Annotated in this window: 40 protein-coding genes and 2 pseudogenes; 17 read left to right on the top strand and 25 right to left on the bottom strand. The window is 74.3% G+C overall.

All coding sequences use genetic code 11. The annotated features are described in order from the left end of the window. Together ACSNOD_RS05320 and ACSNOD_RS05315 are read right to left on the bottom strand one after the other, a co-directional pair. Positions 1 to 1099 (bottom strand): serine hydrolase domain-containing protein (locus ACSNOD_RS05320; protein ID WP_436765557.1); only part of this gene is annotated, 1099 nt, incomplete at its 3' end. Positions 1100 to 1258: 159 nt separating this feature from the next. Continuing rightward, entirely contained in the window at positions 1259 to 1906 is a 648-nt protein-coding gene (locus tag ACSNOD_RS05315) for a TetR/AcrR family transcriptional regulator (RefSeq protein ID WP_436765556.1), read from the bottom strand. A 116-nt stretch (positions 1907 to 2022) separates the two neighbouring features. Between ACSNOD_RS05315 and ACSNOD_RS05310 the strand changes: the two genes are divergently transcribed. The 4 genes from ACSNOD_RS05310 (at position 2023) to ACSNOD_RS05295 (ending at position 4418) form a co-directional block, all read left to right on the top strand. Then, positions 2023 to 2244: a hypothetical protein gene (locus ACSNOD_RS05310; protein ID WP_436765555.1), complete on the top strand. Its 222-nt coding sequence runs from the start codon at positions 2023 to 2025 to the stop codon at positions 2242 to 2244. Between the two features lie 3 nt (positions 2245 to 2247). Continuing rightward, positions 2248 to 2388: a hypothetical protein gene (locus tag ACSNOD_RS05305; RefSeq protein ID WP_436765554.1), complete on the top strand. Its 141-nt coding sequence runs from the start codon at positions 2248 to 2250 to the stop codon at positions 2386 to 2388. A gap of 92 nt (positions 2389 to 2480) precedes the next feature. Further along, complete coding sequence (locus ACSNOD_RS05300; protein ID WP_436765553.1) at positions 2481 to 3113, top strand: AAA family ATPase; 633 nt, start codon at positions 2481 to 2483, stop codon at positions 3111 to 3113. A 108-nt stretch (positions 3114 to 3221) separates the two neighbouring features. Continuing rightward, positions 3222 to 4418, top strand: a complete 1197-nt coding sequence (locus ACSNOD_RS05295; RefSeq protein WP_436765552.1) for a hypothetical protein — start codon at positions 3222 to 3224, stop codon at positions 4416 to 4418. Between the two features lie 71 nt (positions 4419 to 4489). On the opposite strand, the gene ACSNOD_RS05290 is transcribed toward ACSNOD_RS05295, so the two are convergent. Beyond that, a complete protein-coding gene (locus ACSNOD_RS05290) occupies positions 4490 to 5302 on the bottom strand; it encodes a glycine betaine ABC transporter substrate-binding protein (RefSeq protein ID WP_436765551.1) in 813 nt (270 codons plus the stop codon). A 163-nt stretch (positions 5303 to 5465) separates the two neighbouring features. Between ACSNOD_RS05290 and ACSNOD_RS05285 the strand changes: the two genes are divergently transcribed. Continuing rightward, complete coding sequence (locus ACSNOD_RS05285; protein WP_436765550.1) at positions 5466 to 5825, top strand: winged helix-turn-helix transcriptional regulator; 360 nt, start codon at positions 5466 to 5468, stop codon at positions 5823 to 5825. Here ACSNOD_RS05285 and ACSNOD_RS05280 read toward each other — a convergent pair. Beyond that, positions 5798 to 6697: a cytochrome c oxidase assembly protein gene (locus ACSNOD_RS05280; RefSeq protein ID WP_436765549.1), complete on the bottom strand. Its 900-nt coding sequence runs from the start codon at positions 6695 to 6697 to the stop codon at positions 5798 to 5800. The two genes, ACSNOD_RS05285 and ACSNOD_RS05280, sit on opposite strands and share 28 nt — an antisense overlap. Continuing rightward, positions 6694 to 7185 carry a DUF2243 domain-containing protein gene (locus ACSNOD_RS05275; protein WP_436765548.1) on the bottom strand — a complete coding sequence of 164 codons (492 nt, stop codon included), beginning with the start codon at positions 7183 to 7185 and terminating at the stop codon, positions 6694 to 6696. The genes ACSNOD_RS05280 and ACSNOD_RS05275 overlap by 4 nt, the downstream gene beginning before the upstream one ends. 284 nt (positions 7186 to 7469) lie before the next feature. On the opposite strand from ACSNOD_RS05275, the gene ACSNOD_RS05270 reads away from it, so the two are divergent. Beyond that, complete coding sequence (locus ACSNOD_RS05270; RefSeq protein WP_436765547.1) at positions 7470 to 7661, top strand: hypothetical protein; 192 nt, start codon at positions 7470 to 7472, stop codon at positions 7659 to 7661. A gap of 159 nt (positions 7662 to 7820) precedes the next feature. On the opposite strand, the pseudogene ACSNOD_RS05265 reads toward ACSNOD_RS05270, so the two are convergent. After that, positions 7821 to 8186 (bottom strand): annotated as a pseudogene (locus tag ACSNOD_RS05265) (response regulator transcription factor); the annotation flags it as partial. After that, positions 8185 to 8779: pseudogene (locus ACSNOD_RS05260) on the bottom strand (sensor histidine kinase); the annotation flags it as partial. The pseudogenes ACSNOD_RS05265 and ACSNOD_RS05260, both read right to left, overlap by 2 nt. Positions 8780 to 9063: 284 nt before the next feature. Here ACSNOD_RS05260 and ACSNOD_RS05255 point away from each other — a divergent pair. Beyond that, positions 9064 to 10770, top strand: coding sequence for an amidohydrolase (locus ACSNOD_RS05255; RefSeq protein WP_436765546.1), 1707 nt, complete (start codon positions 9064 to 9066; stop codon positions 10768 to 10770). Positions 10771 to 10835: 65 nt separating this feature from the next. Continuing rightward, the gene (locus ACSNOD_RS05250; protein ID WP_436765545.1) at positions 10836 to 11843 is read left to right on the top strand and encodes a LuxR C-terminal-related transcriptional regulator; all 1008 of its coding nucleotides are present in this window, start codon (positions 10836 to 10838) and stop codon (positions 11841 to 11843) included. Between the two features lie 105 nt (positions 11844 to 11948). Here the strand turns inward: ACSNOD_RS05250 and ACSNOD_RS05245 are convergent, their stop codons facing one another. The 8 genes from ACSNOD_RS05245 to ACSNOD_RS05210 all read right to left on the bottom strand — a co-directional run bounded on the left by ACSNOD_RS05245 (position 11949) and on the right by ACSNOD_RS05210 (position 20112). Then, positions 11949 to 13790: an IclR family transcriptional regulator domain-containing protein gene (locus ACSNOD_RS05245; protein ID WP_436765544.1), complete on the bottom strand. Its 1842-nt coding sequence runs from the start codon at positions 13788 to 13790 to the stop codon at positions 11949 to 11951. Beyond that, positions 13783 to 14397, bottom strand: coding sequence for an RNA polymerase sigma factor (locus ACSNOD_RS05240; protein ID WP_436765543.1), 615 nt, complete (start codon positions 14395 to 14397; stop codon positions 13783 to 13785). The genes ACSNOD_RS05245 and ACSNOD_RS05240 overlap by 8 nt, the downstream gene beginning before the upstream one ends. After that, positions 14391 to 14666, bottom strand: coding sequence for a hypothetical protein (locus ACSNOD_RS05235; protein WP_436765542.1), 276 nt, complete (start codon positions 14664 to 14666; stop codon positions 14391 to 14393). The genes ACSNOD_RS05240 and ACSNOD_RS05235 overlap by 7 nt, the downstream gene beginning before the upstream one ends. A gap of 234 nt (positions 14667 to 14900) precedes the next feature. Next, positions 14901 to 16784: a M48 family metalloprotease gene (locus tag ACSNOD_RS05230; protein ID WP_436765541.1), complete on the bottom strand. Its 1884-nt coding sequence runs from the start codon at positions 16782 to 16784 to the stop codon at positions 14901 to 14903. A gap of 96 nt (positions 16785 to 16880) precedes the next feature. Further along, positions 16881 to 17378 carry a hypothetical protein gene (locus tag ACSNOD_RS05225; protein ID WP_436765540.1) on the bottom strand — a complete coding sequence of 166 codons (498 nt, stop codon included), beginning with the start codon at positions 17376 to 17378 and terminating at the stop codon, positions 16881 to 16883. Between the two features lie 31 nt (positions 17379 to 17409). Next, a complete protein-coding gene (locus ACSNOD_RS05220) occupies positions 17410 to 18063 on the bottom strand; it encodes an adenosylcobinamide amidohydrolase (protein ID WP_436765558.1) in 654 nt (217 codons plus the stop codon). 290 nt (positions 18064 to 18353) lie between these two features. Further along, positions 18354 to 19415 (bottom strand): saccharopine dehydrogenase NADP-binding domain-containing protein, encoded by a 1062-nt coding sequence (locus ACSNOD_RS05215; RefSeq protein ID WP_436765539.1) that lies wholly within the window; start codon positions 19413 to 19415, stop codon positions 18354 to 18356. A gap of 115 nt (positions 19416 to 19530) precedes the next feature. Further along, positions 19531 to 20112, bottom strand: a complete 582-nt coding sequence (locus tag ACSNOD_RS05210) for an N-acetyltransferase family protein (RefSeq protein WP_436765538.1) — start codon at positions 20110 to 20112, stop codon at positions 19531 to 19533. A gap of 242 nt (positions 20113 to 20354) precedes the next feature. Between ACSNOD_RS05210 and ACSNOD_RS05205 the strand changes: the two genes are divergently transcribed. From ACSNOD_RS05205 to ACSNOD_RS05175, 7 genes are all read left to right on the top strand, one after another. Next, on the top strand, positions 20355 to 21551 hold the full coding sequence (locus tag ACSNOD_RS05205) for a sensor histidine kinase (protein ID WP_436765537.1): 1197 nt from the start codon (positions 20355 to 20357) through the stop codon (positions 21549 to 21551). A gap of 437 nt (positions 21552 to 21988) precedes the next feature. Then, positions 21989 to 23167: an MFS transporter gene (locus ACSNOD_RS05200; protein WP_436765536.1), complete on the top strand. Its 1179-nt coding sequence runs from the start codon at positions 21989 to 21991 to the stop codon at positions 23165 to 23167. Between the two features lie 181 nt (positions 23168 to 23348). Further along, entirely contained in the window at positions 23349 to 23846 is a 498-nt protein-coding gene (locus tag ACSNOD_RS05195) for a universal stress protein (protein ID WP_436765535.1), read from the top strand. Then, the gene (locus ACSNOD_RS05190) at positions 23839 to 24465 is read left to right on the top strand and encodes a histidine phosphatase family protein (RefSeq protein ID WP_436765534.1); all 627 of its coding nucleotides are present in this window, start codon (positions 23839 to 23841) and stop codon (positions 24463 to 24465) included. Before ACSNOD_RS05195 ends, ACSNOD_RS05190 begins: the two co-directional genes overlap by 8 nt. 246 nt (positions 24466 to 24711) lie before the next feature. Next, on the top strand, positions 24712 to 25233 hold the full coding sequence (locus tag ACSNOD_RS05185; RefSeq protein ID WP_436765533.1) for a nitroreductase family protein: 522 nt from the start codon (positions 24712 to 24714) through the stop codon (positions 25231 to 25233). Next, a complete protein-coding gene (locus ACSNOD_RS05180; RefSeq protein ID WP_436765532.1) occupies positions 25190 to 25510 on the top strand; it encodes a DUF6092 family protein in 321 nt (106 codons plus the stop codon). Before ACSNOD_RS05185 ends, ACSNOD_RS05180 begins: the two co-directional genes overlap by 44 nt. Positions 25511 to 25556: 46 nt before the next feature. After that, a complete protein-coding gene (locus ACSNOD_RS05175; protein ID WP_436765531.1) occupies positions 25557 to 26327 on the top strand; it encodes a tRNA-dependent cyclodipeptide synthase in 771 nt (256 codons plus the stop codon). 182 nt (positions 26328 to 26509) lie between these two features. Here the strand turns inward: ACSNOD_RS05175 and ACSNOD_RS05170 are convergent, their stop codons facing one another. The 6 genes from ACSNOD_RS05170 to ACSNOD_RS05145 all read right to left on the bottom strand — a co-directional run bounded on the left by ACSNOD_RS05170 (position 26510) and on the right by ACSNOD_RS05145 (position 34253). Then, positions 26510 to 26839, bottom strand: coding sequence for a putative quinol monooxygenase (locus ACSNOD_RS05170; RefSeq protein ID WP_436765530.1), 330 nt, complete (start codon positions 26837 to 26839; stop codon positions 26510 to 26512). A 191-nt stretch (positions 26840 to 27030) separates the two neighbouring features. Next, complete coding sequence (locus ACSNOD_RS05165; RefSeq protein WP_436765529.1) at positions 27031 to 28401, bottom strand: FAD-dependent oxidoreductase; 1371 nt, start codon at positions 28399 to 28401, stop codon at positions 27031 to 27033. A gap of 21 nt (positions 28402 to 28422) precedes the next feature. Further along, positions 28423 to 30483, bottom strand: a complete 2061-nt coding sequence (locus ACSNOD_RS05160; protein WP_436765528.1) for a prenyltransferase/squalene oxidase repeat-containing protein — start codon at positions 30481 to 30483, stop codon at positions 28423 to 28425. A gap of 46 nt (positions 30484 to 30529) precedes the next feature. Beyond that, positions 30530 to 31729, bottom strand: coding sequence for a Rieske 2Fe-2S domain-containing protein (locus tag ACSNOD_RS05155; protein WP_436765527.1), 1200 nt, complete (start codon positions 31727 to 31729; stop codon positions 30530 to 30532). Continuing rightward, on the bottom strand, positions 31726 to 33192 hold the full coding sequence (locus tag ACSNOD_RS05150) for a cytochrome P450 (RefSeq protein ID WP_436765526.1): 1467 nt from the start codon (positions 33190 to 33192) through the stop codon (positions 31726 to 31728). Before ACSNOD_RS05150 ends, ACSNOD_RS05155 begins: the two co-directional genes overlap by 4 nt. Continuing rightward, positions 33189 to 34253, bottom strand: a complete 1065-nt coding sequence (locus tag ACSNOD_RS05145; protein ID WP_436765525.1) for an NAD-dependent epimerase/dehydratase family protein — start codon at positions 34251 to 34253, stop codon at positions 33189 to 33191. The genes ACSNOD_RS05150 and ACSNOD_RS05145 overlap by 4 nt, the downstream gene beginning before the upstream one ends. 204 nt (positions 34254 to 34457) lie before the next feature. Between ACSNOD_RS05145 and ACSNOD_RS05140 the strand changes: the two genes are divergently transcribed. Continuing rightward, entirely contained in the window at positions 34458 to 35789 is a 1332-nt protein-coding gene (locus ACSNOD_RS05140; RefSeq protein WP_436765524.1) for an FAD-dependent oxidoreductase, read from the top strand. Here the strand turns inward: ACSNOD_RS05140 and ACSNOD_RS05135 are convergent. From ACSNOD_RS05135 to ACSNOD_RS05120, 4 genes are all read right to left on the bottom strand, one after another. Next, positions 35686 to 36288 (bottom strand): hypothetical protein, encoded by a 603-nt coding sequence (locus ACSNOD_RS05135; RefSeq protein WP_436765523.1) that lies wholly within the window; start codon positions 36286 to 36288, stop codon positions 35686 to 35688. The genes ACSNOD_RS05140 and ACSNOD_RS05135 overlap by 104 nt on opposite strands. Positions 36289 to 36324: 36 nt before the next feature. Beyond that, on the bottom strand, positions 36325 to 37443 hold the full coding sequence (locus ACSNOD_RS05130; protein ID WP_436765522.1) for a DUF1295 domain-containing protein: 1119 nt from the start codon (positions 37441 to 37443) through the stop codon (positions 36325 to 36327). A 5-nt stretch (positions 37444 to 37448) separates the two neighbouring features. Beyond that, on the bottom strand, positions 37449 to 38324 hold the full coding sequence (locus tag ACSNOD_RS05125) for an SAM-dependent methyltransferase (RefSeq protein WP_436765521.1): 876 nt from the start codon (positions 38322 to 38324) through the stop codon (positions 37449 to 37451). A gap of 250 nt (positions 38325 to 38574) precedes the next feature. Then, positions 38575 to 39141 (bottom strand): YcxB family protein, encoded by a 567-nt coding sequence (locus ACSNOD_RS05120; protein ID WP_436765520.1) that lies wholly within the window; start codon positions 39139 to 39141, stop codon positions 38575 to 38577. Positions 39142 to 39370: 229 nt separating this feature from the next. Between ACSNOD_RS05120 and ACSNOD_RS05115 the strand changes: the two genes are divergently transcribed. Then, positions 39371 to 40306: an SDR family oxidoreductase gene (locus ACSNOD_RS05115; protein ID WP_436765519.1), complete on the top strand. Its 936-nt coding sequence runs from the start codon at positions 39371 to 39373 to the stop codon at positions 40304 to 40306. The last annotated feature ends 122 nt before the right edge of the window (positions 40307 to 40428 follow it).

The following is a 40428-nucleotide window of genomic DNA, read 5'->3' as shown; positions in this document are numbered from 1 at the left end:
GTTCGCCGTCGCGGGTGGCGGCCGTCCGGGTCACGGAGCCGGTGATCTCGCCGCTGTGGCCCCAGACCGTGACGCCGCATGCCGTGAGTGTCTGCGACCTGACCCCCAGGCCGTACGACCCGCCGCCCTTCAGCGCGCGGGTGGTGAACATGTCCTTCTGCTGCGCGGGAGGCAGCAGTTCACCGCGCAGCAGGGCGCGGAAGAAGACGTTCAGATCGCGGGTGGTCGAGATGATCTCACCGGACGCCCCGGAGACGGACGGGTTGAGAGAGGTGACGTCATGGGCCGGGGCCGCGGGGTCCTTCACATACAGCGTGGAGTAGTGCCGCCCGTGCGGGCCGGGTATCGACGACGACGTGCCGGGGACCGTGGTCCCGCGCAGGCCGAGCGGCTCGATGACGCGCCGCTTCACCTCGGAGGCGTACGTGTTGCCCGTGGCCTTTTCGATGACCATGCCGGCCAGGATGCCGGCCAGGATGTAGTTGGTGTTGGAGTAGTGCCAGTCCTCGCCGGGGGCGAAGCGCGGCGGGTGGGCGAGGCCGATCCGCACCAGTTCCTCCGGCGTGGCCCCGTCGTACCGGTGGGCGAGAAACGCCTCGCCGGTGTACTTGGCGAGGAACCGCTCGTCGTCGAGGTAGTCGTACAGCCCGCTGGTGTGCTGGAGCAACTGGCGCAGCGTGATGCGGCGCCCGTCGTTGTCGTTGCCGCGCACCAGGCCGGGCAGCCATCTGTCCACCGTGTCGTCGATCGACAGGCGGTACCGGGGCTCGGCGGCGAGCTGCAGCAGAACGGTGGCGGTGAAGGGCTTGGTGAGGCTGCCCGTCCGGAACCGGTCCTGCGGCAGGCGCGGACGGCCGGTCCGCAGATCCGCCACGCCGGAAGCGCCTCGCCAGACCTCGCCCCCGCGGTCGACCCGGGCCAGGACGCCGGGCGTCCCCGCGCGGGTGATCGCGTCGAGGGCGTTCTGCGTCGCGGGGTGGTGGGAGGCGCCCCGCGGTGCGGCGGAGGCGGAGGCGGGGGCGGCCGCGGTGACGGCGGCCGCGGTCGCGGCCGTCAGCGCCAGGGCGACCAGTGTGCGGGGTAAGGCGTAGCGGGCCATACGGGGTTCTCCGTCCCTCGCTGGATCAGTATCCGGAAGGACTCATGACCCCGCTGTCGGGTTGATCGCCGACTGCCCGCTGCCGCCCCGGCCGTCCACGCCGAGACCGGCCGGCCATGCGCCGGTCCCGAAACGCCCGAGACCGGCCAGGCCCCGAGGTCAGCGAGGGGCGAGGCCGAGGACGCCTGCGGCGGCGCCGGCCACGAGGGTCTCGTCGTGGGGGGCCTGGCCGGCGAGGGCGATCGACGTGCCCTCGATCGCGCCGACGAAGGCGAGGGCCACGGCGTGGGCCGGGGGGCCGTCGGGGATCGAACCGGTCCCGCGCCCCGCCTCGATGAGGCCGGCGCAGAGCTCGGTCAGTTCCCGGTAGGCGTTCTCCACTTCGCGGCCTACGGGGTGGTCCTGCCCGGAGAACTCCAGGCGCAGCGCGGTGGCGATCCGCGCGATGTCGCGACGGCAGAACACGGCGTGGCCGCGGGCCAGGGTGAGCAGGGCCGCGAGCGGGTCCGACTCCTGCTCGACGAGCCGGCCCACCTCCTCGTCCCAGGTCTCCATGACCCACTGGCTCACGGCCAGGGTCAGATCCTGCTTGTCCTTGAACTGGTGGTAGAGCGCGCCCCGCGTGTACCCGGCGTCCCGGGCGACCTGTTCGAGCACGAGGTTGCCGTAGCCGTAGCGGGACAGCCCGCGGGCGGCCGACTCGATGAGGGCGGCACGCGTACGGGCCCTGCGATCGGCCTGCGTGGCACGGCGAGGGCCCGGCGCGCCCGGTCCATCCGATCGACCACTACCACTACCTACATGCATGCACGTATGTTACTCGACGCGGGCGCGGGGCCGGCTTGGCCGCCCTCGGGATGGCGGGTGGCCGCGCCCGGGCGAGCGGCGGCCGCGCCCGGGGCGGCCGGTACTGTCAACCGGCTATGGTGAAAAACGATCAACGTGAACCTGGTGCGCTGGCCTCGACGAACCGGGCCATCACCGGCTGTGGCTGCTCCTTCGCCGCCCTGTGCGCCCTGCCTTTCCTCTGGGGCCTCCTCTGCGTGTTCCTGCCCGAGGGCGTGTTCTGGGTTCCCTTCCGGCTGGCGGCCGTGGTGTGGAACGGCCGGGACGGCGCCGGAGGCATCAGTGGACTGTGGGGGTAGCTCGTGAAGACCTGCTGTGGAGTGCTCGCCGCCATGGTCGCCGTATGGGTGCTGCTCGGACTGTTCGTGTCCGACGGCTTCTTCTACGCCCCGCTCGTGGCCCTCGCGCTGGTACGGGTGCTCATCGACGGCAAGCACGGCTAGCGCGTGTCCCGGTGGCCACGGTCCCGCCGTCCGCGGCCGTGGAGCTCGCGGCATCCGGGAACGTCGTCCCCGCTGTCCCCTAGGGTCGGGGCATGCTCCTATGGATCAACGGCCCCTTCGGTGGCGGCAAGACGCAGAGCGCGTACGAGCTCCGGCGGCGGCTCCCGGGCAGCGTGGTGTGCGACCCCGAGCACGTGGGTTTCGGGCTGCACCGGATGACCCCTCCCGCGCTCCGCGGGGACTTCCAGGACCTGTCCGCCTGGCGGCAGGGCGTGTTCGAGGTGCTCGACTTCACCCTCACCCGGCACCGGGGAACGGTGATCGCACCGATGACGCTCGTCGAGCCGGCCTACTTCCGGGAGATCGTCGGCCGGCTGCGGGAACGCGGCCATGACGTCCGGCACTTCGCCCTGCTGGCCGAGCGCGAGACCGTGCTGCGACGGTTGCGCGAGCGCGGCCTCGGGCACGCCGCGCGATTCCTCACCGGCAAGGACGCCGGCCTGCGGCGGGAGAGCTTCGCCGTCGCGAAGCTCGACCTCTGCCTGGAACGCCTGCGCGGGGACGAGTTCGCCGAGCACGTGTGGACCGACCGGCTGACCGTCCCCCAAGTCGCTGACCGCATCGCCGCGTCCGCCGGGCTGACCCCGCTGCCCAACACCGATGGCCCCCTGCGCGGAGGACTGCGCCGAACCTGGACAGGGGTCAAGCACATCCGGATCTTCTGAGACGAGAGCCCGCCCCGCGGGGACGGCCCGTGACGAGCGGGCGGTAGAAGCCCGTCAAAAGTCGTAGGACGCCCTGCCCACGAGCCCGGCGACGGCTACGGTGCTCAGGTGGCGATCACAGAGGAGGACACGGCACCCGGCACCGCGCTGCTGATCGCGGCCGCGCCGATCGGCAAGGGGCGGCTCATCGACGCGACGAGCGCCCTGTCCCCGCTCGCGGCGGTTCCGCCCAGCGTTCTCACCGGCACCGCCGCGGCGACCGTCATCGAACTCGCCGACCCGCTCGACCCGCAGACCGTCCTCACCCGCGTCCGCGCCGCGGCCGCCGCGCGCGGCCCCCTCTCCCTCTACCTCGCCGGGCAGCTCCACCTCGACACCAAACAGCGCCTGGTCCACCTCGCGCTGGCCCGCTCCACCCCGGCCACCCTGCGCTACACCGCCCTGCCCTGGCACTGGCTGGCCGGCGAGCTCGCGCCGCGCCGCCCCGGCACGACCACCGTCGTCGCCGACCTGGTCGCCGATCCGTCCGCCTGGACGCGGGTCCGCGCCGACGGGCTCGTGCTCGGCCACGGGGTTCGCCTGTACGGCCGTGTCGCCCCGCCGCCGCCCCGCCGCGGGATCGCGGAACCGGCCTACCTCAAGGCCATGGCCGCCGCCTGGCGCAGGGGCGTCAACCCGCCGCTCGCCCAACTCCACGAACAGGCCGCCGCCCGGGCCGGCACCGAGGACGCGCTGATCCTCACCGCCGACGCGCCGCCGTCGACGCCGCCCCGCCCGGGCGACGCGTGGGCCCCGGCCCGTCCGGCGGCCGATGCCGAACCGGACCCGCTTCCCGCGATCCTCGCCGCCGCCCACGCCGGCCGGCACGGCGAGGCCGCCTCGCTCGCGGCCCTGGGCGAAGGCCGGACCCTGCGCACCCACGGCGCGGGCTCCGCACAGGCCCTGCACTGGCTGGAGGTACGGGCCGACCTCGCCCGCCTCGCCGGCGACCCGGCGCGCAGCTGCCACCTGTGGATGGCGGCCGCCGACGCCCGCCTCGCCCGGCAGCAGCCACCGGACGACCCCGCCGTGGTGGGCGCCGTGGACCGCGCCCACCACCAGTGGCAGCAACTGCGGGACCCGCGACAGGCCCGAGAGCTCGGGCCCCCGCTGGTCGCGCTGCGCCGCCGCGTCCCCGGCCGGCGCCCCGGGGCGGTCGAAGCCGTCCAGCGCCGCCTGGAACTGCTGCACACCATGCCCTCGGCACCCTCGGCACCCTCGGCACCCTTGGAGCCCTTGGCAGGGGCGCGTCACGCGGCATCCTGACGCCGGGAGCCGCCACCAAGAGGCCCGCCACCATGTGGCCCTCGCCGTGGAGCCGGTCACCCCGGAGCCGATCACCCCGGAGCGTCCAGGCGTTCGACGCCCTCGTTGCCGAGCCACAGCGTCGTCAGGCGGGCCAGGGCCTGAGGGTGGATTCGGGGCAGGGCGTCGAGCCGTACGACCGGGCAGGCGGCGTCGACGGTGCCCAGCAGGCCCATGGGCTCGTCCAGTGGCCGCAGGCCATGGCGCAGATTGAGGTACTGGGGGCGCCACAGGGGGATGACGAACCACTCGCGCGCGGCGATGCCTCGTTCGACCCGTTCGACGAATCCGGCCTCGGTGCCGGGGACGAACCGGTAGCCGTGCCGGTCCAGCCCGTAGGCACCGACCATCCGCGCGGAAAAGCGGCTGATGCCGGCGCCGGGGTTGATGCCGTCGATGACGCGGGTGAAGCGGGCGGCGACCTCCGGGCGCGCCAGGTCGGCCACCTCGCGGACGGCGTCGGCCGGTACGTACGGCGGCACCGCCCACAGGCAGTAGGGGTCGTAGAGGGGTGGCAGCACGCGTACCCGCTCGCGGTACGGGGCGAGGTAGGCGCCGTGGCTGGAGGGCAGCCACGCCGAGACGAGGATGTCGACCTCGCCGGCCGCCTGGAGGGCGAACAGCCGTTCGTGCGGCGCCTCGACGCCGGTGACCGTGTGCCCGTGGGCCTCCAGGATCTGGCGGACCACCGCGGCGGTCGCGCGGTGGAAGGACAGGGCGATGCTGCCCACCGTCAGGTGGCCGGTGGGTGATGGGCCGGTCGGTGATGGGTCGGTCGGTAAGGCGCCGGTCGGTGAGGGGCCGGCCGTCGGCTGCTCGCCGGTGTTCCTGGCTGGAGTGTTCATCTGACGTCCTGTCATGGTTTCCCGATGGAACGGAAGCGCCGCGACGGTACCCAGCACGGACTAGTTACCCACAAGGCCCACTAGTATCCAAAAGGAAGCAGGAAGCGAGGGGAGCGCGGGAGGGCGCCCCGGCCACGACGGAGACGAGGGAGGACGGCGCACGGTGAGGAACTGCGCAACGGGCCGGCACGATCACCACGACGTCTACGCGGCCCAGTGTCCCTGCCGCGATGTGCTCGACCTGCTGGCCAACAAGTGGTCCGCGCTGGCGATCGGCGCGCTGGAGGACGGCCCGCGACGCTTCGGGGCCCTCCGCAACCGACTGGAGGGCGTCAGCCCCAAGGTGCTGACGGCCACTCTGCGCCGCCTGGAGGCCATGGGGTTCGTCACCCGTACGATCCACCCCGCCGTGCCCCTGCACGTCGAGTACGAGCTGACGGCTCTGGGGCACAGCGTCGCCGAACCGCTCGCCGGGCTGCGCACCTGGGTCGAGCGTCACCTCGACGAGATCACGGCCCCCTGACGCGGCCGCGCGCGGTGGGCGCGGCCGGTGGCGGCGTACCACTGGGCGGCCAGCGCGACGGCGAGGGCGACGTCGACCAGATCGCCGCCGTAGTACATCAGCCGCGCCCCGGTGCGCAGATCCGGCGGAGCGAAGGCGGTGCCGGGTGGCGGGGCGACGTACAGGCTCTTGGCGAGGACGGCGTGGGCGGCGCCGGCGGCCAGCAGGGTCAGGCCGCGCACGGCCGGGCTCCAGCGGCGGCGTACGGGGTCGAGCTGGCAGACCGCGAAGGCGAACAGCAGCCCGGCGGCCGGTACATGCACATGCACCAGGGCGTGCAGCAGGGGCCGGTGCCCGGTGGCCGCGAACAGTTCGGTGCGGTACAGCACCCACAGGCCGCCGATGTCCAGCAGCGCCGCCAGGGGAGGGAACACCAGCCACCGGGCGGGCCGCCCGTGCGCCACGGCGAGCAGCCCGCGTCGTACCCGGCCGGGCGGCAGAACGCGCAGCGCGAGGGTGAGGGGGCGGGCGAGGACGAGCAGCAGGGGGGCCGCCATGCCGACGATCAGGTGCTGGGCCATGTGCGCGGTGAACGGCCCGCCCAGCGGTGTGCCGCCGCCCGGCATGCCGCCGCTCGGCAGTGCGCCTCCCGACAGCCCGACGCCTCCTGACAGCCCGGCGCCTCCCGACGCCCAGGCGAGCGCGGCGCCGCCGACGGCGAAGGACACGTCCCGCGACCGGGGCCAGGCGTCCCCGCGCCGCCGCAGGCTGGCGGCGGCCAGCAGATACGCGGCGGCCGCGAGCAGCGCGGCAGCGGCGACGACCGGCCCGACCAGCCCCGCGACGCCGACGCCCGCGCCGGCCGGGCCGGGGTGGAGATGGGCCGGTGTCACGACGGCGGGCCCGTGCGGGTGGGGCGGGCGGCGCGCGCGGCGAGGGCGGCGCGGGCGGCCAGCGCGGCACCGACGAGCAGCAGCGCCAGCCCGCCCAGGTTCCATGCCCAGTCGTAGGGGGTGACGTCCACGCCGTAGCGGATCTGGTGCAGCCGCAGCAGCTTGTGGTCCACGATGCCGTCGAAGAGCTGAAAGGCGCCCAGGCCGAGGAAGAACCCGGCCCGGGCGTGGGCGGCGGCCAGGGCGCGGCGGCGGCGCAGGTCGGCGAGGAGGAAGAACCCGGCGACCAGGCCCAGCAGCTCGGCGGTGTGCAGCAGGCCGTCGGAGAGCAGGCCCACGCCGGTGGTGGAGCGGTCGTAGAAGTGGTGCCAGCCCAGGATCTGGTGGAAGACGATTTCGTCGACGGCGGCCATGACGGCCGCGCCGATCAGGGCGCCCACCGCCAGGGACCGCCGGGGCCGGCCGGGACTTCCCTGCCTTCCCGGCATTCCCTGCCTTCCCGGCCCGGGCCCGGGGTGCTGCTCAGGCTGCTCAGGCCGCTCGCCGGGAGCGTGGTCGGGGGACGACTGGCTCATGAGGAGTGTTCCGCCTTCCTGAGAGGGAGCCGGGGGGCGCCGGGGGCCGGCGGCACCGTCGCGGGTCACGCCTGACGGCCGGGCCGCCCGGTGTGGGTGATGGCGCGTGGTGACGTCCGGGGCCTCGTGTGTGTTTGGTGCGGATGGTTGCGGTTACCCGCTTCATCGACAAGCACCGGGCGGAAGGAGCAGAGCCGATGTCGAACCCGCAACAGCCCGAGCTGCGGCGCAGCGACAAGGGAGCGAGCACCCCGCAGGACAGCCAGGCCCGCAAGGCGGCGGAGCCCACGAAGGGCCACGGTCGCGCGCACGGCACGGATCGCGGGGACAAGGGCGGGGGCCGCGGCGGCGGCACGCCTCCCGAGCAGCAGCCCGACCACCCGGCCTGAGCGGGCCGCGCGGCACGGAGCGGCCGTGCCCGCCGCGGGAGGCGCGCGGCGGGCACGGCTTCCGTATGCGCGCCGGCCCCCGCTGATGGGTGAGGCCGGTTCGCCGACGGGCGGGGTCAGGCCCGCCGATACCCGAGGCCGGTTCCCCGACGGGCGAGCTCAGGCCCGCAGGTACGCGAGAACGGCCAGCACCCGGCGGTGCGTCTCGTGCGCCGGAGGCAGGTCCAGCTTGGTGAGGATGCCGCTGATGTGCTTGCCGACCGCGGCCTCGGACACCACCAGCTCCCGTGCGATCGCGCCGTTGGACCTGCCCTCGGCGATCAGCGCCAGCACCTCGCTCTCGCGCGGGGTGAGCCGCTTCAGCGGATCGCGGCGCCGGCGCAGCAACTGGCGCACCACCTCGGGGTCGACCACCGTCCCGCCCTCCGCGACCTCCCGCAGGGCGTCGACGAACTCCTCGACCTGCCCGACGCGGTCCTTCAGCAGATAGCCGACCCCCGAGCCGTCACCGGAGTCGGGGAGCTCGTACACCCAGGATCAGCCGCCCGTCGGAGTGACCGCCGGTCACCCGGGCGCGGGGCGGCCCCGCTGTGCTCGGCGACGGCGCCGAGCGCCTCGCAGACGACGAAGTACGCCGCCGACTCCACCGACGGGGGAAGGCAGACCGGCAGTTCGAGTTCGATGTCCACGGGCACCGTCGAACGGTCCCCGGCGTCGGCGACCGCGGCCTCGAGCCCGTAGTCGGCCAGGACCTGCGGATGGATGCCGTGGATGAGCTCGCGCAGCTCCGCGAGCGCCCTGCCCGCCTCCTCGTGGGCCCTCGCGAGCTGGTCGGCGAGCGGGCCCGGCGGCGCGTCCAGCCGGGCCAGGCCGAGCGTCATGGTCAGCGCCACCAGCTGCTGTTGGGCGCCGTCGTGCAGATCGCGCTCGATGCGGCGCCGCTCCGCCTCGAAGGCGTCCACCAACCGGGCGCGGGAGCGGGCGAGTTCGACGACCTCGGCGTCCAGCTCGCCCTCGCGGGAGGCGATCAGCAGACGGGTCAGCCCGGCCCGGGCGCCCGCCGCGACACCGAGCGCGTAGGCGCCGAGGAGCACGAGCGGCAGGCCCAGCACGGCCACGGCTAATGGGAGCCGAGGCGCGCTGCCGGCCGCGGCCCTTATCGGTCGAACAACCGATCCCCCGGCCGCCCGCCGGCCCATAGGCTCCTCTCGCGCGGCCGGCCGGCGACCCCCACTCCGGCACGTACGGCCCCCCACCGCGCCCCCGCCCCCGTACCCCCGTGGGCGGCGTGGCCGGACGCCGCCGCGCCGGCCGTACGGAGCGGTCGCAACCGCTCGTACGGCCAGCGCGGCGCCGCGTCCGCGTCCGCGCCCGACAGCTCCATCGAGAGAAGGACACCCCCTTGCCTCCCACCCCCGCGGACCTCGTCCTCGTCAACGGCACGGTCCTGACCGTCGACTCCCGCTTCACCGTCGCCTCCGCGCTGGCGGTCACCGACGGCCTGGTGAGCGCGGTCGGGGACCGGGACGAGGTCATGGCGCACGCCGGGCCCGCGACCCGGGTCGTTGATCTGAAGGGCGGGACCCTCCTGCCCGGCATCAACGACGCGCACCTGCACGGCTGCGCCTTCGGCATGACGAAGCCCCCGCTCTCCCTCGACGTCGCCCACCCCGCCGTGACGTCGATCGCCGACGTGGCCGAGGCCGTGCGGAAGGCCGCCGAGGAGACGCCGGCGGGGGAGTGGATCACCGGGCACGGGTGGGACCCCGCATACCTCGACGAGTGCGCCGCCGACCCCTCCCGGCTGCCCACCCGACACGACCTCGACCCGGTCAGCCCGGACCACCCCGTCCTGCTCTACTCCAACTCCGGCCACGCCACCTGGGTGAACTCCGCCGCCCTCGCCCGGGCCGGGGTGGACCGGAACACCCCCGTCCCGCCCGGGGCGGTCATCGTCACCGACCCGGCGGGGGAGCCCACCGGCCTGCTCCAGGAGGGCGCCCAGGACCTCGTCCACCGCGCCTTGCCCGCCCTCTCCCCGGACGTGCGCGCCGACGCCATCAGGACCACCCTGCGCGCCCTGGCCCGCCTCGGCATCACCAGCTACACCGAGCCGGGCCTGGGCCCCGGCGGTGACGCGCTGATGCGCGGCGCGCTCGCCCACAGCACGCTCGACGTCTACCGGCGCCTGCTGGCCGACGGCGAACTGACCGCGCGCGTCAGCGTGCTGCTCCTGCCCACCGGCATGACCAGCACCGCCGAGGACTTCGTGCGGGCCCTGGCCGGCCTGGACGAGCCCCCGTCCGCCGACCCGCGCCGCCTCAACATCGTCGGGGTCAAGCTGTTCGCCGACGGCGTCCCGGTCAACAAGACGTCCTGGATGCACGAGCCGTACGTCGGCGGCGGCTGCGGCTCCCTGTGCGTCGGCGGGGACACCGACGAGGAACGCGCCGCCCAGATCGCGGAGATGATCCGCTGCACGCACGCCGCCGGATACCAGGCCGGGGTCCACGTCACCGGCGACCGTGCCATCGACACGGTCGTCGACGCCTTCGCCGCCGCGGCCGTCGCGCACCCCCGGCCCGACGCCCGGCACTATGTCATCCACGGCGACTTCCTCACCGCCCGCAGCATGCGCAAGCTCGCCCGGCACGGGTTCGGCGTCAACATGAACCCCACCATCAAGTGGACCGTCGCCGACATCGAGGAGGAGTTCGTCGGCCCGGAGCGGGCGGCGTACGAGTGGCCCTACCGGGACGCGATCGACGCCGGCGTGACCGTCACCAGCGGCTCCGACGCGCCCGTCACGCTCCCCGACTGGCGGCAGGGCGTCTCCACGATGGTGCTCCGCGAGTCCAAGGCCAGCGGCCGCGTCAGCGGCCCCGACCAGCGCATCCGGCTCGCCGAGGCGATCCGCACCTACACGGCCGACGCGGCCTGGCAGGACTTCGCCGAGGACTGGAAGGGCACGCTGGAGGTGGGCAAGGTCGCCGACCTGTGCGTGGTCGCGGGCGACCTGCTGACCGCCGACCCGCACGACATCCCGGGCCTGCCCGTCGTGTTCACCGCCGTCGGCGGCGACGTCGTGCACGACGAGCTCACCGCTTGAGCACGCCGGACTCACCGTTCCACCACCCGTTTGACCACCAGCGGCCCGATGATCATCCTGAACGGATGTCAGTGAAGCAGAGCACGACGTCGGACGTGCTGAGCGCCGCCCTGTACGTGCGGGAGACCGCGCGCCGCGCCGCCCGCGGGGCGGCCGGCGCGGACACCGTCCTCACGGCGCTGTCCGCGGTGATCGACCACGACCACGCGTCGCTGTCCCGCTGGGACCCGCTGCGCCGCCGCCACCTCACGCTGGCCGGCACCTACCCGGCCGGCGTCACCCGGTACATCGAGAACCGCCTGCACGACGACCCCGGCTTCTCGCTCATCCGGCACGCGGCGGACACCACGCGCTGGTGGCGCGACGTGCCGGGCCCGGTGCGGCGGACCTCCAGGGGGTTCCACGAGGTCCTCCAGCCCCTGGGCGTCGAGGACGGCGTGGCCCAGTGCCTGTTCGCCGCGGACGGCAGATACGTGGGCATCCTCAACGTCAGCACCACCCGCGCCCCGTGCGACCGGCCGGCCGTACGGGCCGTGATGACCCTGCTCGGCGAGTGCCTCGCGGCCGTCGCCGACCCGCTGCTCGGGCCCCGCTCCTCCGGCGGCCCGAGCGGCCCCGGCGACGCCGTGAGCGGCTCCTGCACCGTGTTCGTGCCGGACGGCGGGAGCGCCGCCCCGGTCGTGGTGAGCGGCGAGCCCCTGCCCGGACTCACCGAGCCCGGCTCCCCGCTGGCGGCCATCCTGCGGCGGGCGGTGGCCCGGCGCGAGGCACCCGCCACGGTGCTGGTGCCGTACCGCCGGTGGACCCTCGAACTGCGCCTGACCCGCCAGGACGCCGGTACGGTCGTGGTGTGCCGCACCGTCGCCCGCCCCTCGGCGCTCTCCCCGCGCGAGCTGGAGGTCCTGGCGGAACTCACCCAGGGCCGGACCAACCGGGAGATCGCCGAGCGCCTCTTCCTCAGCCCGCGCACGGTCGCGACCCACATCGAGCACATCCTCGCCAAGCTCGACGTCCCCAACCGCGCGGCCGCGGCCGGCCGCGCCGTCGCCTGGGGCCTCGAACCGGCGTCCTGACGCGGCGCTCGGCCGGGCCGGGGCCCCGCCCGTGACGGGTGCCCGTCCTGAGATGGGTGCCCGCCCGGAGATGGGTGCCCGTCCCGTGAGGGGTGCCCGCCGTCGCTAGACGCACTCCGCCAGTGGGCGCATCGGCACCCAGGTGCCGTCTATGGCGACGGGCACGGCACCTCCCGCCGGCGACGCGCGCTCGCCGTCCGGGGCCTCGCTCGCCTCCTCCGTGGCGCCCCCGCCCGGGCCGGTCTCCTCCGGCGCCCGGTCGGCCGCCGTGGTGGGCTGCGGCTCCGGACCGGCGGCGGCCGGCGGCGCGGCCACGGGCGCGGAGGCGGAGAGCAGAACGCTGCTGGGGGGCACGACGGCGATGTCCGACTGCGCGGTGGTGGTCCTTTCGATCGGCGGATCTCCCGCGAGCAGCAGGGAGAGCAGAACGGCGGTCGACCGGCCGGTCAGGGTGTGCACGGCTTCTCGCAGGCGGTGTTGCTGGGCGACGGGCAGCGAGAGGGCCAGGCACTCCGCCTGGCCGCCGAGCCGCAGCGGAATGGCCACACACACCTCGTTGATCGAGTACTCGCGGAGGTCGAACTGCGGCGCGTGCGGGCCGCGACCGTCGATGTCGCGGAACAGGGCCCGGTAGTCGGTGATGGTGCGGGAGGTGAAACGGGCGATGCGATGGCGGGAGAGGTGGTCCATGCGCTCGGAGAAGGAGAGCTGGGCGAGCAGGCTCTTGCCCACGGCGGTGGCGTGCGCGGACGCCTTGAAATCCACCCACTCGTAGACGCGGGGCGCCTCCGGGCCGTCGGCGAACCGTGAGATGGCCACCTCGCCGTCGGTGTAGCTGCTCACGTACACCGCCGCCCGTACGGCGTCCCGCAGCGCCGCCAGGGTCTGCTGCATCGCGTGCTCGGCCTGCCCGCCCTCGCGCCGGGACAGCGCCAGGAGCGTGGGGCCGGGGATGTAGCCGCCATCGGCCAGGTACTCGGCCAGATCGTGCCGGCACAGCCAGTGCAGCAACTGCTCCAGCACCTGCTTCGGCAGGCTGGTCGACTTCGCCAGCTCCGCCGGGCTCAGCGCCACCGTCGAGCCGTGGAGCACGTGCAGGATGCGCAGCGCCCGCTCCACCGCCCGCCACTGCCCCGGCGCGGGGCTGCGCCCGGGGAGTTGGCGCGAGGCCACGGTCAGCCGCGGTGGGCGGAGCGGGCCCGGCGACCACAGCGCGCTGCGGCCGGGGAGGTCCGCGCCCGGCGCGTCGCCACCGTGATCGGCGGTGAGCGGCGCGCCCTCCGGGGTGGGGTGCGCCGACGGGTCGTCCGGGGCGGGGAGCTCGTCCGGGCAGGCCGGGGGCCCGGCGGAGGGCGTCGGCACGGGGGAGTCGGTCACGTTGCTCGCGACGCCGCTCGGCGCTCCGGTCAGACAGGCGCGGAGCTCTTCGACGAACTCGGGGTCCTGGGCTTCCCGGGGTTCCTGGGCTTCCTGGCCCCGCCGGTCCTCCCGCACCCGCCGGTCCTCCCTGGCCTCCCGAACCTCCCTGAGGTCCCGGACGAGGGCCTGGGCGTCGCCGTGCCCGAGTTCCGCCGCCTCGGCGACGAGGAGCGCGACCGCCTGCCGTTCCTCGGCCCCGCACTGCCGGTGCACCACGACGGCCAGCCGGAAGACCGCGCCCGGGTGCTCCTGGGCCGCCGCCTCGCCCAGCCACGCGGCGGCCGCTCTCAGCTCTCCGCGCCGCAACGCCTTCGACCCGAGGCGGTAGCAGGAGTTGGCGTGGGAGCGGGCCTCCTTGCACCCCGCCGTCGCGTCACCGTCCGGCAGCGGCGCCCCCCAGTCGCCCTCCGGCCGGTCCCAGAAGTCCGGCCGCCCCTCCAAGAGGGCGAGCAAGGCGGTGAGCCCGGCTGGGACCGCCGGCCCCGGGCGCGCGCCGCGGTCACCGTCGTACCTGCTCACATCACTCACCAGAGTCCTCTTCCCCGCGCCGCTGTTCTTGTTGCTGTCCTCGGCGGATGCGCCCCTCGAGCCTGCGCCGCAGCTCCTCGATCGCCCGCTTGCGCTGGACCCGTACCTGCCCCAGGGGTATCCGGAGCTCGGCCGCGATCTCCTCGTCGCTGAAACCGCGGCTCTGCAGCTCCACCACATCCCGGCGCTGGGTGGCGTTCATCGCGCTGATCGCGGGGAGGACGACGTCCTGGAGCTCCCAGGGGCGCTCGTCGGCCGGACCGCTCCGCTGGACCAGCCGGTCCAGGTCGTCGTCCGCCACGGCGAGCAGCCGGTTCCGGCGAAAGCCGTCCACCGCCAGGTTCTCCGCCGTCACCAGCAGATAGCCCATCAGATCGCGGTCCGGACCGATGCCCGTGTCCAGGCACTTCCTCGCCGCCTTGAGGAACGCCTCCTGAGCGACGTCCTCACGCTGCGCGAGCGGCATGCCGGGGAACTTCCGCCCCAGGAAGCGGGCCGCCTGTTCCATGTAGTCGGGATAGACGGCCAGGAGGCGTTGCCCCACGTCACCCTCCAGGCGCAGCAGCGCGTCGCCGGAGACCTCACCGGAGACCTCGTCGGCTACCACAGACCAGGCTCCTCGCGGCGCTCCACCGCCGTACGGACCGTCACGGCCGTCCACACGGTCAGCACACCGCCGTCGGCCGACTCGTGCCGGAGGACCTGGCGAACGTGGGTGTACGACCCGGAGGACGGGGAGGCGGCGGGCGACGCCTGTCCACGGCGGGCCGGGCGTCCGGACGGCCCCACGGCCCAGGATCGGTACCACACGGCACCCAGCGCGTGCACCGCGCTCACCACGACCGGGACGAGTCCGGCCCATTCCCAGGACGACATGCAAGAGGCTCCGCATCTTCCGTAGGTGGCGACGCGATGCGCGCCGTCACCTCGTTACGCAGCGAAGGCCCCGGAAATTAACAGCCGACCGGCAGAGCACCAATGTGACCGATGGACGCACAAAGACTGATCACAATATTGTCGACTCGGATCGAACGGGCCCTCGGCGGCGACTCGTTGTCAGCGGGTCCTCGTCCTGTTCCTCGTCCTCGTTCTCGCCTCGTCAATGAGTTCTCACCGAGCCCTCGGCAGGGCGTCCGCCATCAGCGTCGACCGCATCCGGAACGTGGCATGGGCCATGCGCGCCGTGGCGTACTGGATCTCCACGGGGAGCGGCGGCGCCTCGGGGCCGGCGTTGGAACGGGTGCCGGGGCCGCGTCCGGGACGCGCGCCGCACAGCGTGTCGCCCGCCTTCTCCACGGCCTTCAGCAGGTCCTCCCACAGGCTCCGCCCGTGCGACTCGGGATGGGCGGGCAGGGACCGGGCCCCGCCCAGGGCCCGCCGGACCTCCGCGCAGTGCTCGGACCGGGCCCGCCACGCGGCGGTGCCGGGGGCCGCGGCCGCGAACGCGGACACCTCGGCGTCCAGGGCCCGGCCGATCCGGTCGCTCGCCCTTCGTCCGCCGTCCTCGAACCACCGGTCGACGGCCGCGCGGTCGGCCTCGTTCCAGCGCGGCAGGGGCGCCGGGCGGTACGCGGGCGGCAGGGCGTCGACCGTGCCGAAGGGAGCGGCCCGCGGCGGGCCGTCCCGGTTCAGCACACCCAGGGGGTCGAGACCGAACAGCGCCCCGACGACGCCCGCGACCAGAAGGGCGCCCCACCGGCGGCGGGCCCGCCGCCGGGCGTGTTCCGGCGCGTCGTCGCGCACTGTCGCGGGCGGTGCCACCGGGACGCGGTACGGGTCCCTCGGCGGCAGGACGAACAGGCTCGCCCCGACCAGCAGTGGCGCCAGCAGATACGTGCCGACGGCCGTCGCCCACGGCGGCCACGTCTGGCTCTCCGTCCTGTTCAGGATCAGGTGGGCCAGCGCCAGGACCGCGCCGAAGAAGAGCAGCGCCCGGAGCGTGGACCCGGAGGAGTCGACCGCCAGGGTCCGGGTCAGCGACTGGTGCCGGTGGGTCCAGTCGGGGTGCGTGCGCCACAGCCGGCGGAACCACTGGGCGGCCGCCCTGCCCGCCGCGCGGGCCCCGGTGGCGGGCCGCCCCGGGCCGGCCGAGGACCGCGCGGCCCACACCGCCGGGTCCGCGCCCAGCGAGACCGCGTCGAAGTCGGCGACCAGCTCCCGGCTGCGGAGCACATCCGCCCGGGCCAGGAGGACGAGGGCCACGAGGAACGCGCTGAAGAGCACCTCCTCGACCCCGGGGGCGGTCCGCGACCAGTGGAAGCTCTCCGCGCCCAGCCACTCCCGCGCCACCAGCCCGGACTGCAGGAGGACGTACGGGATCAGCACCGCCGACAGAAAGCAGCGCCACAGCGCGACCGTGAGGTAGGTGATGTCCACGTCCCGGTTGCGCAGATGCGCCAGTTCGTGCAGGACGACGGCCTCGAACGTACGGCGGTCCCGCGCGCGACAGGCGACGAGACCCCCGTAGAGGCAGACGGTGTAGCGGCCCGCCCGCCCGAAGACGTACGCCCCGGCCCCGGACCGGCTGGGGTCCATCACGAAGTCGGGCCGACGGGCGAGCCGCGACCGGCGGGTGAGCTCGTCCAGGTGCTCGACCAGGGTGGCCGGGAGGGCCCGCCCGAGCGCCGGACAGGGGCGCGCCCCCGGGCGGTCCACCACCGGCACCAGTCGCCTGCGCCGCCACCGCGGCAGACACCAGTACAGCAGCAGGGCCGCGCCGGCGAGCAGGGCCGTACCCAACAGGGAGAACCGCAGGCCCTCCGCCTCCAGGCGCAGCCGGCAGTCCGCGAAGCCGCTGTCGGTCCAGAGAGCGGCCCTCCCCAGGGCAGTGTTGAGATCCAGGTCGGCCACCCGGACGCATTCCCGGAAGGAGCTCTCGGCCCGGAGCGCCGACACCGTAGCGTTGATCATGGAAACGCAGGCGATCGACATCACGCACAGGAGCATGAGGAAGTGGAGCGTGGTGCCGCGCGCCAGGACGCCGCGGGAAGTCATCGTCGTCAAGTCGTCCCCGGCCCGCCCCCCGTGTCAGATCCGACAACCGTGTGTTCGTTGTGTTCGTCGTGCGTTCGCCGTGCCCGGCCCGGCGTCTCAGCCGGCGCCGTCGCCCGTGCGCTCCGGCATGCGTTCCGGCTCCCGGCCGGCGCTCCGGGCGAGGCAGGACACCACCGTGTCGGCGAGGGCCCCGGCCGCCGCCGCGTCCAGGCCGGCCCCTCCGGCCCGTTCCTGAACCTGCCGGTGCACGGCGTCCAACTGCGCCGGCGAGAGCGGGGGAACGGTGACCGGGACGGCCGGCGCCCGACGGAAGCGCCGCGCCCACCGGGACCGGGCCCGCGCGAACGCCCCGTCCAGCACCGGCCCGACCCCGCGGCCGACCACTTCGGCCACCACCATCCACACCACGGGGGTGACGAGGGCGGTGGCCTCGGCGATCCCGAAGCCGAGGGTGTCCCCCCGGCGCCCGCGCGCGCCGAACAGCTCCGTCACCCGCTCCTCGGGCAGGGACTCGACGCCGTCGAGCAGGGGCAGTTCCTGCGGGGCGGCGCGGGTCACGACCTCCCGCACCACCTCGCGAAGCGTTGCGCTCATGCTGCCGCAGGGTACCGGGGGAACTTCCGGCTCAGCAGTTGTCGCGAGCCGCGAGCGCGGCGGCGTGCACGGCGCGGTGAACGGCGCGTGCGAGGCGTGCGCCCCACAGCGAGCGCGGCCCCGCGAACGCCTCGACCTCGCCGGCGGCGCCGCTGTCCACTCCGCCGTCGATCCCGTGGTCGGTCCCATGGTCGATCCCGTTGTCGGTCCCGTTGTCGAGGTCACAGCCGGCCCGGGGGCTCCTCGACGCGACGCACACGGCATCGGTGGGGGTCCCGGAGCAGTCGTAGCCGGCGTCCAGCAGCGCCTGCACCTTGGCCTCCGTGGCGGTGGCGACCGCGTTGACGAGAGCGGCGTCCGACAGGGCCACGGGCAGGGCGGCGATGATGTTGACCGTTCCGGCCGGCGGGGGACCGGTCCGTCCGGGCGCGGGGGAGGCGGCCCAGCCGGTCACCCCCAGGCCCGCGGTCACCACGGCCTCCACGCCACCGTCCTCACCGTGGGCGAAGCGGCCGACCTCCGCGGCGGTCATCAGCCCGACCCCCTCGCCCTCCAGCCCGGCCGCCCGCGCCCGCAGGGCCAGGTCCCGTACGGGGTCGGTCCCGCGGTACCCATGGGGCACCTGGGCGTTCAGCACCCAGGAGCGATCGCCCATCCCGCCGCCCAGGACCGCGCTGCTGACCATCCGCCAGCCGGGGCCGGCCCGCCACAGCAGCGCCCGCGGTGCCGCCTCCTGGCCGGGGGGAAGGCACTCGACGCGCAGCAGCGCCGGACCGGACGGGAGACGGGACGGGACACCGCACGGGACATCTGAGGGGACGAGGGGGGCGGGGGCGGACACAGGACTCCTGACGTGACGACGAGGACGGACGACCGGCCGATCGTAAGCGGCACCGCCGTCGACGCTTGCGGCCGATGCCTCCGCGCCGTCCCTCCCGCGCCGTGCCGCCCGGCGCCCTCCGTCAGGCGACTCCCTCAGGCGAGCACGGAGTCGAGCAGCGCCGCCCGCTCCGCGAGGTCGTCGACGGCGATGGGGAGGGCCAGGTCCGGTGCGATGTCGGCAACGGCCCGATGGGCGGCGGCGGTCAGGTGGACCGTGCCGTCGTCGTCGATGCGCTCGACACCGTCACCGCCGGCCATGCGCTCGTTGAAGGCGATCGCGTCGGCTTCGGAGAGCCCCGGCGGCAGGTCCAGGGCGACGGAGCCGTCGGCGATGCGGACCGGGTACCCGCCCGGCAGGCCGGCCGGCGCGGCCGTGGAATGGCGCAGCGGGCCGGCCCCGGGCAGCAGCGCTTCGAGGACGGGGACGACGGCGGCCGCGGTGACCGCGTTGTAGCGCGGGCCGGGCGCGAGCGGCGGCGCCTGGTAGGCGAGGGTGTCGTCCCGCCGCCCCTCCTCGCCGAGATACACCCGGCAGCGCCGGTCCGGCTCGGCGGGCCGGTTCGCCCGCATGACGTCGAACACCTGGGAGTGGTGCCCGAGCACACGGATCAGCGGCAGGGGCTGGTCCGGGCGCGCGGCGCGCAGGGCGGCGCGCACCCGCAGCTGCATCATGGCGGCGTTCCCGAGGCCGATGGTCGGGGCCAGGCCGAGGCGGGCCAGGACCGGCCCGGTGACGTCCGGGAAGGACAGGTTGGCCACCGGCCCGGTGAGGCCGGCCGCGCGCACGGCCCGCATCACGGAGAGGATCAGGGGCAGTTGGTACGGCAGCCGCAGGGCGAGCCCGGCCGCCTCCACCGCGCGGGCCGCCGGATCGGGGCGGCCGGACATCGCCCAGGGGCTGCGCAGCGAGGCGCAGTGCACGACCAGGTCGGGGCGGGCGCTGGTGAGCAGCTCGGCCACCTCGTCCTGTCGGTCCGCGTCGAGCCGGACCGCCTCGACCAGGCAGTCGCGGGCGCTGGCCACGGTCGCCGCGACGGCGTCGCCCGCGGTGGACCGGCCCGCCACCAGTACGCGCCGTACCCGGCCGCCGGCGGCCAGCCCGTCCGCGACCCGTTCCCCCATGTCACCCGCACCGATGATCAACACTGTGGTCATCGGGCGATCGTAGATCATTTCGCTTCGCTGGTGATCGAAAAAGCCGGAACGGTGCGGGTCACCGGAGAGGGGCGGGTGCGGGAGTGGGAAGAGCGCGTGCCGGGAGCCGAACTCGTCAGGCGTCGAGCGGTAGTTCCAGCAGTTCGGCCGAGGGCTGGAAGCCGGAGCGCCGGTAGAGAGGACTGCTGCGCTCGGACGGCCAGACGATCAGCGTGTCGAGTCCAGCGCCGTGTGCGTGCTGTTTCAGCGCGTCGAGCAGGGCCGAGCCGGCCCCCTGGTTGCGGTGCGCCGGTGTGACGAAGAAGTTCGTCACATAGCCGATCGGCGCGTTGTCGTCGTACGGCTCCGGCACCCTCTCCACCAGGCAGAGGAAGACGTGGCCGACGATCGCTGCCCCGGCCCCGGCCGTTGCCCCGGTTCCGGCCCCCGCCCTCGCTCCGCATTCGGCTTCGGCGACCCAGGCCAGCCAGTGGCCGCCGGTGAGCCGGTCGCGCATCCATCGCTCGGCCTCTTCCAAGGGCCGCGCCGGGGCCGTCGGCCTCCCTTCACGGGCCGCGTCCTCGCCCTCGTCCTTGCCCTCGCCCTCGTCCTTGCCCTCGCCCTTGTCCCGGTCCTCGTGCTTGAACGCCCAGCGCAGCTCGGCCAAGGCCCGCGCGTCGGTGGGCCGAGCCGGGCGGATGGTGAAGTCGGTGGTCATGACGCGATTCTCATTGCGCCACCGCGGTGAGGCGAAGCGATTTCCGTCCGGCCCGCGCGCCGCCCGGCCGTGAGCAGCGCGCGGGGCGCCCCCGCGCGCGTTACCGTCGGATGCGTGCCGTGCGTCCTCCGCGCTCCCCGCGTCGTGCGCGCCGCATGCCGGGCGCGCCGGGCGGCGACGCGCCCCGGGCGGCACGGTCCAAGCGGTCCAAGCGGTCCCGGCGGTGGTCCGGGAGGCCCCGGATGAGCACCCGGTGGCGCGAACAGGGCCTCGCCGAGATGACCACGCGCTCCAGCCGCTACGTCGCCTGGCTCCGGCTCCCCATGCTCGGGCCCCTCGCGCTCGCCGGCCGCGACCCGGCCGGCGACCTCTTCCCCGCCTCGTACTTCTGGCTGCTGGCCGGCTACGGCCTGTGGTCCCTGGGCCGGCTGGTGTGGGTGTACCGGCGGCGCGTGCGCGGGGTGACCGGCGCCGTCGCGGCGGTGATCGTGGACCTCCTGCTGTTCACCGGGCTCGCCGCCCTCTCCGGCGGCCAGGACTCCACGGTGCGGTACGCGTACTTCGTCTGGCCCGTCGCCACAGTCCTGTGGCAGATGCCCCGGCTGACCGCCGCCATCGGCGCCGTCTGCGTGGGCGCGTACGCGGTGATGTCCGTGCCCCGCCTGATCGACGGCCGAGGCGAGGAGGCCTGGCCGATCGTCGTGGACGCGGCGTACCTGCTGTGGATCATAGGGGCCTGCACGCTGATCGCGGAGCTGCTCCGCCGGCACTCCCAACGCGTCTCCGCGCTGCTCGACAACCGTGAGCTGCTGCTCGAGGACGCGCTGGCGGCGGAGACCCGGCAGCGCGCCGAGCTCGCCGACGGTCTGCACGACGGCGCCGTGCAGACCCTGCTCGCCGCCCTGCACGACCTGGAGGAGGCGGAGGCCGGCGCTCCCTCGCCCGCGCTGACCCGCGCCGAGACCGGAGTGCGGCGCACGGTCAAGGAGATGCGCGAGGCCATCTTCGAGCTCCACCCGCAGGTGCTGGCCGCGGCGGGGCTGGCCGCGGCCCTGGAGGCCGCCGGCGAGCGGTTCGCCCGGCGCGGCGGCTTCACGGTCCACTACGACCTGTGGCGCGGCGGCCCGGTCGGCCACGAGGCGCTCCTCTACTCCGTGGCCCGCGAACTGCTGAGCAATGTCGTCAAGCACGCACGGGCCACGCGGGTGTGGGTCCGGCTCGCCCGGGAGGGGGAGGAGACCGTGCTGAGCGTGCGCGACAACGGCGTGGGGTTCGATCCCGAGGCCGTCCGCGGCCGCCTGGTCCACGGCCACATCGGGCTGGCCAGCCACTACGTCCGCATCGAGAGCGCGGGTGGGCGGTTCACGGTCGACAGCGCGCCGGGCGGGCCCACGACGGTGGAGGTGCGGCTGCCCGACCCCCACGAGTCGGCCGCCTGACCCGGCGGTGTCGCGCGGGCCGCCGGCGGGGCCCGGCCCACGTACGGCTTCGTTTCACGTACCGGACTCGCCCACGTACGGGCTGCCTCACGTACCGGCCTCGCCGCCCGCCCACGTACCGGCCCGTTCACGCGCCGGCCGCTTTCCTGCGCCGGGCCCGCCCACGTACCGGGCCCACCCACGAGATGGACCCGCCCACGTACCGGCCTCGCCCCCGTACGGGTCGGGCGGGCGGCGGTCCACCGATCGGGGGACGGCCTTTCCACCCCCCGCTTCGTCCGGCCGCCCCCCGTACCCCGCCCGCGCCGGCCACCAGCATGGGACGGGTGGCGCGCCCGTACCCGTCCGCGCGCCGTCGCCCCGGGGCCCCGCCCGGCGTGGTCGTACGCGCCGGGCGCCGGCACCGCCGTCCAGCGCCCGCCGGGAGTCGCATCGCCGTGCTCAGCCTCTACCGTGATCTGTTCACCCTGCCCGGAACGAAACCGCTGGCCGTGGCCGGCCTCATCGGCCGCGCCCCGCGCGCGATGATCGGCATCGGCATCGTCGGCATGCTCTCCCAGCGGACCGGCGACTACGCCCTGGCCGGCGCGGTGGCCGCGGCCTTCTCGATCTCCCTCGCTGCCCTCGGGCCCCTGATCGCGCGGTGCGTCGACCGCCGCGGACAGCGCGCCGCGGCGCGCCCCGCCCTGGCCGTGGCGCTGCTCGGGCTCGCCGGGCTCGCCCTCTGCGGTGCCACCGGGGCCCCTGCCTGGGTCCACCTGCCCTGTGCCGCCGTGGCGGGGGCGCTGCCCAATGTCGGCTCCCTGATGCGCGCCCGCTGGAGCGCGCTGTGCCGGGACGACAGAACTCTGCACACCGCCTTCTCGCTGGAGTCGGTGGCCGACGAGCTGACCTTCGTCCTGGGCCCGATCCTCGCCCTGACGCTCGCCACCGCCGTACTGCCGGAGGCGGGTGTGCTGTGCGCGATGGTGTTCGCCCTGGTCGGCACGGTGGGGGTCACCGCGCAGCGCCGCACCGAGCCGGCCCCGAGGCCCGCCCCGCCGGCCCGGGCCCGCGGCGCCGGCCACCCGGGGCTGTGGACGCTGGTGCCCACCTTCCTCGCCCTGGGCGGCGTCTTCGGCTCCCTCGACGTGGTCGTGGTCGCCTTCGCGACCGAGCGGGGCCAGCGGGGGGCCGCCTCCCTCGCCCTGGCGTGCCTGGCGCTCAGCAGCTGTGTCGCCGGGCTGGTCCTGGGCGCCCTGCGGCCCGCCCGCGCGCTCCCGCCGCGCCTGCTGCGCTGTGTGTCCGCGCTGGCGCTCGCCACCGTGCCGCTGCTCCTCGCGCAGAACCTCCCCGAGGTGGCCGGCTCCCTCCTGGTCGCCGGGATCTTCGTCTCGCCGGCGATCGTCACGGCGAACAGCCTGGTGGAGCGGCTGGTTCCGGCGGCCCGGCTCAACGAGGGGCTGACCTGGCTGATGTCCGGCATCAGCGGCGGCATGTCCCTGGGGGCGCTGGTGGGCGGCTGGGCGGTCGCCGGGGCCGGCGCGCACCTGGCCTTCGCGGTGCCGGTCGCCCTGGCGGGCTGCGCGGTACTGGTCGTCCTGTGCGGCATCCGGCGCCTCGGGCCCGTGGTGTGAGGTACGCGGACCCCCCGTCCGGGGGAGCGGAATGTCCCCCGCTCGACCCCCCGGCCGGGGGAGGTGGCGGTGTGCCGCCGGCCCCTAGCGTGGATGGCGGGTCGAGGCGGTCGACGCGAGAACGACGGGACGACCGGGACCGAGTGACCAGTGACCGATGGACGAGGAAGGGACACGACCGATGAGCGACACCATCCGGCGCGTCGTGGTGGGCGTGGACGGCTCCCCCGGCAGCATCGAGGCCCTGCGGCACGCCGCCGGCGAGGCCCGACGCCACCGCGCGGAACTGCACCCCGTGTACGTCTACAGCTCGCCGGAGGGCGACTACGTGGACCGGGTCTGGCCGCTGGACCCGCGCACCGAGACGGAACTCCGGGAGAAGGCCAGGGAGAAGCTGCTGCGCTCCTGCGAGCACGCCCTCGGCGGGCTGCCCGACGACGTCCCCTTCACCCCGGCCGTCCGCCATGGCGAGCCCCGCCACCTCCTGGTGCGGTGCACGCGCCCCGACGGCGACCTCCTGGTGGTCGGCACCCGCTGCCACGGCCCGGTGCGCCGGCTGCTCATAGGCTCGGTGAGCCGCTACTGCCTGCGCAGGGCCCGCTGCCCGGTGCTCGCCGTCCCGGGCGGACCCCAGGCGCGGCCCCGGCCGGCCCGCGGAAGGGGTGTGCGCCATGGGTGAGCTGCTGCTGATCCGCCACGCCGAGACGCCGTGGAGCCGTGCCGGCCGGTACGCCAGCCACACCGACCTGTCGCTGACCCCGCGCGGCGAGGCCCAGGCCCGCGCGATGGGGCGCCTGCTCGCGGGGCGCCGCATAGCCCTGGTGCTGTCCAGCCCCGCGCAGCCGGCCCTGCACACCGCCGGCCTGGCCGGGCTGCCCAACCCGCGCCTGGAGACGGACCTGCGGGAGTGGAGCTTCGGCGGTTACGAGGGCCGCACCACGGAGGAGATCAGGCGCGAGCGCCCGGGGTGGGACCTGTGGACCGACGGTGTGGTCCCCGGCGGCCCCGGCCTGCCGGGGGAGAGCCTCGACCAGGTCGCCGAGCGCTGCGACCGCCTGCTGGACCGGGTCGCGCCCGCGATCGGCGCCACCGGCGCGACCGGCGTCACCGGCGTCACCGGCGCGACCGATGGGGGAGAGCGGGCGGAGGACGGCGAGGACCCCGGTGACGTGGTCGTGGTCGCGCACCGCCGGGTGCTCGCGGTGCTGGCCGCCCGCCGGCTGGGGCTGCCCCCCATCGCCGGGCCCCTCCACGAGAGCGGCGACGCGACGCTGTCCCTGGCGGCGCCCGCGACTTGACGTTCTGTGGTGTTTGTCGTTCATGGTCCGACGCCGTGGGCATACACACGCAAGAAAGTCGCCCGGGAATGCCTCAAGGGCCCGTGGAACGGCGTGTGCGGCAGGTTCCGTTCCGGCGCACCAGGCTTGTCCGGGGCTCGATGCGTGGCTTCCCGAGCGACTTTCTCCGCGGTTCCCGACGCGGTTCTCGACGCCCTCGGAAAGGTTTCCATGTCGGACCATTCGCCACCGGACGTATTCGACGTCATGCGCACGCGCAGCGTCGTCAGAAAGTACTCGCCTAAACCGGTCGACGACGCCCTGGTCGACCGCATGCTCGACGCGATGCTCGCCGCACCGAGTGCCTCCAACAAACAGGCCTGGTCATTCGTCGTGGTGCGGGAGCCGGCCAGTTTACGGCGCGTCAGGGCATTCTCCCCGGGCATCATCGGCACACCCACGCTCACCGTCGTCGCCTGCGTCGACCGGGCCCAGTCGGAGAAGTTCTCCTCGGAGCTCTACCACACCAGCAAACTCTGTGTGGCGATGGCCGTCGAGAACCTTCTGCTCGCCGCCCACGCCCTCGGCCTGGGCGCCTGCCCCGTCAACAGCTTCCGGCGCGGGCCCATCAGCCGGCTGCTGAATCTCCCCGAGCACATCGAGCCGGTGCTGATCGTGCCCATCGGACATCCGGGGAAGGAACACACACCGTCCGAGCGCCGTCACAGGGATGAGGTGGTCAGTCATGAGTCGTGGGGACAGCGCCCCGCCGTCGCCCCGGCTGGTTGAGGACATCGCCCTCCTCGCCGCCTATTTGCTGAGCAGTGGCCGCGGCCTCCTCCAGGAGCCGCCCGACTACGGCGCCATACGCTGCGCCGACGCCGCCCGCCGGGCGCTGGAGACGCTGGAGGAGCACGGCGTGCACGAGCCGCGGCTGACCGCCGTGCGCGCCCGGCTCGACGACATCATGTTCGCCCCCATGGGCGGGAGCCTCGACATCTCCGACACGCTCGACGAACTGTGCGGAATGCTGGCCGACGCCCTTCGGGAGACCACGTCCTCGTAAGGGCGTAAGACCACGCCCTCACGAGGGCGGATCGGGAGAACACACCATGCGAACGACTCCACTCCCGGGCACCGCCCGGGGATTTCGAGCGGAGCCGCTCAGCGACGCGTCCCGCCGGACAGCGGAACGTGGGGACCACGCGCTCATCGGGATAAGCCCGGGGAACAGCTATTTCAACCAGGAACGCCTGGCCGCGCTCTTCCACTGGGTCGCCGGCCGCTTCGCCGCCGTGGACGTCGTCTATGTCGACACCCATATCGACACGATGCTCGTCGCCGACGGCCGCACCCCCGAATACGCCGCCAGATCCGCGCGGTCCCGGGTGAAGGACACCCGGCGCAGAACCCGGCGGGCGCTGGAGGAACTCGGCTCGGAACGCTCCCGCTTCCGGCTCCACGCCCTCTCCGAACTCCAGCGGCTGCGCGAGTACCAGGAGATACGACGGCGCTCGGAAACGGCCCTGGCGACCGATCCGGAATTCGCCGCGGCCTGCGAGGAGATGGTGCACGGCATCGTGGCGAACCGGCCGGGCGCGGCCGGTCCCGTCACCCCGGCGCATCTGCGGGCCGGAATGGACTACCTGCTGGCGGAACTGCCCCTGCTGGTGGACAGCCCGCGCATTTTCCAGGTGCCGTCCTCGGTGGTCTGCTATCACCTGACCATGTCCCTCGCGGCCCACTTCGCCCAGGACGCCTTTGCCTTCCGCGCCGCGGAGAACCAGGGCTTCCTGGTCGTCCGACCGGTGGGCGCGGACCCGGACGCCACGGTTCCGGGGGCGCGGGAGCCGGTCCCCGCGATGGAGGCGGCGATCGGCTGAGTGCGGACGGCCCGCCGCGCGGAGCCTGTCGGGGCACCCCGGTGCCAGGGGTGGCCCGACAGGCCCCGCGGCGGGAGAGGGCGGTCGGCCGCCTCGGACCGGCCGCCTCGGACCGGCCGCCTCGGACCGGCCGAGCCGGCCCCGCCGGCCCGCCGGCCCGCCGGCCCGGCGGCCGGGTGGCGTCAGGCGGTGCGGGGGCTCAGCTCGGCCATCAGCGACCAGCCGTCGCCCGGCGCCTCGACGCTGATGATGCGCGGCGTCTCGGCGATCGCGTCCGCCATCGTCTCCATGCCCGCCCGGAAGTGGTCCGAGTTGACGTGCGCGTCCCCGGCCTCGCGGTCGGCGAAGCCCTCGACCAGGACGAACTGGTTCGGGTCGTCCACGCTGCGCGACCACTCGTAGAAGAGGTTGCCCGGCTCCGCACGGGTGGCGCGGGTGAAGTCGTCGACCAGGGAGAGCCAGTCGTCGCTGCGCTCCGGACGGACGGTGAACTTGACCACAATGAAGATCATCTGAGGAACTCCTGCGAGGCTCGGACCCGGACCGCGCATCACCGCGGCGCCGGTGGGGGCGAAGGGCCGCCCCCTGTCGTCGTCCACCATGGTCGACGGGCGCCCGCGCCACCCAACCGGCGCGCGCCGGATTCCGGCCCTGCCGGAAAACACGACGCGAACGCCGTACACGCACCCCGGGGCGGCCGGCCTCAGGCGCCGCGGAAGGCGCGGCCCACGACCATGCGGCCGTAGAAGTCGAACCACACGCGGGCCCGCGGGTCGTCGGCGAAGGGATAGTCGGCGCCGAGCTGCCGGGCCACGCTCAGTCCCGAGATCAGGGCGTGCTCCTGGCTGTTGACGCAGGTGTGCGCGCCGCAGTACCAGGTGCGGGCGCGGCCCTGGAGTCTGGTCAGCAACGGCTGGAGGAGGACCACGTGCCGCAGGTCGTGGACGACGTGCTGGAACCACTCGCGGGCGACCACGGTGTCCGGGCGGACCGGGCGCTCGGCGTTGTAGGTCACCAGCAGGGGGAGGTCGGAGTCCCGGGCCCACGGCTGCTGGTTGTGCATGAGATACGTGATCTCGTAGTTGTCCGGCCGGCCGCCGTACTGGCGGATGAAGTTGCTGCGGGTCCGCCGGACGTCCGTGGCGTCCTCGGGCAGGACCGACGCGTCGTGGTGGACGACGGCGTGGTGGTGCAGCTCGCTGTTGTAGCGCACGCCGCCCAGCAGACGGCGCTCCAGGGCCGACGGGCGGTGGAGCAGGGGCAACGCCTGGTTGGCGTTGCAGGCCATGATCACGGCGTCGAACCGCTCGTCGGTGCCGCGGGCGTCGCGCAGGGTCACCCCGGCCCCGTCCCGGATGACCCGGGTCACCGGGCGCCCCAGGTGGACGCGGTCGGCGAAGCCGGCGGTCATCCGCCGGTAGATCTCCCGGGTGCCGCCGGGCCAGGTGGTCATGGGGGTGGACTTCTCCACGTCGAAGAAGTCCAGGTAGCGGGCGAACATCGCGGCGGGCATGGAGAAGACGTCCGTGGCGAGCACGAAATTGACGAACATCGGTTTGAGGATGGCGTACCGGAAGCCGGTGGAGACGCCCCACCAGTCCAGGGCCTGGCGCATGCTCACGAAGTTGAACGGATTGGCGGCGGCCGCCAGGCGGTGCGGGCGGCGGCCGAGGGCGCCGAAGGCCCGGAGCGTCCGCAGCATGCGCCGGAACGTCTCCAGGTCCTCGCGGTAGCGCCGCTTCAGCGAGCCGTCGAAGTCATGGGCGTGGACCCCGCCCCGGTAGTGCACGGCGTAGGAGAACCGCGTCTCGACCGGCGTGATGTCGCAGTGCCGCAGCAGGGCGAGGAAGTTCTGGTAGACGGAGGGGATGAAGGCGGTCACCGAGATGTCGACCGGGACGGTGCCGCCGGAGCGCTGCGGCATGTCCACGGTGAAGGCGTTCCCGCCGATCCGGTCCTTCTCCTCGAACACCTGGATGTCGAAGCGGTCCGGATGACGGCTCAGCGCCCACGCCGCGCCGAGACCGGCCATGCCGGCGCCCACCACGGCCACCCGCGAGGGTCTGCGCACCATCACGTCCTTCCGCCGGAGCCGCTATCCGCCGTGCCGCTGTCCGCCGGGGGCCGCGCAGCCCATGGCGTCGTCGGCGTTCGCGACGGCGGTCTCCGCCGGGCGGCTCCCCTCCGCCTCCAGCCGGCGCCCCAGGGCCCAGAGGGGGAAGTACGAGGCGTACAGGCGGTAGTCGAGCATCGCGGTGCCGAAGAACACCCCGGTCACGGACGTCTGGGTCCAGGTGCCGTCGGGGTTCTGGTGCGCGCGGAGCCAGCGCACGCCGGCGTCGACCGCCGGGTCGTCCGGCCCGGCCACCTCCATCAGGGCCAGCAGCGCCCACGCGGTGGACACCGGCTGGCCCGCCGCGTGGGCGACATAGCGCTTCTCGACGCAGCCGCGGTGGTGCTCCCCCCAGCCGCCGTCCGCGCGCTGCACCGCGCGGAGCCAGGCGGCGGCGCGCCCCAGCGCGGGGTGGTCGGCGGGCAGGCCCGCGGCGCGCAGCCCGCGGACGGCGAACCACGTGCCGTAGACGCGGTTGACGCCCCACGCGGCCGGCCACGAGCCGTCCTTGTGCTGGCGGCGCAGCAGAAAGCGGACCGCGCGGGCCCGGGCACGCGCGATCTCCGCCGGCGGTACGCTCAGGGGGTCGGGCGGCAGGGAGGCGAGGGCGACCAGCGCCGAGCCGGTGCACTCGACGTAGGAGCCCTCCACGACGCAGTCGGTGAACATCTCCGCCGGGTTGAGCGCCTCCAGCAGCCGGGGGCCGCGCCGCCGCTCGTACGTGCCGAAACCGCCGTCCCGGTTCTGGCGCTCCAGCAGGAAGACGACGGCCTCCCGCACCCGCGCCGGGCTGATCGACTCGTCACCGGGGAGCCGGGGGCGGGCGCGCAGCAGCGCGGCGAGGGCCTCTGCCGTGCAGTCGCTGACCGGCCAGCGGTGCCCCCCTTCGGAGAAGCACCAGCCGCCCAGGGCCGGGGCCCGCCCGGTCACCTCGGGGTCGGGCACCTCCCGCGTGACCTGCGCCCGGCGCAGAAACGCGGTGGCCCGGCCCAGGGCCCGGCCGGTCGCCCCCGCCCCGGAGACGGTGCCCGCCCCGGAGGCGATGCCTGCGTCGGAGGCGGCGCCCGCCCCGCCGGCGGCGCCCGCCCCGCCGGCGGCGCCCGCCCCGCCGGCGGTGCCGGCTCCACCGGCGAGCAGGGCTTCCACGGCGAACGCGGTATCCCAGGTGTGGGAGCGCGCACCGGCGTAGCGGATGCCGTCGTGGTCCTCCCAGCGCCAGTACGCCAGGGCGTCGAGCGCTTCGGCGGCCGCGTCGGAGCCCGGCCGGCCGTGGTGCAGCACCAGCACGTTGAGCAGGGCGTTCACCGGCGACAGGCCGAGCCCGGCGGTCACCCGCTGCTCGTGCTCCACACGAACGCGACAGCGGCCCAGGGCCCGTGCGCGGACCGCCCGCGCCGGCCGGCGCTCGTACAGGCGCGCGAGGGCGTGCACGGTGCGCAGCAGTGCCCCGGGCGGGACGTGGACGTCCGGGCCGTACGCGCGTCGCTCGCGCGGCAGCTCCGCCGGCCCCCGCGCCTCCGGTGAGGAGCGCTTCGCCCCGAACAGCTCCTGGCGCAGCTGGTGTCCGACGTTCCCCAGGTCGGCGTGGAAGCGGCAGCCGTACAGATAGGCCATCGCCTGGTGGACCGAGCGGGTGTGGCAGTAGAGCCGGTCGGGGTGCACCGGGGCCCAGCGGGGCAGGAGGAAGACCTCCGGCGGGGCGGGGTTGATCCCCCGGTAGTCGTACAGCCCGGCCAGGGCCAGCCAGAACTTGCCCCAGGTGGGAACGGAGGGCACACCTCCGGGCTGGACGCGCAGCCAGCCCCCGGCCCGCCGGCACGGTTCCTCGTCCGGGCCCGTCCCCAGCAGCCGCAGGGCCGTGTACGCGAGCACGGTGCAGTACATGGAGGTGCCGGACTCGGGGTGCAGGCGCCACCCGCCCTCCGCCGTGGCGGTGGTGCGGTAGTGATGGACCATCGCGTCCCGCTCCCGAGGCGCCGGCGGGTGGCCGATGATGTGGGCGACGATGACGTACTGGGACAGGATCATGGTGTTCCACACCATTTCCCCCTCCCAGCAGCCGTCGGGCCGCTGTTGCTCGAGCAACCGGTCAGTCGCGCGCCGGAGCGCCGTCCGGGGTGACGGGAGCGGAGACGGCACGGCCCCGGGTGCCGCGTCGGCTCGCGGATGCGTGTTCTCGGTCAAGGTGGTCCTGCCATTTGCGGATGGTGAGGTCCTGGAAGAGGTGCACGGCCGGGTTGAGCTCGACGACCGGTGCGGCGTGGTTCGCCTCGTAGCCCTGCTGTTCGGCCTCCACGGCCTCGCCGTCCTGGCGGAGCAGCGGACGGACGGCCAGCGCCCCCGCCAGCTTCATCAGCGGGCCCATGAGGAGGCGGGGCACGCGCAGCCGGGTGCCCGGGACGGCGAGGGAGTCGAAGTAGAAGAGGAAGAACACCCGGGTGGTCGTGCGGTCCATGGGCAGCACGAAGCACCAGTGCTTGATGGACCCGCCCGTGTCGGAGCGCTGGTAGGGGTAGTCGAACGCCAGGTCGATGGAGGTGGTGTCGACCCGCTCGCGGTCCACGAACCGGCCCGTGACCCGCCCGCCGCCGATCCTCGTGCGGTACGCGAGCCGGACGGTGTCCCCGACCGCTTCGCAGTGCGTCAGCGTGGCGTCCCAGAACGGCCGGTACCTGCGGTGGAGATAGGCGTGGGTGAAGTCGCTGACATTGTCGATGATCATGGAGTGGTGGGCGCGCCAGGTGTAGTCCGCCTCGATCCGCGCCCATGGCCTCGGCCCGGAGAGCTCGGGGATCTCCGGAATGGCCCGGTGCGCCGCTCGCGCGGGATCGCCGGGGAAGATCCAGATCAGGCCGTGCCGGGTGGTCACCGGATAGCTGCCCACCCGCACCTCCGGCCGCGCCCGGCCGAACAGGTCGTGGGCGTAGTGCACGACGCGTCCGTCGCCGTCGTAGGTCCAGCCGTGGTAGCCGCAGGTGAGGTGGCAGCCGGTGACCTCGCCGAGGGAGAGCTTGAGCTGACGGTGGGCGCAGCGGTTCTCCAGGGCGCGGAGCACCCCGTCGTGGCCGCGGAAGACCGCGATGGAGGTGCCCCAGAACCGGGTCTCCACCACCTGACCCGGGGCCACGGCCTTCTCGTACTCGACCGGATACCAGTAGTCCGGGTCCATGCCCGCCGCCCGCACCTTCTGTCGCTTGCCGCGCGCGGAGACGAAGTCGGGCGGGCCGGCCGGAGCGGGCGGGAGCGAGGAGGCGCTCGGAGTGGGCGGACGCTCGGCCGCGGCGGTCACCGGCGGGCCTCCGAGAGGCCGGCGGCCGCGCGGCGGAGGCCGCGCCGCCGGTAACGGACCCGGCAGGGGGAGCGCGGTCCGGGCACGAGGGTGGAGTAGTCCGGGAGATGGGGCCCCTCGGCGAGTTCGAGGTCGAACCGCCTCAGCAGCACGCTCCAGACGACCTTCACCTGCTGGTAGGCGAACGCCGTGCCGACACAGCGGTGCCTGCCACCGCCGAAACCGATCAGGGCGTACGGGTGCGCGTGCTCCTCGCGGCCGGGACCGTACCGGCACGGGTCGTACGTCTCCGGGTCCCGGAAGACCTCCGGCAGCCGGTGCGAGACCGCCGGCGAGACCATGACGAGCGCCCCGGCGGGGACGAGCCGGCCGCCGTACGCGAAGTCCCGCAGCGCCTTGCGCATCAGGATCACCAGCGGCGGATGCAGACGCTCCGCCTCGCGGACGCACCACTCCAGGCGCTCCATGCGACGCAGCGCCGGGACATCGAGGGGCCCCTCCTCCCCGAGCGCCTCGTCCTGCTCCCGGAGCAGTTCGGTCACCCGCGCCTGGTCGTCCAGGAGCAGCACCCCGGTCCAGGCGGCGAGGACCGCGCTGGTGTGCTGTCCAGCGAAGATCATGCCGATGAGCAGGCCGATGATGGTCTCGTCGGGCAACGGGGCGCCGCCCGGGGTGCGGGCCGCCATGAGCGCGGCGAGCACGTCCCGCGGTTCGGCGTCCGCGCACCGGCCAAGGCCGGGGGCGGTGCGCCCGGTACGTCCGGCGTCCGCGCGCCCGATGCGCCGTCGTTCCTCGATGGCCCGGGCCAGGGCCCCGCCGATCGTGGCCCGCGCCCGGTCCCGCCGCCGGAAGGACGGCAGCGGCAGCCGGGTGCTGACCAGCCCCGCCAGGCGGATGCCGGACTCCAGGTCCCGGTACAGCCGCGGCAGGTCCGGCCCCAGCCGGCCGCTGAACTCCGCGCCGAACAGGCAGCGGGTGGTGATGGCGACGGTGAGGTCGTTCATCACCTCGACCAGATCGGCCTCGCCGCGCTCGGCCCAGCCGGCGACGTACCCTTCGGCCTCCTCCTCCATGAGGCGGACGTGCCCGGCGAGGCTGCGCGAGGTGAGGGCGGGGAGCAGATGGCCGATCTGCCGGCTCATCTCCTCCGGTTCGGCGTCGTAACCGACCCCCGGGCCGAAGACCGGGGTCATGAAGCGGTACGCCTCCCTGGGGCTGAGCACCGTCTCGTCGGCGCGGAACACCGCCTCGTGCGCCGCCCGCCCGCACAGGAAGACCACCCGCTGCCCCATCAGGGTGAAGGCGAAGTCCCCGCCCATCCGGCCGCGGCCCCGCCGCAGGAACGCGACCGGGTCGCGGCCGAAGGCGGCGGCGTGCCCCACCCAGGGGACGCGGCCGCCGGGCAGCCGGGGCGCCTGCCGGGGCGTCGGCGTCTCCTCGCGGGCCGCGGCGTCGAGAGTCATGGCGCGCCCACCGGAACGCCCGGTGCCGTGCGCCTCTTCGGCAGCGGCGCGGCGGCGGCCGACCGCGGCCGGTCGATCAGCCGACGACGTACGAAGCAGGCGTACGCCTGCTCCACGGCCGCGGCGATATCGGTCGGCCGGTACCCCAGTTCCGTCACGGCCCGCGAGCAGTCCGCCCGGCGCTGGGAGCGGAGGAACCGGATCGCGGCGGGGCTGAAGCGCGCCCGGCGGCGCGGCGCCAGCGCGGACAGCACCGGCTCCGCCACGTGCGCGGCGGCCGCCATCAGCGCGGGAGGGACGCGCAGGGCCGGCTTGGGCACCCCGCAGACCGCGCTGTAGAGGTCCATCAGCTCGTCGACGGTCCTGAACTGGGTGGACAGCAGGTACTTGCGCCCCGGGCGGCCGTGCCGCATCGCCAGGAGGTGGCCCTCCACCAGATCCGCCGCGGAGACGAACTCGAACCCGCCCGGCAGATAGGCCCGCAGCCGGCCGTGGGCGAAGTCGAGCAGCAACCGTCCCATCCGGGACGGCCCGTAGTCGTGCGGCCCGATGATGGCGGTGGAGGTCGCGATCACCACGTCGAGCCCCGCCGCCGCGGCCCGCAGGCACTCGTGCTCCACCAGGACCTTGCTCACGGTGTACGGGGTGTGGCGGGCGAAGGGCCGGAAGGGGTCGTCCTCGGTGCTGGGCCGGCCGGGGACCTCCCCGGTGGCGCTGAACGACCCCGTGACCACCACGCGTGCCGCACCGGCGCGCCGGGCCGCGTCGAGCACATGACGGGTCCCCAGGACGTTGGACCGGTAGATCTCGTGCTTCCGGCCGCTCGTCGTGGACACCCGCGCCGCGCAGTGGTAGATCCGCTCGCAGCCCTCGACCGCGCGGCGGACCGCCGCCGCGTCGCCCAGGTCCCCGAACGCCCGCTCGACGGCCAGCCCTTCCAGGGCCCGCGGACGGACGGTCCGGTCGCCGCGGATCAGCACCCGCACCGCCTCCCCGTCCCTCAGCAGCCTGCGGACGAGGTTGGCACCGAGGTGCCCACCGGCTCCGGTCACCAGGATCACGCAGAACACCTCTGGAGAGTCGTGGAGCCGATGGCTCCCATGCCGCCTCGTGGCGCACTCAGCGTAGTCATGATGGGGTGATTTGCTACTGTTCGACCGCTATTGAGCGTGTCGTCGTCCCGGCGGGGGCTCCCCTCGAAGCGAAGCCCGAAGCGAAGCTCGAAGCGGAGCCCGGACGGGAACTCGAAGCGGAGAGAGAAACCGGTGGATTCGACCGATGTGGTGGTGATCGGGGCCGGTCCGGCCGGCTGCGCCTGCGCGCTGGCCTTCGCCCGCCGGGGAGCGCGGGTCACCGTGCTGGAAGCCGAACACCGCGCGCCGCGCCGGCTCGCGGGGGAGTGGGTCCAGCCCGCCGGCGTGGCGGCGCTCCGCCGGGCCGGGGTCGACCTCGTCGGGGACGCGGCGGGAACCCCCAACCGGGGCTTCGTCCTGCACCCCGGGGACGGCAGCACCCCGATCGCGCTGCCGTACCCGGAGGGCGAGGCGGTCAGCCTGCCGCACAGCCGGCTGACGGAGGTGCTGCGGCGGGCCGTCGCGGCCCACCCGGGCGTCCGGCTCACCACCGGGGCCCGGGTGCTGGACGTCGGCCCCCACGGCACGGTGCGCACCGCGGACCACCGGGCCCTGCGCGGCTCCCTGGTCGTCGGTGCCGACGGCCGTACGTCCGTGGTGCGGGCCTTCCTCACCCGCACCGGGCGCGGCCGGGACCTGGCGCCCAAGGTGCCGCTGTCCCACATGGCCGGGCTCACCCTGGACGGCGCGGCGCTGCCCACCGAGCGGTACGGGCACATCATGCTCGGCGGCCCCGGACCGGTGCTCGCCTACCGGCTGGACGCGCACACCGTACGGCTGTGCCTGGACGTGCCGCTGACCCGCCCGACCCCGCGCGAAGTGCGCTCCTACCTGTGGCACGGCTACGCCGACGCCCTGCCCCCCGCTCTGCGACCCGCCCTCGCCGCCGAACTGCGGGCCGGCCGCGTCCACTGGGCGGCCAACCACTTCCGGCGCCGCTCCTTCCACGGTCGCGGCCGGTGCGCGCTGGTGGGCGACGCCGCCGGGCACACCCACCCCCTGGTGGCGTCCGGGCTCACCTCCGCCTTCCTGGACGCCGAGTGCCTGGCGCGCTCGGCCGACGTGGCGGCGTACGCGCGCGAGCGCACCCAGCGGTGCTGGACCTCGGACCGGCTCGGCGCGAGCGTCCACCGGGTCCTCACGGAGGACACCCCGGCCTCCCGCGCGCTGCGCCAGGCCATGTTCGCCATGTGGCGCGGCGACGAGCGGAAGCGGGACCGCTCCGTACGGCTGCTGGCGATGACCGACACCCGGGGCCGTACGTTCGCGGCGGCCTTCCTGCACGTCCTCGGCCAGGCGGTGTCGTCCTCCACGCACGACGCGGCCGTGACGGGGCGGTGGGGGGAACTGACGCGGCGGCTCAGTGGACTGGTGGACTGGCTGGAGTGGCTCGGCGGCCCGCGGGCCGGCACTCCTCCCCGGCAGGTGGGCCGGCGGCCCCTGACGGCGTTCCTGGGGCCGTGACGCCGCCCCGCGCGCGGAACGCGCGGAGGACGGCACGGAAGGCGAACCAGGCCAGCAGCAGGTTTCCCGCGAGCCAGGGCAGGTTGGGGGCGTAGAAGATGAAGTAGCCCCACGCGTTCTTCTCCGGCATGTTCGGGTGCCCGCCCAGGGCGGCCGTCCAGAAGTACAGGACGACCGAGTACGAGACGTAGGAGGAGACGGCGAGCTGCAGCGGGTAGCGGTACGCCCGGCCGCGCAGAAGGCCCACGGCCACCGCGGCGTTGAGCACCTGGGTGACGCACACGTTCAGCGATTCCAGGGCCAGGGGGAAGTGGATGTCGCCCTGACCGTAATAGGAGAGGTCACCGGCCGCGTAGATCCGGAACAGATCGGCGAAGGGGTGGTCCTGCCGGTGGATGTCATCGAAGTGCAGAAGGAAATAGGACTCCAGGCTGAACGCGAGGAGGAGTGAGAAGGCCAGGAAGCCCAGCGTGATCCTGTCCTCGGCCGTCCGGCGCATCGGGCCTCCCGAACGAATGCGGTGGATGGAACGGATTCAGTAGATGAAGGGCAGCATGCGGAACCGCGCCGTTCGGCAGTAGCGCTCCCAGAGCTCCCCGTACTTGGCGCGGCAGCGCTTGTCGTCGCGGTGCGCCCGGTGCGCGAAGAGCAGCAGCAGCCAGAGCACGACCGCGTACGGCAGGAGCGACTCCGTGCCGCAGAGCAGCGTCCAGCTCAGATAGACGAGGAGCTCACCGGTGTAGTTGAGCTTGCGGCCGATGCCCCAGAATCCGGAGATCAGCAGCCGTCCGTCCAGGGATCTCGCCGGCCGGCCCCAGATCCGTACCTCGCCGCCGGCCTTGAACCGGTGCTTCTGCTCGTTCGCCCCGCGGAACATCCAGAAGCCGAGACAGAAGAGCGTCAGGGAGAGCGCGGCCTCGCCCGCCGTGAGCGGCCGCGCCATGTCGACGAGCGCGGGGCCGGGAAGGCCGTAGAAGAACGGCACCAGAACCAGATCGCCCCAGACCAGCATCAGCCCGAACCGCTCCGCCATGACGTCCCACGTGTACATCATGCCGTGCTCGAACTGGAAGTAATTGGCGATGTAGAGGAAGAACAGCACCTGATAGGCCGCCATGCGTTCGCTGATCGCGCCGTGTTCGATCAGCTGGACCGCCGCCCAGGACACATTGACGAGAAAGAGGCCGATGAGGGAAGGGCGGTAGGCGAACATCTTCAGATCGACCCCGAACAGCCGGGGATTGAGCCGCACGCCGTAGAAGAAGTCGGCGGCCGGGTGCCGGGGCCGCCGCCCGGCGGTGTCGTGCCCGCGCCCGGCGGTGTCGTGCCCGTGTCCGACTGTGCCGCGCCTGCCCTCCACGTATAGCGCCGCGGCGGCGACGGCGCTCACCGCGTTGGCGGCCACCAGGAGCGCGGGCGCATGCCGGGCGGGGTAGGCCACGATTCCCGGGGCGAGCGCCAGACAGAGCACGGCGGCGGCCGCACAGAGGGCGAACAGGGTCGCCCCGTTGAGCCGGTACTCCTCGCGCCGCCCGTCGGAGAGCACCGGCCCCCGGACCCGCCGGCCCGGAAGCCACCGCGACCCGGCGAACAGCACGGCCACGAACCCCACGACGACCAGGAGGGCCGTGGCGCTCTCACGCGCGAACGCCATGGCCGTCAGGGCTTACGGGCCAGCCAGCACCCGATCACGAAGGTGCCGTTGCGCGCCGCCGTGCAGAGGGCGGTGCCGGACCGCTCCATGTGCGCGAGCAGAGGCGTTTTGTCCTCCGGGGCGACTGCCGCCATGAACTCCTCGATCTCCCGCCAGTTCGGCTCCAGGTCGCCCTCGTCGCGGAGGTCGTGCAGGTCCTCCACCACCAGACCCGCCGCCGTCAGGTCCTGCCGCAGGGCCGTCGGCGTGGGGAGCCCGGGCAGTGCGAAACCCCGGCACACCGGTTCCACGTACCGTTCCTGCTGCTCCGCCGTCAGGTCCGCGGCCTGGAACCAGTCCAGGCCCACATAGCGGCCGCCGGGGCGGAGTACGCGGGCCACTTCCGCGTGGACCCGTGTCTTGTCCGCCGTGTGGCAGATGCTCTCGATGGTGTAGACGGCGTCGAAGGAGTTGTCGTCGAAGGGCATGTGGGTGGCGTCGCCGACGCGGAAGTCGGTGAGGTGGGACATGCCGTGGGCGGCGGCGTGGGCTGTGGCGTGTTGGACGCGGTGTTCGACCAGGTCCAGGCCGGTGACGTGGGAGCCGCTGTGGGCGGCGATGGTGACGGCGGGGCCGCCGACGCCGCTGCCGACTTCGAGGACGGTCATGCCGGGGCGGAAGCCGCCGCGGTCGGCGATGTCGCGCTCCAGGGCGGCCATGGCCTCGGCCCGGGTCTCGTCTCCCCGGAAGGGAGGGAAGTGGTGGGACTCGCCCCACGCGGAGCGGTAGATATCGGTGGCGAAGGCGTAGTACTCGCGGACCAGCGTGGTGTAGTGCCGGCTGCGCTCGGCGGGGTCCTGGGACAGCTCCTCGTACGCCTGGATCTGGGTGACCGCGTTCATGGCTGCTCCTGGGGCGACGGGGCCGCGTCGACCACGCGAGGCGCGCTCGCGGGGGAGAGGGGGCGGGGATCGGGCGCGGCGAACCGGGTGAACGGGTGCCGATCCTGACACGCCGGACGGCGGCGGACGGGGACCAGCGGCGCGACTGTCACCCGTATGACGCCTTCGACCGGCGACGGTGCGGCCTCTGGCGTAGCGGACGAGGGGTGAGCCAGGCCGGCCTGGCTCACCGCGGCGCCCGCGTGGTCGCTCAGCGCCGCTTCAGGTTCCGGTCCAGAATCGCCCTGAGGCGGTCCACGTCCGCCGGGACCCGGGCTCCCCGCTTCGGCAGCACCGCGAGTCCGGCCGCGCGCTCGCCGCTCAGCAGCACGAAGAGATGAGGCGTCTCCAGGTACTCCCGGAACACGGTCCAGTCGTTGGTGAACGACACCCGCTCGCCGGTGAAGACCGCGCGACGGTCGTCGGCGACCATGCGGCCCGGCCCGTACGGCTCCACGATGCTGTGCATTCGGCGGGCCATGGTGCGCAGCCCCCGCAGCGTGCCCCAGGACGCGACTCCCACCGAGATCACCAGCGAGACGATCCCCACGGGGAGCGAGGCGGCGCGGAGCGCGGTGAAGACGACCACGGCGACCACTGCCGCCAGCGGTGCCAGCAGCGCCTGGGCCCGGCCCGCCGGTGTCCGGCGGGCTCGCGCACGGAGCGCCTCCTCGAAGTCCGCGGCCGTCGGCTGGTAGTCGAACTCCACGGCGGCGTCCCGTACGGAGGGGCCGCGATCCGTGTCCTGGTGCGGGAAGTCCCCGCTCATGGTGCTCACGGACGGTGATCCTAGTCGGAGGCGTCCGCCGGACCGGGGCCGGTCGCGGTGCGGACGCCCGGCCCTCGTACGCCTGAGGCGCGGTGGCTTCCCGCGGCGCTCGCAGGGCGGGTGAAAAACACGACATGAGATGTCGGGTTTACGGCCGAGCATGGTTCCACCGGTCGGCGTCGAGGGCGGACGCGGACCGAGCCGTACAGAGAGACCGTACAGAGAGACAAGGAACCCCATGGGACTCACGTCCGACACGTTCGCACCCGACCTGCGCGGAAAGATCGCGCTGGTCGCGGGAGCCACACGGGGCGCCGGGCGCGGCATCGCGGTCCAGCTCGGCGCGGCGGGCGCGACGGTGTACGTCACCGGCCGTACGACGCGGGAGCGGCGCTCGGAGTACGACCGGCCCGAGACGATCGAGGAGACCGCGGAGCTCGTCACCGCCGTGGGCGGAACCGGCATCGCCGTGCCGACCGACCACCTCGTGCCCGAGCAGGTCCGCGCGCTGGCCGAACGCGTCGACGCCGAGCAGGGCCGGCTCGACGTGCTGGTCAACGACGTCTGGGGCGGCGAGCGCCTCTTCGCGTTCGACAAGCCGGTCTGGGAGCACGACCTCGACAACGGACTGCGGCTGCTCCGCCTGGGGGTGGAGACACACGCGATCACCAGCCACTTCGTGCTGCCGCTGCTGATCCGGCGGCCGGGCGGGCTCGTGGTCGAGATGACCGACGGGACGTCCGCGTACAACGGCAGGACCTACCGCAACTCGTACTTCTACGACCTGGTCAAGAACAGCGTGCTGCGCATGGCGTTCGTGCTCGCGCACGAGCTGAGGCCGCACGGCGGCACGGCGGTGGCGCTCACCCCGGGCTGGTTGCGCTCGGAAATGATGCTCGACGCGTTCGGCGTCACGGAGGACACCTGGCGGGACGCGCTGGAGACGGTGCCGCACTTCTGCGTTTCGGAGAGCCCGTCGTACGTCGGGCGCGCGGTCGCGGCCCTGGCCGGCGACGCCGACGTCGCGCGCTGGAACGGCCAGTCGCTCTCCAGCGGGCAACTCGCGCGGGAGTACGGCTTCACCGATCTCGACGGCTCGCGCCCGGACTGCTGGCGCTACCTGGTGGAGGTCGAGGGGGCCGGCAAGCCGGCGGACGCGACGGGATATCGCTGACGGTCACGGCGGTCACGGCGATCAGTGGTTACGGCGGTCGCCGCGGTCACCGCCCAGGGGCCGCCCCCGCGTCCGCCGGCTTGCCGGCCCCCTCGACCTCCACCAGGTAGCGCCAGCAGTCC

Source organism: Streptomyces sp. URMC 123, from assembly GCF_051386515.1.
GTDB lineage: Bacteria > Actinomycetota > Actinomycetes > Streptomycetales > Streptomycetaceae > Streptomyces.
The sequence above is the reverse complement of the archived record's forward strand: the minus strand, read 5'-3'. Positions and strand labels throughout refer to the sequence as shown.

Excerpts from the sequence above, each read along its gene's own strand:
- ACSNOD_RS05315 (WP_436765556.1), bottom strand. The coding sequence starts at position 1,906 with ATGCATGTAGGTAGTGGTAGTGGTCGATCGGATGGACCGGGCGCGCCG.
- ACSNOD_RS05310 (WP_436765555.1), top strand. The coding sequence starts at position 2,023 with ATGGTGAAAAACGATCAACGTGAACCTGGTGCGCTGGCCTCGACGAAC.
- ACSNOD_RS05300 (WP_436765553.1), top strand. The coding sequence starts at position 2,481 with ATGCTCCTATGGATCAACGGCCCCTTCGGTGGCGGCAAGACGCAGAGC.
- ACSNOD_RS05290 (WP_436765551.1), bottom strand. The coding sequence starts at position 5,302 with ATGAACACTCCAGCCAGGAACACCGGCGAGCAGCCGACGGCCGGCCCC.
- ACSNOD_RS05275 (WP_436765548.1), bottom strand. The coding sequence starts at position 7,185 with ATGCCGGGAAGGCAGGGAAGTCCCGGCCGGCCCCGGCGGTCCCTGGCG.
- ACSNOD_RS05270 (WP_436765547.1), top strand. The coding sequence starts at position 7,470 with ATGTCGAACCCGCAACAGCCCGAGCTGCGGCGCAGCGACAAGGGAGCG.
- ACSNOD_RS05250 (WP_436765545.1), top strand. The coding sequence starts at position 10,836 with ATGTCAGTGAAGCAGAGCACGACGTCGGACGTGCTGAGCGCCGCCCTG.
- ACSNOD_RS05235 (WP_436765542.1), bottom strand. The coding sequence starts at position 14,666 with ATGTCGTCCTGGGAATGGGCCGGACTCGTCCCGGTCGTGGTGAGCGCG.
- ACSNOD_RS05230 (WP_436765541.1), bottom strand. The coding sequence starts at position 16,784 with ATGACTTCCCGCGGCGTCCTGGCGCGCGGCACCACGCTCCACTTCCTC.
- ACSNOD_RS05225 (WP_436765540.1), bottom strand. The coding sequence starts at position 17,378 with ATGAGCGCAACGCTTCGCGAGGTGGTGCGGGAGGTCGTGACCCGCGCC.
- ACSNOD_RS05220 (WP_436765558.1), bottom strand. The coding sequence starts at position 18,063 with ATGGTCAGCAGCGCGGTCCTGGGCGGCGGGATGGGCGATCGCTCCTGG.
- ACSNOD_RS05215 (WP_436765539.1), bottom strand. The coding sequence starts at position 19,415 with ATGACCACAGTGTTGATCATCGGTGCGGGTGACATGGGGGAACGGGTC.
- ACSNOD_RS05210 (WP_436765538.1), bottom strand. The coding sequence starts at position 20,112 with ATGACCACCGACTTCACCATCCGCCCGGCTCGGCCCACCGACGCGCGG.
- ACSNOD_RS05205 (WP_436765537.1), top strand. The coding sequence starts at position 20,355 with ATGAGCACCCGGTGGCGCGAACAGGGCCTCGCCGAGATGACCACGCGC.
- ACSNOD_RS05195 (WP_436765535.1), top strand. The coding sequence starts at position 23,349 with ATGAGCGACACCATCCGGCGCGTCGTGGTGGGCGTGGACGGCTCCCCC.
- ACSNOD_RS05190 (WP_436765534.1), top strand. The coding sequence starts at position 23,839 with ATGGGTGAGCTGCTGCTGATCCGCCACGCCGAGACGCCGTGGAGCCGT.
- ACSNOD_RS05185 (WP_436765533.1), top strand. The coding sequence starts at position 24,712 with ATGCGCACGCGCAGCGTCGTCAGAAAGTACTCGCCTAAACCGGTCGAC.
- ACSNOD_RS05180 (WP_436765532.1), top strand. The coding sequence starts at position 25,190 with ATGAGTCGTGGGGACAGCGCCCCGCCGTCGCCCCGGCTGGTTGAGGAC.
- ACSNOD_RS05175 (WP_436765531.1), top strand. The coding sequence starts at position 25,557 with ATGCGAACGACTCCACTCCCGGGCACCGCCCGGGGATTTCGAGCGGAG.
- ACSNOD_RS05170 (WP_436765530.1), bottom strand. The coding sequence starts at position 26,839 with ATGATCTTCATTGTGGTCAAGTTCACCGTCCGTCCGGAGCGCAGCGAC.
- ACSNOD_RS05165 (WP_436765529.1), bottom strand. The coding sequence starts at position 28,401 with ATGGTGCGCAGACCCTCGCGGGTGGCCGTGGTGGGCGCCGGCATGGCC.
- ACSNOD_RS05160 (WP_436765528.1), bottom strand. The coding sequence starts at position 30,483 with ATGGTGTGGAACACCATGATCCTGTCCCAGTACGTCATCGTCGCCCAC.
- ACSNOD_RS05150 (WP_436765526.1), bottom strand. The coding sequence starts at position 33,192 with ATGACTCTCGACGCCGCGGCCCGCGAGGAGACGCCGACGCCCCGGCAG.
- ACSNOD_RS05135 (WP_436765523.1), bottom strand. The coding sequence starts at position 36,288 with ATGCGCCGGACGGCCGAGGACAGGATCACGCTGGGCTTCCTGGCCTTC.
- ACSNOD_RS05130 (WP_436765522.1), bottom strand. The coding sequence starts at position 37,443 with ATGGCGTTCGCGCGTGAGAGCGCCACGGCCCTCCTGGTCGTCGTGGGG.
- ACSNOD_RS05125 (WP_436765521.1), bottom strand. The coding sequence starts at position 38,324 with ATGAACGCGGTCACCCAGATCCAGGCGTACGAGGAGCTGTCCCAGGAC.
- ACSNOD_RS05115 (WP_436765519.1), top strand. The coding sequence starts at position 39,371 with ATGGGACTCACGTCCGACACGTTCGCACCCGACCTGCGCGGAAAGATC.